Origin of the sequence: Acinetobacter guillouiae CIP 63.46 (assembly GCF_000368145.1) — a bacterium.
In the GTDB taxonomy this organism is placed as follows: Bacteria; Pseudomonadota; Gammaproteobacteria; order Pseudomonadales; family Moraxellaceae; genus Acinetobacter; species Acinetobacter guillouiae.
The window spans coordinates 189,054-246,724 of the sequence record NZ_KB849281.1 but is presented as its reverse complement, the minus strand read 5'-3'; the positions used below and the strand labels follow the sequence as shown (position 1 = coordinate 246,724).

General features: G+C 38.5%; 53 protein-coding genes and 1 other annotated feature (2 of these 54 cut by a window edge). Of the genes, 24 read left to right on the top strand and 29 right to left on the bottom strand.

What is annotated here, in order from left to right:
• The 5 genes from F981_RS01160 to gatC all read right to left on the bottom strand — a co-directional run.
• Positions 1 to 1,219, bottom strand: the 5' portion of a protein-coding gene (locus F981_RS01160; RefSeq protein ID WP_004717431.1) for a HEPN domain-containing protein. The gene continues 83 nt to the left of window position 1, outside the view; the window shows 1,219 of its 1,302 coding nt (coding positions 1-1,219); the start codon lies at positions 1,217 to 1,219; its stop codon lies beyond the left edge, outside the window.
• A gap of 91 nt (positions 1,220 to 1,310) precedes the next feature.
• Positions 1,311 to 1,778: a hypothetical protein gene (locus F981_RS01155; protein ID WP_004717429.1), complete on the bottom strand. Its 468-nt coding sequence runs from the start codon at positions 1,776 to 1,778 to the stop codon at positions 1,311 to 1,313.
• Between the two features lie 374 nt (positions 1,779 to 2,152).
• The gene (gene gatB, locus F981_RS01150; RefSeq protein WP_004717427.1) at positions 2,153 to 3,634 is read right to left on the bottom strand and encodes an Asp-tRNA(Asn)/Glu-tRNA(Gln) amidotransferase subunit GatB; all 1,482 of its coding nucleotides are present in this window, start codon (positions 3,632 to 3,634) and stop codon (positions 2,153 to 2,155) included.
• Positions 3,634 to 5,112: an Asp-tRNA(Asn)/Glu-tRNA(Gln) amidotransferase subunit GatA gene (gatA, locus tag F981_RS01145; protein WP_004717425.1), complete on the bottom strand. Its 1,479-nt coding sequence runs from the start codon at positions 5,110 to 5,112 to the stop codon at positions 3,634 to 3,636. Before gatA ends, gatB begins: the two co-directional genes overlap by 1 nt.
• Before the next feature lie 52 nt (positions 5,113 to 5,164).
• On the bottom strand, positions 5,165 to 5,479 hold the full coding sequence (gene gatC / locus F981_RS01140; RefSeq protein WP_004717422.1) for an Asp-tRNA(Asn)/Glu-tRNA(Gln) amidotransferase subunit GatC: 315 nt from the start codon (positions 5,477 to 5,479) through the stop codon (positions 5,165 to 5,167).
• A gap of 134 nt (positions 5,480 to 5,613) precedes the next feature.
• Here gatC and F981_RS01135 point away from each other — a divergent pair, with 134 nt between their 5' ends.
• From F981_RS01135 to F981_RS23830, 6 genes are all read left to right on the top strand, one after another.
• A complete protein-coding gene (locus F981_RS01135; protein ID WP_004717418.1) occupies positions 5,614 to 6,654 on the top strand; it encodes a rod shape-determining protein in 1,041 nt (346 codons plus the stop codon).
• Between the two features lie 31 nt (positions 6,655 to 6,685).
• The gene (mreC, locus tag F981_RS01130; RefSeq protein ID WP_004717416.1) at positions 6,686 to 7,543 is read left to right on the top strand and encodes a rod shape-determining protein MreC; all 858 of its coding nucleotides are present in this window, start codon (positions 6,686 to 6,688) and stop codon (positions 7,541 to 7,543) included.
• A complete protein-coding gene (mreD, locus tag F981_RS01125; protein WP_004717415.1) occupies positions 7,530 to 8,027 on the top strand; it encodes a rod shape-determining protein MreD in 498 nt (165 codons plus the stop codon). The genes mreC and mreD overlap by 14 nt, the downstream gene beginning before the upstream one ends.
• Positions 8,015 to 8,581 (top strand): Maf family nucleotide pyrophosphatase, encoded by a 567-nt coding sequence (locus F981_RS01120; RefSeq protein ID WP_034610773.1) that lies wholly within the window; start codon positions 8,015 to 8,017, stop codon positions 8,579 to 8,581. Before mreD ends, F981_RS01120 begins: the two co-directional genes overlap by 13 nt.
• Before the next feature lie 51 nt (positions 8,582 to 8,632).
• Positions 8,633 to 10,087, top strand: coding sequence for a ribonuclease G (rng, locus tag F981_RS01115; RefSeq protein ID WP_004717413.1), 1,455 nt, complete (start codon positions 8,633 to 8,635; stop codon positions 10,085 to 10,087).
• A 132-nt stretch (positions 10,088 to 10,219) separates the two neighbouring features.
• Complete coding sequence (locus F981_RS23830) at positions 10,220 to 10,393, top strand: PA1571 family protein (protein WP_004717412.1); 174 nt, start codon at positions 10,220 to 10,222, stop codon at positions 10,391 to 10,393.
• Positions 10,394 to 10,496: 103 nt separating this feature from the next.
• Here F981_RS23830 and F981_RS01110 read toward each other — a convergent pair whose 3' ends face one another.
• Together F981_RS01110 and F981_RS01105 are read right to left on the bottom strand one after the other, a co-directional pair.
• Positions 10,497 to 11,918: a WS/DGAT/MGAT family O-acyltransferase gene (locus F981_RS01110; RefSeq protein ID WP_004717411.1), complete on the bottom strand. Its 1,422-nt coding sequence runs from the start codon at positions 11,916 to 11,918 to the stop codon at positions 10,497 to 10,499.
• Between the two features lie 405 nt (positions 11,919 to 12,323).
• Complete coding sequence (locus tag F981_RS01105) at positions 12,324 to 13,058, bottom strand: phosphoadenylyl-sulfate reductase (protein ID WP_004717410.1); 735 nt, start codon at positions 13,056 to 13,058, stop codon at positions 12,324 to 12,326.
• 321 nt (positions 13,059 to 13,379) lie between these two features.
• Here F981_RS01105 and thrH point away from each other — a divergent pair, with 321 nt between their 5' ends.
• The 3 genes from thrH (at position 13,380) to F981_RS01090 (ending at position 15,825) form a co-directional block, all read left to right on the top strand.
• Positions 13,380 to 13,997: a bifunctional phosphoserine phosphatase/homoserine phosphotransferase ThrH gene (gene thrH, locus F981_RS01100; RefSeq protein WP_004717409.1), complete on the top strand. Its 618-nt coding sequence runs from the start codon at positions 13,380 to 13,382 to the stop codon at positions 13,995 to 13,997.
• A 274-nt stretch (positions 13,998 to 14,271) separates the two neighbouring features.
• Complete coding sequence (locus tag F981_RS01095; RefSeq protein ID WP_004717408.1) at positions 14,272 to 15,294, top strand: hypothetical protein; 1,023 nt, start codon at positions 14,272 to 14,274, stop codon at positions 15,292 to 15,294.
• 3 nt (positions 15,295 to 15,297) lie between these two features.
• The gene (locus F981_RS01090) at positions 15,298 to 15,825 is read left to right on the top strand and encodes a hypothetical protein (RefSeq protein WP_004717407.1); all 528 of its coding nucleotides are present in this window, start codon (positions 15,298 to 15,300) and stop codon (positions 15,823 to 15,825) included.
• 340 nt (positions 15,826 to 16,165) lie between these two features.
• Here F981_RS01090 and F981_RS01085 read toward each other — a convergent pair whose 3' ends face one another.
• Positions 16,166 to 17,371: an MFS transporter gene (locus tag F981_RS01085; protein ID WP_035372022.1), complete on the bottom strand. Its 1,206-nt coding sequence runs from the start codon at positions 17,369 to 17,371 to the stop codon at positions 16,166 to 16,168.
• Between the two features lie 152 nt (positions 17,372 to 17,523).
• Here F981_RS01085 and F981_RS01080 point away from each other — a divergent pair, with 152 nt between their 5' ends.
• Positions 17,524 to 18,120 (top strand): TetR/AcrR family transcriptional regulator, encoded by a 597-nt coding sequence (locus F981_RS01080; protein WP_004717405.1) that lies wholly within the window; start codon positions 17,524 to 17,526, stop codon positions 18,118 to 18,120.
• 32 nt (positions 18,121 to 18,152) lie between these two features.
• Here F981_RS01080 and F981_RS01075 read toward each other — a convergent pair whose 3' ends face one another.
• Positions 18,153 to 18,767, bottom strand: coding sequence for an arylesterase (locus tag F981_RS01075; RefSeq protein WP_151027073.1), 615 nt, complete (start codon positions 18,765 to 18,767; stop codon positions 18,153 to 18,155).
• Between the two features lie 45 nt (positions 18,768 to 18,812).
• On the opposite strand from F981_RS01075, the gene F981_RS01070 reads away from it, so the two are divergent.
• Positions 18,813 to 19,562: an ABC transporter ATP-binding protein gene (locus F981_RS01070; protein ID WP_035372018.1), complete on the top strand. Its 750-nt coding sequence runs from the start codon at positions 18,813 to 18,815 to the stop codon at positions 19,560 to 19,562.
• Positions 19,562 to 22,171 (top strand): ABC transporter permease, encoded by a 2,610-nt coding sequence (locus tag F981_RS01065; protein WP_004717402.1) that lies wholly within the window; start codon positions 19,562 to 19,564, stop codon positions 22,169 to 22,171. The genes F981_RS01070 and F981_RS01065 overlap by 1 nt, the downstream gene beginning before the upstream one ends.
• 176 nt (positions 22,172 to 22,347) lie before the next feature.
• Here F981_RS01065 and F981_RS01060 read toward each other — a convergent pair whose 3' ends face one another.
• Positions 22,348 to 23,157 (bottom strand): rhomboid family intramembrane serine protease, encoded by an 810-nt coding sequence (locus tag F981_RS01060; protein WP_004717401.1) that lies wholly within the window; start codon positions 23,155 to 23,157, stop codon positions 22,348 to 22,350.
• 73 nt (positions 23,158 to 23,230) lie between these two features.
• Here F981_RS01060 and mtgA point away from each other — a divergent pair, with 73 nt between their 5' ends.
• Positions 23,231 to 23,905 (top strand): monofunctional biosynthetic peptidoglycan transglycosylase, encoded by a 675-nt coding sequence (gene mtgA, locus F981_RS01055; protein WP_004717400.1) that lies wholly within the window; start codon positions 23,231 to 23,233, stop codon positions 23,903 to 23,905.
• Positions 23,906 to 24,036: 131 nt separating this feature from the next.
• Positions 24,037 to 26,121 carry a polyphosphate kinase 1 gene (gene ppk1, locus F981_RS01050; protein ID WP_004717399.1) on the top strand — a complete coding sequence of 695 codons (2,085 nt, stop codon included), beginning with the start codon at positions 24,037 to 24,039 and terminating at the stop codon, positions 26,119 to 26,121.
• A gap of 161 nt (positions 26,122 to 26,282) precedes the next feature.
• On the opposite strand, the gene F981_RS01045 is transcribed toward ppk1, so the two are convergent.
• The 5 genes from F981_RS01045 to rubA all read right to left on the bottom strand — a co-directional run bounded on the left by F981_RS01045 (position 26,283) and on the right by rubA (position 31,223).
• Entirely contained in the window at positions 26,283 to 27,497 is a 1,215-nt protein-coding gene (locus tag F981_RS01045) for a TCR/Tet family MFS transporter (protein ID WP_004717397.1), read from the bottom strand.
• A 349-nt stretch (positions 27,498 to 27,846) separates the two neighbouring features.
• Positions 27,847 to 28,752 (bottom strand): LysR family transcriptional regulator OxyR, encoded by a 906-nt coding sequence (gene oxyR, locus F981_RS01040; RefSeq protein WP_004717396.1) that lies wholly within the window; start codon positions 28,750 to 28,752, stop codon positions 27,847 to 27,849.
• A 13-nt stretch (positions 28,753 to 28,765) separates the two neighbouring features.
• Positions 28,766 to 29,704 (bottom strand): esterase EstB, encoded by a 939-nt coding sequence (gene estB / locus F981_RS01035; RefSeq protein ID WP_004717394.1) that lies wholly within the window; start codon positions 29,702 to 29,704, stop codon positions 28,766 to 28,768.
• A 58-nt stretch (positions 29,705 to 29,762) separates the two neighbouring features.
• Positions 29,763 to 30,953, bottom strand: coding sequence for an NAD(P)/FAD-dependent oxidoreductase (locus F981_RS01030; RefSeq protein ID WP_004717392.1), 1,191 nt, complete (start codon positions 30,951 to 30,953; stop codon positions 29,763 to 29,765).
• 105 nt (positions 30,954 to 31,058) lie between these two features.
• Positions 31,059 to 31,223, bottom strand: a complete 165-nt coding sequence (rubA, locus tag F981_RS01025; RefSeq protein WP_004678010.1) for a rubredoxin RubA — start codon at positions 31,221 to 31,223, stop codon at positions 31,059 to 31,061.
• Between the two features lie 495 nt (positions 31,224 to 31,718).
• On the opposite strand from rubA, the gene F981_RS01020 reads away from it, so the two are divergent.
• The gene (locus F981_RS01020) at positions 31,719 to 32,264 is read left to right on the top strand and encodes an adenine phosphoribosyltransferase (RefSeq protein ID WP_004717387.1); all 546 of its coding nucleotides are present in this window, start codon (positions 31,719 to 31,721) and stop codon (positions 32,262 to 32,264) included.
• Between the two features lie 148 nt (positions 32,265 to 32,412).
• Here the strand turns inward: F981_RS01020 and F981_RS01015 are convergent, their stop codons facing one another.
• On the bottom strand, positions 32,413 to 32,916 hold the full coding sequence (locus F981_RS01015; RefSeq protein ID WP_004717385.1) for a YqiA/YcfP family alpha/beta fold hydrolase: 504 nt from the start codon (positions 32,914 to 32,916) through the stop codon (positions 32,413 to 32,415).
• Positions 32,917 to 33,237: 321 nt separating this feature from the next.
• Here F981_RS01015 and F981_RS01010 point away from each other — a divergent pair, with 321 nt between their 5' ends.
• Complete coding sequence (locus F981_RS01010; protein WP_004717383.1) at positions 33,238 to 33,681, top strand: SRPBCC family protein; 444 nt, start codon at positions 33,238 to 33,240, stop codon at positions 33,679 to 33,681.
• Between the two features lie 24 nt (positions 33,682 to 33,705).
• Here F981_RS01010 and F981_RS01005 read toward each other — a convergent pair whose 3' ends face one another.
• Entirely contained in the window at positions 33,706 to 34,422 is a 717-nt protein-coding gene (locus F981_RS01005; RefSeq protein WP_004717380.1) for a hypothetical protein, read from the bottom strand.
• A 103-nt stretch (positions 34,423 to 34,525) separates the two neighbouring features.
• Between F981_RS01005 and lysS the strand changes: the two genes are divergently transcribed.
• On the top strand, positions 34,526 to 36,052 hold the full coding sequence (lysS, locus tag F981_RS01000) for a lysine--tRNA ligase (RefSeq protein WP_004717379.1): 1,527 nt from the start codon (positions 34,526 to 34,528) through the stop codon (positions 36,050 to 36,052).
• Between the two features lie 77 nt (positions 36,053 to 36,129).
• Here lysS and trpS read toward each other — a convergent pair whose 3' ends face one another.
• Positions 36,130 to 37,143 carry a tryptophan--tRNA ligase gene (trpS, locus tag F981_RS00995; RefSeq protein ID WP_004717376.1) on the bottom strand — a complete coding sequence of 338 codons (1,014 nt, stop codon included), beginning with the start codon at positions 37,141 to 37,143 and terminating at the stop codon, positions 36,130 to 36,132.
• Positions 37,144 to 37,339: 196 nt separating this feature from the next.
• Here trpS and F981_RS00990 point away from each other — a divergent pair, with 196 nt between their 5' ends.
• The 3 genes from F981_RS00990 to F981_RS00980 all read left to right on the top strand — a co-directional run bounded on the left by F981_RS00990 (position 37,340) and on the right by F981_RS00980 (position 40,938).
• A complete protein-coding gene (locus F981_RS00990; protein WP_004717374.1) occupies positions 37,340 to 38,266 on the top strand; it encodes a DUF808 domain-containing protein in 927 nt (308 codons plus the stop codon).
• A gap of 52 nt (positions 38,267 to 38,318) precedes the next feature.
• Complete coding sequence (gene ypfJ / locus F981_RS00985; RefSeq protein ID WP_004717372.1) at positions 38,319 to 39,209, top strand: KPN_02809 family neutral zinc metallopeptidase; 891 nt, start codon at positions 38,319 to 38,321, stop codon at positions 39,207 to 39,209.
• A 229-nt stretch (positions 39,210 to 39,438) separates the two neighbouring features.
• The gene (locus F981_RS00980; RefSeq protein WP_004717371.1) at positions 39,439 to 40,938 is read left to right on the top strand and encodes a cation:proton antiporter; all 1,500 of its coding nucleotides are present in this window, start codon (positions 39,439 to 39,441) and stop codon (positions 40,936 to 40,938) included.
• Between the two features lie 123 nt (positions 40,939 to 41,061).
• On the opposite strand, the gene F981_RS00975 is transcribed toward F981_RS00980, so the two are convergent.
• Entirely contained in the window at positions 41,062 to 42,036 is a 975-nt protein-coding gene (locus tag F981_RS00975; RefSeq protein WP_004717368.1) for an alpha/beta fold hydrolase, read from the bottom strand.
• Positions 42,037 to 42,202: 166 nt separating this feature from the next.
• On the opposite strand from F981_RS00975, the gene F981_RS00970 reads away from it, so the two are divergent.
• Entirely contained in the window at positions 42,203 to 42,517 is a 315-nt protein-coding gene (locus tag F981_RS00970) for an MGMT family protein (protein WP_004717366.1), read from the top strand.
• Positions 42,518 to 42,565: 48 nt separating this feature from the next.
• Here F981_RS00970 and F981_RS00965 read toward each other — a convergent pair whose 3' ends face one another.
• Complete coding sequence (locus F981_RS00965; RefSeq protein ID WP_004717364.1) at positions 42,566 to 43,003, bottom strand: universal stress protein; 438 nt, start codon at positions 43,001 to 43,003, stop codon at positions 42,566 to 42,568.
• 424 nt (positions 43,004 to 43,427) lie between these two features.
• On the opposite strand from F981_RS00965, the gene F981_RS00960 reads away from it, so the two are divergent.
• Positions 43,428 to 44,213, top strand: coding sequence for an enoyl-CoA hydratase-related protein (locus tag F981_RS00960; RefSeq protein WP_004717362.1), 786 nt, complete (start codon positions 43,428 to 43,430; stop codon positions 44,211 to 44,213).
• Positions 44,214 to 44,565: 352 nt separating this feature from the next.
• The gene (gene hppD, locus F981_RS00955; RefSeq protein WP_004717360.1) at positions 44,566 to 45,621 is read left to right on the top strand and encodes a 4-hydroxyphenylpyruvate dioxygenase; all 1,056 of its coding nucleotides are present in this window, start codon (positions 44,566 to 44,568) and stop codon (positions 45,619 to 45,621) included.
• Between the two features lie 125 nt (positions 45,622 to 45,746).
• On the opposite strand, the gene F981_RS00950 is transcribed toward hppD, so the two are convergent.
• The 5 genes from F981_RS00950 to fahA all read right to left on the bottom strand — a co-directional run bounded on the left by F981_RS00950 (position 45,747) and on the right by fahA (position 50,766).
• Positions 45,747 to 46,966 (bottom strand): IS3 family transposase gene (locus F981_RS00950; protein ID WP_085944122.1). Its coding sequence is split into 2 segments (ribosomal slippage): positions 45,747 to 46,690 and positions 46,690 to 46,966, totalling 1,221 coding nucleotides; the frame shifts between segments, so codons are not numbered across the junction.
• Positions 46,575 to 46,691, bottom strand: a sequence feature (AL1L pseudoknot). (Overlaps the previous gene by 117 nt.)
• A gap of 47 nt (positions 46,967 to 47,013) precedes the next feature.
• Positions 47,014 to 47,781: an IclR family transcriptional regulator gene (locus F981_RS00940; RefSeq protein ID WP_004717355.1), complete on the bottom strand. Its 768-nt coding sequence runs from the start codon at positions 47,779 to 47,781 to the stop codon at positions 47,014 to 47,016.
• Positions 47,782 to 48,272: 491 nt separating this feature from the next.
• Positions 48,273 to 48,821: a VOC family protein gene (locus F981_RS00935; protein WP_004717353.1), complete on the bottom strand. Its 549-nt coding sequence runs from the start codon at positions 48,819 to 48,821 to the stop codon at positions 48,273 to 48,275.
• A gap of 18 nt (positions 48,822 to 48,839) precedes the next feature.
• A complete protein-coding gene (maiA, locus tag F981_RS00930) occupies positions 48,840 to 49,472 on the bottom strand; it encodes a maleylacetoacetate isomerase (RefSeq protein WP_004717351.1) in 633 nt (210 codons plus the stop codon).
• Entirely contained in the window at positions 49,459 to 50,766 is a 1,308-nt protein-coding gene (gene fahA / locus F981_RS00925; RefSeq protein ID WP_004717348.1) for a fumarylacetoacetase, read from the bottom strand. The genes maiA and fahA overlap by 14 nt, the downstream gene beginning before the upstream one ends.
• Before the next feature lie 353 nt (positions 50,767 to 51,119).
• Here fahA and F981_RS00920 point away from each other — a divergent pair, with 353 nt between their 5' ends.
• Complete coding sequence (locus F981_RS00920; protein WP_004717347.1) at positions 51,120 to 52,508, top strand: amino acid permease; 1,389 nt, start codon at positions 51,120 to 51,122, stop codon at positions 52,506 to 52,508.
• Between the two features lie 85 nt (positions 52,509 to 52,593).
• On the opposite strand, the gene F981_RS00915 is transcribed toward F981_RS00920, so the two are convergent.
• The 4 genes from F981_RS00915 to greA all read right to left on the bottom strand — a co-directional run.
• Positions 52,594 to 53,217: a CatB-related O-acetyltransferase gene (locus tag F981_RS00915; protein ID WP_004717345.1), complete on the bottom strand. Its 624-nt coding sequence runs from the start codon at positions 53,215 to 53,217 to the stop codon at positions 52,594 to 52,596.
• Between the two features lie 147 nt (positions 53,218 to 53,364).
• Positions 53,365 to 54,249 carry a class I SAM-dependent methyltransferase gene (locus F981_RS00910; RefSeq protein ID WP_004717342.1) on the bottom strand — a complete coding sequence of 295 codons (885 nt, stop codon included), beginning with the start codon at positions 54,247 to 54,249 and terminating at the stop codon, positions 53,365 to 53,367.
• Between the two features lie 516 nt (positions 54,250 to 54,765).
• Positions 54,766 to 57,003 (bottom strand): TonB-dependent siderophore receptor, encoded by a 2,238-nt coding sequence (locus F981_RS00905; RefSeq protein WP_004717340.1) that lies wholly within the window; start codon positions 57,001 to 57,003, stop codon positions 54,766 to 54,768.
• A gap of 246 nt (positions 57,004 to 57,249) precedes the next feature.
• A protein-coding gene (gene greA, locus F981_RS00900; RefSeq protein WP_004717337.1) for a transcription elongation factor GreA crosses the window boundary here: on the bottom strand, positions 57,250 to 57,671 show its 3' portion. Its footprint extends 55 nt past the window's final position; the window shows 422 of its 477 coding nt (coding positions 56-477); its start codon lies off the right edge, out of view — the gene reads right to left on this strand; it ends in the stop codon at positions 57,250 to 57,252.

Here is a 57,671-nt window from a genome sequence, read left to right as displayed (position 1 = left end):
TAATTATACACATGGCAAGATAATATCTTATTTGTTTTAAGTCTTTGGTTTCAATGTTTATGTTCCCACCATGAGCTATTCCGCTACGATGCGCATATAAGTTACACATGGTAGAGTATATTTGTTTCCTACTTTCGATGTCTTTTTTTCCTATTAGAAAAGCAGTATTTTCCGATAATACTTTCGTAATTGAGTCTCTACCAGTAGTTAATAATGCCTCCATTCCAATTGCACAGAATAAAAAACTTTCGTTCATGCTTTCTGACTTAATTGATGCACTATACCAATTTATGGAAGTACGCAATTTATCTAATAATTCATTTTTAAATTCAGTCGTTAATATAGGGAAGCATAAGTCTCTAAATTTTGAACCAATATTGCTTGGATTATCTGTGTTATTCTCTGATAAATTAAAATTTATTTTATAAAAAATTTCATTATTTAATGCGCTGGTACTCATTGCTTCATAATTTAAACATAATGGTTCTATGCTTTGCTTACTATTATCAGCGGTTAATTGAATGTGGAACTTATAAGGCATTGATATATGAGCAATGAAAATAATTTGATTAATAAACTCTTCAGCATCTTTTTTACTTTTTTCTTTAGCTATCAACGGATCACCAGGGTTAGAAATTTCAATAACTAGTTTATCTTTATATTTTTTTATTGTTTTTTTAAGTTCTACTAAAAATATATCTTCGGGATTGAAAGTCCCATTTTTCTTCCGCTCATTTTCAACTAGTTTAATATTTTTATTTATTTTTTTAGAAAAAGAAAGCTTAAGCCCTTTTTGATTAAAATTTCCTATAGTCAAATTTCCAAAGGAATACATCTCATCACAATGTAAGCCTTGAACGACAAAATAAAAAAAGTTAGTTTGATTGCTGTAAATTTTTAATTCTGAAATAACTTTTTTAAACTCGGTAAAAATATCTAAATTTTTGCTTTTTAAATATTCTTTAAATATTTCTTTCATCTTTTTGTCGATAGTTTCTAAAGCTATTAAATAAATTAGATTAGTTTTTTTTAATATAGATGTTAAAAATAAAGTCCAATCAAGAGATACTTCTTTTGAAAAACCATAGCTTATATCACTAAGAGTGGCAAAACCTCCTAAGCTAACAGCAGTTTGAAAATCAAGCGTATTATTTTTAAAGAAATCAAAATATTCGCAGATAGCTCTTGAGCTGTCTATTTTTAATTTATTAAAATCCATAAAAACTCCACATTAAATGAAGCTTTTATCTCATGAAAACAAATCATTAGTCAATTCAACTTCATCATCAATCAGCTTAAAGATGCTTTATTTATAGTTCACAAGCTTTACCCTGATACTCATAGCGATTTAGCTCATAACTTTTACCATCCCAACGATATACCGCAAAACATAAACCTGGACCTCCATTTTCAATATCAGGCCAACCATCTTTGCCTGTGCTTTTTAGAAAAGTCGGTATACCCGCGTTTTCAAAAATAGTTTTCCATTTCCCATTTTGCTGTTGTGCAATAAGGTGGTATCCCACGCCTGTATTGCCATAACACATACTGCTGTAGTCTGAAATAACAGCATCATTTAGCCCATCGTTATTTAAATCTCGATATACAGTAATTTCACCCGTTTCGCATTTTCCTTCCCAACCATGCTTTGTTTTTGCAAAACCTGCTGCTTTAAAAATCAAGTTGGCTTCTTTTGAAGGAACATTAACTTTCGTTTCTGCAAAAGTTGTAGTTGTGAAAAGGACAAGTGTTGAGAGAGTTAGGATAGATATTTTCATTTTGACCTTGAGTTTTGAGCAGTAGATTAATGTTTTTAAAGTAATAACAGCAAAGATTTCTTTTGAAAGTGTAACTGTTTCTGGAAAATAAAAAAGTAATAGTGAAGATAAAATGACTCTTTGCCTCTTTGCCTCTTTGCCTCGTTATGCTTCTTATCTCGTAAAAAGTATGAGATTAATAATATGATTAAAATCAGATGACGCTCCCTCTCCCTCCGGGAGAGGGCTGGGGTGAGGGCGCTTTCCCAGATAAAAAATTTTGAAAGAAAATAATAGATTTGAATATAACCAAATTTTTAAAAAGCTAAACATACCAACGCTTTAAACAAAGAAAACCCGCTCTAATGCGGGTTTTCTTTTAAAATTAAATCAGCTTAACCAATCAATTTCTTCATCAATTCATTGACTTGAGCAGGATTGGCTTTACCACGAGAGGCTTTCATCACTTGACCAACTAGACCATTGAATGCTTTCTCTTTACCAGATTTATACTCTTCAACCATCTTCTCATTGGCAGCAAGCACTTCTTTGATGATGGCTTCAATGGCACCTGTATCAGTTTCCTGTTTCAAGCCTTTTTCAGCAATGATGTCATCTGCAGTTTTGCCTTCTTCCCACATAAAGCCAAACACTTGCTTGGCAATCTTACCGCTAATCGTGTTGTCAACAATACGTGCGATCATCCCGCCAAGTTGTTCTGCTGAAACAGGAGAATCTTGAAGTTCAAGGCTGGCTTTATTTAAAGCACCTGAGAATTCACCCATCACCCAGTTTGCAGCAACTTTACCTTGAGCCGCACCGCCAGAAGCAGTAACAACCGCTTCATAGAAGTCAGCCAATTCACGAGATAGAGTCAGTACATGTGCATCATATTCAGTTACAGCAAAGTCCGCGATAAAACGCGCACGACGTGCTTTAGGTAACTCTGGAAGTGCAGCACGAGCAGCTTCAATTTGCTCATTTGCAATGATCACTGGAAGCAAGTCAGGGTCAGGGAAGTAACGGTAATCGTTGGCTTCTTCCTTAGAACGCATTGAACGTGTTTCCATTTTGTTTGGATCGAACAAACGGGTTTCTTGATCAATACGACCGCCATCTTCCAAGATGTCCATTTGACGTTGAATTTCAACATTGATGGCTTGTTCGATAAAACGGAATGAGTTGAGGTTTTTTAACTCACAACGGGTACCAAATGGTTGCCCCGGACGACGTAACGATACGTTACAGTCAGCACGGAATGAACCTTCAGCCATGTTGCCGTCAGAAATCCCTAACCAACGCACCAAAGTGTGAATCGATTTGATATAAGCAACAGCTTCTTCAACTGAACGCATATCAGGTTCAGACACGATTTCAAGTAAAGGGGTGCCAGCGCGGTTTAAGTCGATGCCAGACATGCCTTCGAATTGATCGTGAATCGATTTACCTGCATCTTCTTCCAAATGCGCACGAGTCACGCCTATACGCTTCACTGTGCCATCTTCAAGCTGGATATCGATATGACCTAGCCCAACGATAGGATTGTCCATCTGGCTGATCTGGTAGCCTTTTGGCGAGTCTGGGTAAAAGTAGTTCTTACGCGCAAATACAGAGGCTTGGTCGATATAGGCATCAATCCCCAAACCAAAACGAATTGCAAGATCAACCACTTCTTGGTTTAACACAGGAAGTACACCCGGCATTGCCAAGTCAACTAGGCTGGCTTGAGTATTTGGGTCTTGACCAAATTCAGTTGATGAACCTGAAAAGATTTTAGACTGAGTTGCAAGTTGAGTGTGAATCTCAATACCAATAACGACTTCCCAACCGTCAATCAGCTTTGACACGGATGGTGCTAACTTTTGAGCTTCAGTCATTATGCATTCTCCTCAGCAATAGCCGCACGTTTAGTATGCCAATCTGTATTTTGTTGATATTGATGCACAATTGAAAGTAATTGTGATTCTGACCAATAGTTACCAATTAACTGTAAACCTACTGGGAGATTATTCGTATCAAAACCAACAGGTGCGTTAATGGCTGGTAAGCCCGCCAAGTTCACCGCAAGTGTATAGATATCACCTAAATACATTTCGGTTGGACTCAAGTTCGCACCGATTTTGTATGCTGTTGTTGGTGCAGATGGTGCTGCAATCACATCGACATTTTCAAAAGCTTTTAAGAAATCCTGTTGGATTAAACGACGAACTTTTTGTGCTTTCACGTAGTAAGCATCGTAATAACCAGCAGAAAGCGCATAAGTACCGATCAAGATACGACGTTGTACTTCTGCACCAAACGCTTCTGAGCGAGAGCGTTTATAGAGATCTAAAATATCAGTTGGGTTTTCACAACGGTAGCCATAGCGAACACCGTCATAACGTGACAAGTTAGAAGACGCTTCCGCAGGTGCGATCAAATAATAAGTTGGTACATAGGCTTCAGTCATGTTGAGGTCAATCTCAACCAATGTCGCGCCCATGTCTTGTAATTTTTTCAAAGATTCTTCAACACGTGCCTTAACTTCTGCATCAAGGCCTTGAACATTGAAGTATTGTTTTGGAATACCAATACGTAAACCTTTCACTGCTGTTGCATTTAAGTTTGCAACATAGTCATCCACTTCTTTGTTGATTGAGGTTGAATCTTTGAGGTCATGTCCAGCAATGGTGTTCATCAAAAAGGCACAGTCTTCAGCAGAACGTGCCATTGGGCCACCTTGATCAAGTGATGACGCAAATGCAATCATCCCGAAACGAGAGACACGGCCATAGGTCGGTTTAAGACCGGTTAAGCCACAGAAAGAAGCAGGCTGGCGAATTGAACCACCTGTGTCGGTACCTGTTGCAAGCGGTGCAAGATCAGCCGCAACAACAGCCGCAGAACCACCAGAAGAGCCACCTGGAACATGTTCTAAGTTCCATGGGTTTTTAGTCGCGCCGTAGAATGAACTTTCAGAGGTTGAACCCATTGCGAATTCATCCATGTTCACTTTACCTAAAGTCACTAGGCCAGCTGCTTTGGCTTTCGCCACCACAGTTGCATCATAAGGTGAAATGAAGTTGTCCAGCATTTTTGAACCCGCAGTGGTTTTAATCCCTTGGGTACAGAAAATATCTTTATGCGCCAGTGGAACACCAGTCAATACGCCAGCAGTTCCAGATTTTAGTAAGTTGTCAGCAGCATCAGCTTGAGCCAATGCTTGTTCGGGAGTGACCGTTACATACGATTTGACACGATCATCAATTTTCGCAATACGGTCCAAATAATGCTGAGTCAATTCACGAGATGAAAATTGGGCAGATTTTAAGCCTTCTGTCATTTCACGAATCGATAAACGGTGTAAATCAGTCATGAGTACAATTCTTTACGATTAATTTTTTAAAATAAGTTCATTTGATCAAATATTATTCAATCACTCTCGGAACGAGGTACAAACCATCCTGAGTTGCAGGAGCAATGGCTTGATATTCTTCACGATGGTTCGCTTCAGTCACGACATCTGGACGAAGTGGTTGCGGATTATCAAATGGGCTCTTAAGTGGCTCAACACCATCGGTATTGATCGCTTTTAAGGTCTCCATCATCCCTAAGATTTTATTTAAACTTTGAGCATATTCAGCAGATTGCGTATCATTCAGCGACAATCGAGCAAGATTGGCGATTTGCGATACAGTTTGTGCATTTAATTCTGCAGAATGCTGAACATCTGAACTTGACATGATGTCTCACCTAATCAGTTTTAAAAAAATTCAAAATATCGTGCGTTATAATAAGCGATTGACTTGTTCAAATCATCACATTTAGTTAAAGTTGCCATCTTGCGTCCATATAAAGTTTAAACTGAGAACGACCCGTGATTCTAAAACGACTAATTGGCTTGTTTTCGCCAGATCTAGCCATTGATTTAGGTACTGCAAATACACTTATTTATGCACCAGGAAGGGGCATTATATTAAACGAACCGACAGTTGTGGCGATTCGTCACAGTGGTTCGCAGAAAATTGTTGCAGCTGTGGGTTTAGATGCTAAGCAAATGCTTGGTCGTACCCCAGCCAATATTTCTGCAATCCGTCCGATGAAAGATGGTGTTATTGCAGATTTCGAAGTTACTGAAACCATGTTAAATCAATTTATTGGTAAAGTGCATGAAAAACGTTTATTTCCACCTGCACCTCGTGTAGTGGTATGTGTACCATGTAAATCAACATTGGTAGAACGCCGTGCGATTCGTGAAGCTGTGTTTAACGCAGGTGCACGTGATGTACGTTTGATTGAAGAGCCTATGGCTGCTGCGATTGGGGCGGGTATGCCTGTTGAGCAAGCGTGTGGTTCTATGGTCGTAGATGTGGGTGGTGGTACAACTGAAATTGCCATCATTTCTTTACAAGGTTGTGTGTACGCAGATTCTTTACGTATTGGCGGTGATGTTTTTGATGAACAAATTATTAACTATGTACGTAAAGCACATGGTTGTGTAATTGGTGAAACAACGGCTGAAACTATCAAAAAAGAAGTGGGCATGGCTGTTGCTGATGGCACAACTTTAGAAATTGAAGTTCGTGGTCGTAACCTTGCTGAAGGTGTACCGCGTGCTATTACGGTAACTTCAGATGAAATTACCCAAGCGATTTCTGATCCATTACAAAGTATTGTTTCTGCTGTGAAATCGGCACTTGAGCAAACTCCACCTGAGTTATCTTCTGATATCGCAGAGCGTGGTATTGTGTTGACAGGTGGCGGTGCATTACTGCGTAACCTAGATAAGTTGCTTGCTCAAGAAACAGGTTTACCTGTTGTTGTAGCAGAAGATCCTTTAACTTGTGTAACGCGTGGTGGCGGTAAAGTCTTAGAATTCTTTGACAATCCAAACCATGATATGCTTTTTGTAGGCTAAACTATACTCGATTAAGTTTAAGGATGAGGCGGTGCAACCGAATCTCTTTTCAAGACAACCGCCATCTTTTCGCTCGTTCATCATTGCGGTCATCACTTGTTTGGTAGTGCTGTTTTTTAACTGGCGCATGCCACAAGTGATTCAACCTGCAAGAGATGTCTTGTATGCGGCATATAATCCAATTTATGCCTTAGCAAGCTATCCTGTATTGTCGAAAGAATGGCTAAATCAACAAACTAAATCTGAGGCTCAGTTACGTCGTGAAAATACCGCGATGCAAGCTGAATTGCTTCAGGCTCAAGTACGTCTGCAAAAACTCTCTGAACTTTCTGCTGAAAATACCCGTTTACGTGGTTTGCTCGATACGCCATTGATTATCGATGGACGTATGGAAATTGCAGAAGTGATTGGAACCGATGCTGACCCATTGCGTCATATCATTATCATTAACCGTGGTGAAGCCAATCATTTAAAAGTTGGGCAAACCGTTTTAGATGATAAAGGAATCATGGGGCAAATCATCAACGTCTATCCACATAGTAGCCGTGTCATGTTGCTTTCCGATAAAGAACATTCTTTATCTGTACGTTTAGAAAGCTCAGGTATGCGCGCCATCGTGACGGGTACTGGTGATTTAGGACATTTGAAAATGGAATATGTTCCAACAAGTGCCAATATCAAAGTGGGTGATAAAGTTTATAGTTCAGGTTTGGGGCAACATTTCCCAGCAGGCTATTTGGTCGGTTCTGTATCTAAAGTCATGCGTCATAACACGGGTGAGTTTGCGCAAATTGATGTGGTTCCAGCTGCACAATTAGCAGGTGGTCATCATGTTGTGGTACTTTTCTCTGATTCTTTAGCGATGGAGCAGCCAAATGTTGATCGCTAAGAAATTACCTTCTGAAAAGCAACGTAAAGATCCATTATGGATTATTGTTGTCTCAATTATTATTGGTTCAATTTTAGTGGTTTATCCGATGTCCTATGCATTAGCAGGATGGCGGCCACTGTATATGTTTTTAATCATGCTATTTTGGGTGCTGTGTCAGCCTACATGGTGTGGAATTTGGTTTGCATTTACCATGGGGCTATTTACTGACTTATTGTTAGATGCACCTTTGGGGATGAATGCATTGAGCTATGTGCTGATTGCATTTTTAACTCGCTATTTTATTCGAGAAAGACGTGTACTGACATTTAGTAATCTTTGGATTATTAGTATGTTTGCAATTCTCGCGCATTTGGTCTTTACCTTTATGGCGCAAGTGATGGCTGGTACGCATTTTTCGATTACCCGTCATTGGCAAACATTGGTTTCGAGTATTTTTTGCTGGCCAGTTCTTTATTATTTATTAAGAAGATGGCGCATTTAATTCTGGCCTCAGGCTCACCAAGGCGTAAAGAGCTGCTTTTACAAGTGGGCTTGGATTTTAGCATCCACAGCCCAGATATTGATGAATCTGTCTTGGAACATGAACAGATTGAGCAGTATGTACAACGTTTGGCTGAAAGCAAAGCCAAAGTGGTATTGGCGTTGCATCCGCAAAGCACTGTTATTGCAGCAGATACAAGCTTGGTTTTTGCCAATCAAATTATTGGGAAACCAACATCTAAGCAGCATGCTTTTGAAATATGGACATTATTGTCAGGTCAAAAACATGAAGTGTTGACAGGTGTTTGTGTTGCAAATGCACATCAATTATTGAGTGTCGTGGTTCGCACGGAAGTTGAGTTCCAACAATTCAGTCTGAATGATATGGAAGAATATTGGGCTACAGGTGAACCTTTGGGGAAAGCTGGCGCATATGCAATTCAAGGCATTGCGGCAAAGTATGTGACAGGTATAAAGGGTAGTTATAGCAATGTGGTTGGGCTACCGTTGCATGAAACGATACAGTTACTTGATCGTATAGATCAGCGCAGTTGAGGCACTAAATTAACTGCTGAAAAGAATTTTTATAATGTTTTGAGTTTAGTTATGTCTGACGAGTTATTGATTAACGTCACACCTATGGAATGTCGTGTGGCGCTAATTCAAAATGGTACGGTCAACGAACTGTTTGTTGAACGAACTGTTAAACGCGGGTTAGTCGGGAATATTTATAAAGGAAAAGTTGTCCGTGTACTTCCAGGGATGCAAGCAGCCTTTGTCGATATCGGGTTATCTCGTACTGCATTCTTACACATCAATGATATGATTTGGCCGCGTAATCAACCTACGCCAAATGTCTTTGAGTTATTACAACCCGGTCAAATTCTGACGGTTCAAGTGATGAAAGACATGTTGGGCACTAAAGGTGCGCGACTCAGTACCGATCTTTCTATCCCATCTCGTTATCTTGTCTTGATGCCATATGGCAGTCATATTGGTGTATCGCAACGGATTGAGTCTGAAGAAGAACGTGACCGTTTACGCTCGATGATTGAAAGAATTCAAAGCGAGCATAAGTTGCCGGGTTCAGTGATTGTACGTACAGCCGCTGAAGGAATTGAAGAGGCTTCAATTGCTCAAGATATGGCATATTTAGCCAAGCTTTGGGAATTTATTCAGAAAAAACAAAAAATTATTGCAGTACCTTCGCTGATTTTTGAAGAACTTCCTTTACCACAACGTGTTATTCGCGATTTAGCCAATGATGATACGGCAACAATTTATGTCGATTCACGGGAAATACATGCCAAGTTGCAAGAGTTCGTTTGTGAATTTGTACCGAGTATGGAAAGCCGCTTGCAGCACTATCCTGGTGAGCGTCCACTTTTTGATTTGTACAATGTTGAAGAAGATATCCAAAAAGCATTACAAACCCGTGTAGCTTTGAAGTCAGGTGGTTATCTGATGATAGATCAGACTGAAGCGATGACCACAATTGATGTCAATACAGGTTCGTATGTCGGTGGCCGTACGCTAGAAGACACTGTGTTTAAAACCAATATGGAAGCGACACAGGTGATTGCGCGCCAATTACGCTTACGTAATTTGGGTGGCATTATTATTATTGACTTCATTGATATGCAGGAAGCTGTACATCGTGAAGAGGTCATGAACCAGTTTGATAAAATGCTGGAACGTGACCATGCAAAAACCAAGATTACCCAAGTCTCTGAACTTGGCTTAGTTGAAATGACACGTAAACGTACCCGTGAATCATTAGAGCATTTGTTGTGTGAATCATGTCCGACCTGTCAAGGGCGCGGATTTGTGAAAACAGCAGAGACAGTGTGTTACGAAATTTTTCGAGAAATCTTAAGATATACCCGTGCTTATGAGTCTAAGAGTGGCTTTACTGTTATCGGTCATCCATCGGTGATTGATCGCCTATTAACTGCGGAAGCCCCAGCTGTCGCGGATTTAGAGCATTTTATTAATCGCGTGATTAAATTCCAAGTCGAAAATTTATACACGCAAGAGCAATACGATATCATTTTGAGTTGAAATTGTAACAGGATGTCGTTAAACAGTTGTTACATCTGAAATTTTACTTTTTGAACTGATTTCACAATACTAGATTACAAAGGTAGCCAAAGACTTTCTCCCTTTCACAGTCTTAGCAAGTGAGGTCATAAAATGAGTGTAAGTGAACAATTAATCAGTCGTAGTATCAAGCATGTGTTGGAAAGCCAGCCTAAAAATACATGTGTTATGTTAGATGACAATGGTCAAGAAGTGAAAATCACTAAAGACATGGTGGTTAATGTCTGTCATCAACTGTTAAATAAGTGTCGTAATGTTAAAGATTAAGGGGCATATATTAGCCCCTTAATTTTTGAATCAATTTAAGTTTTTATCTCTAAATCAATTATAAAATCCTATACTGACTTTCGTGCTGCAACAGATTCCTTCGCTACATCTTGAGATCCGTTTTTGCCTTGGCTTGAGCGTTTGGCTTTTTGTCGGCAAGTTCTACTGCATTTTTCTCTGCAATAATTTGCTCAAACTTTTGGATTTCATTTTCCAAATGCGTGAGAAGATTCTGCAATTTAGGCAGAGATTTACGGCAACCCGTTAAACCGACTTCTAATTTATCTAAATAACTGGTCATGGTGATATTTAGTGCCTGACCATCCAAAACAATAGAAACAGGATAGAGGGCATCTAATTTAGCGCCATTCCAATACAAAGGTTCACGTGGTCCAGGTACATTGGAAATGATTACGTTAAACGCCTGACGTTTTGGCATAAGTCCTGATGCAATATTCACGCCTGCTGCACCAAAAACGAAAGCACTATAATTTAAGATTTGATCAGAGCTCATACGTTTAAAACGATTTTTTGCATTTTGTACACTGCGTTTAATAATGTCTAAACGCTCTAAAGGACTTTCTTTATGTGTACCTAAATTTGCCAAAATCATGGTGATACGGTTACTCATATCTGAGTCATCATCACGTAATGAGGCTGGAACCATCGCAATCAGAGGTTTTTTCGGTAAAGCTTCTTGTGTGATTAAATAATCACGTAATGCACCTGCACACACCGCAAGTACCACATCATTAATCGTTACACCAAGAGCTTTGGAAATATCTCTAAAACGATCAAGTTCAAAAGACTGAGCAGCGAAACGACGTGATGAACTTACCCGTTGATTAAATAAACTACTCGGCGCTTGAAAGCTTGAAACATAATCGGGGTTTTTCCCCATTTCTTTAAATACAGTTTGGAACAGCTCTTGAGTGACCTTAGGTGCTGCTTCAACTTGCCCTTTTAAGGCAGAGAATATTTTTTTAGCTTTATCCAGTTTGGTTTCTTTTAAACGTTTTGCCCGTTTACCTTCGACACACCAAGGCGGAATAATGGTTTTGGAGTCAGCATCTTTTGAAAATGATTTTTCCACCAGACGCATACCAGCCACACCATCAATCATGGCATGGTGGATTTTAAAATACATGGCAAAGCGATTGCCTTCAATCCCTTCAATAATATGACAGGTCCAAAGTGGCTTTGCTCGGTCAATCAACGAACTGTGTTCCTGTGAAATATAAACCAATAATTCACGGATACGTCCCGGATGAGGTAGTGCGATATGACGGAAATGATGATCGATATCAAACTCTTCGTCTTCATCCCAAAACATGCCACTTAAGCGATTGTTAAAGGGTGGGACAGGAATAGATTTTGAATTACGAATATCTGCAACAAGATCTTGAATGAAGGTAGAAGGCGCATGTTCTGGTATTTCAAATAAGAATAACCCACCAACATGCATGGGTTGTTGACGTTTTTCTAAATTTAAAAAAATAAAATCAATAGGGTGTAATGGGCGCATAGTCTTGGATTGCCTCACTGCAATTTCTACAACAACTCATTTATGAGCTGGTGAATTGTTAGAATTATAGAACCGTGTAACTTGGGTCTGTTGATCATTCGTCCATGTTTACAACGATGTGATGTTAGAAAACATCAGGTACATCGTTACATTTTGTGTTGCCAACAATGCAGCGCTTTGTTGGCATTCTGGGTATAGCTAAAATTTCTCAGTTTGAGTGATGAAACCTGAAAATAGTCTCACTATTTTTTCATGCCTTTGCCTACTCAACTTTAGCCTAGAACACAAGCTATAGATGAAATATCAACAAACCTTAGTATAAAACTTTTCTAAGCGTAAAATCCAAGCATTTCGATGAACGTTAAGTTAATAAAAATTCATGAGTTTTAATGAGTTTTCCTGATATTACTTTTTTAAATTGCCTGCGTGTAGGCCACATTCTTTATGTGTTGCTTCTTCCCACCACCAACGTCCTTCGCGTTCATGTTGATTTGGCAATACTGGACGGGTACATGGTTCGCAGCCAATTGAGATAAAGCCTTTTTCATGTAATGGATTATAAGGAATCTCCATCATACGAATATAGTTCCATACATCCGCACTTGACCAATTGGCCAATGGGTTATATTTAATCAGTTGTTTGCCTTCACCAGAAAAACCGCTATCCGCTTGAATGACTGGAATTTCCGTCCGTGTACCTGGACTTTGATCTTTGCGTTGCCCAGTAATCCAACCATCTAAAGTGGCTAATTTTTTACGTAGTGGCTGAACTTTTCGGATACCACAGCATTCTTTATGGTCATCTTGATAGAAGCTAAATAAACCTTTTTCATTGACCAACTGTTGAACGGCATCGGCTTCTGGAAAGCAAATCTCAATTTTAATCCCATAGTGCTTGCGTACGGTTTCAAGAAATTGGTAGGTTTCAGGGTGTAAACGACCTGTATCTAAACTAAAAACACGAAATGGTTTACCTAAATTGTGTGCCATATCGATAAGAACAACATCTTCTGCGCCAGAAAATGAAATTGCAATTTCACCTTGCTGAGAAAGCGCAAGTTCTAAAATTTCAGAAGGTGATTTGTCGGCATACTCAGTCGCAAGTGCGTCCACAAGATCTATGGTTGGAATGGCGGTCATATCTGCTCCTGGCAGTTAGCTTGAAGCTACAATTTTCGTAAACATGTTCAAAAGATATTTGAATTTAAGCATTTTGGCAAAAATTAGGTCAATTCAACTTATGTGAATTGCTGCTTTTGACGATCCAGATATTTTAAAGTAAATGAAATATGCTACTTAGCAGATTAATTAAAATACTTATGAATAAAACAGATTTGTAAATATTCACAAGCCTTATGCATAACCAAATGAAATGGGTTTGCTGTAAAAACTTTCAGCATTCTTTTTAAACTTTAGTGCTATGATAAGCCCAAAATTTTTAACTGACATTTGGGAGAACCCATGGAAATCGTATGTCTTGATCTTGAGGGTGTATTGGTACCAGAAATCTGGATCAATTTTGCTAAAAAAACAGGAATCAAAGAATTAGAAGCAACAACTCGTGATATTCCTGACTACGATGTGTTGATGACTCAACGTTTAAATATTCTTAAACAGCATGGTTTAGGTTTAAATGACATTCAAGCTGTGATTGCAGACATGGGGCCATTTCCGGGTGCAAAAGAGTTTGTAGAATGGTTACGTACCCATTTTCAGTTGATTATTCTTTCAGATACATTTTATGAGTTTGCACATCCGTTGATGCAACAGTTAGGTTGGCCAACAATTTTCTGTCATAAATTAGAAACGGATGAAAATGGTATGATCACTGCGTATAAATTGCGCCAACCTGATCAAAAACGTGAAGCTGTAAAAGCCTTACATGGTCTAAATTACCGTGTGATCGCAGCAGGCGATTCGTATAACGATACAACCATGTTGGGTGAAGCTGATCATGGTTTCTTATTTGACGCGCCTGAAAATGTGATTCGTGAATTTCCACAGTTCCCGCCAATTCATGGTTATGACGCACTTAAAGAAGCAATTCGCAAAGCGTCTATTCGTGATATTCCAGCTTAATCTAAGATTTAAATCCAAAGGCGCTCAATGCGCCTTTTTATTTGATAACAATAATTTAAGAGTTATTTTTTGAATCAAATTTGAAATACAATTTTTTAATGAAGAGAAACATTGCAACAGGATCAAACTTTTGCAACAATGTTAAAGCTTGAGTTCATTCACTAGAATTAAAACTAAGAAATGAAAAAAAGGTAACTTTAATCGTAGTGAACTTAGAACTGTTATTAGAAGAATATCGAGATAATGTCTCAATAAATAAGAAAGGTGCAGATATATGTTTAGAAGAATAGTAATTTTCATAGCTTCCTTATTATTGTTATTAAATTCAGCTTTAGTGAATGCTTCAATTGGGGGATGGACATTATCAAACCCAACCGCTCTAGGTGCATCAATTTTATATGATGGTACAAAAGGGTCAGCTACCTCATCAATCCTAATCTCTCCAAATGCTTCGCAAGTTGCTAAAGTTTTACGTGGAGGCATTGCAGGCATTGCACTAAGTTTTGCTGTTGAGCAGTTATTGGGTGCAGTGGATTGGATTTTAGATCCAGCGAATAATCAAGTTCAATATAAAATAAGGAAAATTAGCCCTGGTGCTACTTACTATTTAGATCATCTCTCAGGACCGGATTATAATGTCCTTGCCTTAACTTATTGTGCGCAATTATATCCAGGTTCTACACCTCGTTATGTTGGTCCAACAGGTTGGAGCACATCTGCAACACCTGTTTTTACAAATAATAGGACTGATATTGCATGCTATTTGAATGGGCAGCAGAAAGTTGCTACAAGCATTTATTTGTCTGGAACAGTTACAACTGAAGAAAAATACCTCTCCCTCATAACCGCCGCCCAACAAGTCATTGAGAATGCAGAAAGTGATAACCTTGATGCGCAGTTTGCTGTTTTAGCTGCAGCGACAAATATTTTGTCAGAGGCTGAACAGGATGATGCCAAAGCAAAACCAATTGAAAAAGAATTAGAAGATAATGCTGATGATAAATGCCGTACACACAATGCATATATGAATGGGCAAGCACGGATTATTGAGGATAGATATAACGAGTTGTTTGTTGATTCTTATGATTTGTATAATAAGTATTATGCATTAAAAAATCCGCTTCAAGGTGTTGGTTCATGGGAGGGACATATTTATAGATATGTGCAAGTTGAACAACCAATTTTACGTCAACGAATTTTAGATGCTGCTTTAGAAGGGTGCTATGAAACTCCAAACGCGTCTAGATGGAAACAAAAATCCCCACCACCTAGACCAGGTATACATTCACCAGGGTAAAATATGATTAAGTTAAATATAGTTAAGCCATCAAAGGGCCAACCTGTTAAAACAATTTATTTTATTGATGAAATGGAATATTGTTTTCGAATTTCTCATTTTATTAGGGAAAAAATAGTTTTAGATCAAGTTCAGGAGTTTAATGGCTCTAAGCAAAAAACTAGCGAAACATTATACAACGAATATTATGAAGTAATTGCTTATCAAGAATATCTAATGGATGCTAATGGTAAATTTTATGGTACTAGAGACTATGAGGTAATTAATGGTCAATTTAAAAAGTTAAATACTGTGTTAGTTGAAGTCGTATCTAAAGAAAATAAACACACAAAACACAAATGGCTTAATGGTTCTGATGAATGTGTTTATATAACTGAGGTAAGTGATCAACAAGAATTTCGATACGTTAAACCAAATGGAGAAGTGATTGATTATGATAGTCTTCCTGAATTTTTGAGTGTTAATAAACCATTAGAATTTTGTGAAATTAGGAATCAATACCTAAATCAAATCGTAAAAGAAAATAGTTAACCTTAGATAATTGAAATAAGATTTTTGTTTGTGTGCCCAAATTGCGTACGATCAAATCTTAAAGTCATTTAGTAATTACAAGGGTATGTACAATCTGCATACTCTTTCAACATGGTAACCAACATTCACCATCTTCCCAACTAACACAAAGCTGGTTCCTGATTTAGGTCTATCCAAAAATGGCTATACCCAATATCTGTCTGGTGATTTTCACTATAATTTAACTGATACTCAGCTTATGAGTATCAGATATAGAACTTATGTAGCTTTCTTAACAAAAGTACGGTCAATATCTAACTAAAAGGTGTCTACAAAATCATTGGCTATTCAAGACATAGTTTTAATGAATGTTCTGTTTATTTTTAAACGCAAAAACAAACGCCAAGCTGGCCAACAAGATAATCATACAAATATAGACATCTGCAGTAAAAATTAAGCCCACTTTATTGACAAAGTATCCAGCAATAATCGCAGGTATACTAAAGGCCAAATAGCTTTCAACAAAAAATGCGGCCATTAAACCTGCACGTTGTTCAGGTAAAGCTAAGGGCATAACAGCACGAATTGCACCCATAAAACCTGTACCAAAGCCAATCCCAGTCACCACAGCACCAATAAACAATAAGATTGGTTGCACCAGATGAATGCCAAGTAAAATAACACTTGAGCCCGAGACAATCGTAATTGCAGCAGTGATTAAAATTTTAAATGTGTGTGCATTGCGCAGGGTTAAAATTCCAAGTGCGCCTGAAACTGATAGGGTAATAAACATCATGCCATTCAACCATGCCGATTGCACATGGAAAGCTTGAGCCAGCAATGAAGGCATTAACGAGAGGAAGAACCCACTGACCATCCATAACGAGATATTAATTGGACTTACGATCAAGAGTGCTTTTCGGGTTTGTACTGGAACAGTCAGTTGCGGTTTTAATGATGCCAAAGCACCCACACGTTTAGTTGCGGTTTCAGGGCTAAAAATTGCGATAAATGTGGTAGATACAAACAGAAAAATGAGTATTTCAAAAATAAGTGTTAATGGAACAGTCGAAAACTCTAAAACAATGCAGGTCATTAGCATACCCGCAGCCATACCAAGCATTGGAGAAATACTATTAATTAAAGAACCCTGTGTTTTACTCAGATCAAGCAAAGCTGCTCCAAACGTAGATGCGGCTAAAGCCGTGGCAATACCTTGCAAACCTCGTGCGATAAACAGCATTTCGATATTGGATGCAAACAAGAAAAAGCCCATGGACATAATTTCTAAAATCAAAGCCACAAAAATAACCGGCTTACGTCCAATATAATCAGACAATGATCCTGCCACCAATAAGGTTAATAGCAATGCAAACGCATAGGTGGCAAAGATAAGCGTTAATAAAACAGGAGAAAAATTGAAGTGTTGTTGATACAAGCGATATAACGGTGTTGGTGCGCTTGAGGCTGCCAAAAAGGCCATTAGGGTAAAAGTATGTGTGTACAGTGCAGCATTATGGCTTAATTTATAGGAAGTCACTTGACGATTAAAATTAGAGTTGCGCATAATCAACATGTACATAAAAGCTATTAATTAGCTTTTATACCGTATTTTGGATTAAACACAAAGGTTTAGCTAAGATGATTTTTGATTAAAGCTGTTCTTCAATCATTAACCCATTGATAGATTTTCATTTATAGATTTGTAGTGATTTGCTGATGACGAAAGTGATTACAGGTTTGCGTCCCGGTGGGCGCAGTGCACGAATACAAGCTGCAGTTCATAATGCGGTGCAAACATTACAGCAGAATGTAGCTGTGGCAGATTTGACGATTCCGATGATTGCTGAATATGCAGGGGTCACCCCCTCTACGATCTATCGACGGTGGGGAGATTTATCTCAACTGCTTGCAGATGTTGCCTTTAATATTTTACATCCAGACAGTGTACCTGCGGATCTTGGTAGTTTTAAGCAAGACTTATATGCATGGATGGAGCAATATTTTGAGGAATATGCCTCACCCGTTGGGCGTACAATCTTAAGCGATATTGTGGCGGAAAATGATTCGCCGACCTCTGGTAAGTGTTATGACTTTTTGATTCAACAGTTAGACATTATTCAGCAACGTGCCCAGCAAAGGAATGAAACAAGCATCGACAATCAATTGATTATTGAAATTGTGATTGCACCCATGTTGTATCGAATTCTATTTACCGAACAAGAATCGAGTTTGGACTATATTCACCACTTATTGGCACGTTTGTTTAATTTTGCGGATGTCCTTAAAAACACGACATCCGATTTAGCCAAATAAACAGGTGCAATCATTTCGGCTTTGAGAAAAACTTAAAGCGCGCCTCGAATCAATGGATAGACATTATCGAGTAGAATTTTCTGTGCCGTTGCATTGGGGTGGATTAAGTCTTTTTGCATCAAACTTTTATTGCCTGCAATTCCATTCATAAAAAACGGATGCATTTTAACTTTGTATTGTTGGCTTAGGGTTTGATAATTTTTCTCAAAAGCTTGGCTATAAGCTGCACCATAATTCGGTGGAATTTTCATTCCCAATAAAATGACCGTGGCTTGGCTTTTCTGACTTTGTTGAATTAATTGCGCAAGATTTTTCTGAATCATTTGTGGCGGTTGTCCACGTAAACCATCATTGCCACCCAACTCAATCACCACGATATCAGGTTTATGGCTTTGTAATAGTTTTGGAAAACGCGCCAACGCACCACTGGTGGTTTCACCACTTACACTGGCATTGACCACATTATGTTGTTTGGGAAATTGTTGGTTTAAGCGTTGCTGTAGCAAGAAAACCCAGCCTTGTTGTGGGTTAATACCATAACCCGCACTTAAGCTATCACCTAAAATCATGATCGTTTTTGCAAAACTACTAACGGGCAACAGACAGATTATGCTAAAAAATAAACAATGAATTAGGTTTTTCATCATTTTCAAATTTAACAATTTTTTGATTTGCATATAAGGTACTTTATGATGTCTAAGGTTCAGGATGATTCAACTTCTCCCATCATGCCACAAGTGATAATTTCTGCACAGCAACTTACACAAAAGATAGAATTACCTCATCAAACGCTTACAATTTTTGAAAATCTAAATCTTAATATTTATACAGGTGAACAGGTCGCGATTACTGGACGTTCTGGTTCAGGAAAATCAACTTTATTGGGAATTCTTGCCACTCTAGATCAAGCCAGTGCAGGTCAACTCAGTGTTTGTGGTGAATCAATTGAGCATTTAAATGAAGAACAACGTGCGTTGATTCGACTTCAATATATTGGTTTTGTATTTCAATCTTTCCAGTTGCTCCCACATCTTTCTGCCTTAGAAAATGTGATGTTACCATTACGTTTACAGAAGAATTTTAATTATGCACACGCAGAACAAAAATCTTTAAGTTTATTGGCCAAAGTTGGTTTAGAACGACAAAGCCAACAAACACCGAAAGTATTGTCTGGTGGGGAGCAACAACGGGTTGCCATTGCACGAGCTTTAATTTCTGACCCCAAAATTATTTTTGCTGACGAACCTACAGGCAATTTAGATGAACATACTGCATTTGAAATTGAACAACTCTTATTTGATTTAAATAAAGAACTCGGTACAACTTTAGTGCTTGTCACTCACGATTCGCAATTGGCAGCACAGTGCCAACGTCATTATGAATTAAAAGATGGTCAATTGATTGAACATGCTCAAACGCCTCAATCGAATGAGGTGGTGTAATGTTGACCTTGTTTAAACCCTTATTTAGGCAAAGTTTTGCCAGTTCAGGCATATATTTGCTGATTATTGCATTGAGTTTAGCCATTAGTGCGACTACTGCATTAAAGTTTAGCAATGATCAAGTCAAACAAGCAGTGACCTTACAAGCTGCCAAAATGCAAGCTGCAGATTTACAACTTAGTGATACAGATCCAATTGACCAACAATGGATCAAACAGGCTGATGATTTAAAATTAAAACAGTCCCATGTCACCATTTTTGGTTCAATGGCCTCTACACAGGATCAGTTTGTTATGGTCAATGTGAAAGCCATTGACACAGCATTTCCCTTACGTGGTGAATTAAGGATTGCGCCAAAACAAGCCTTACAAAGTGGCGGGGTTTGGCTAAGCAAACGCGCACAAGAATTATTAAAATTAAACCTAGGCGATAGCGTTCAAATTGCCAATGGTCAGTTTAAAGTTACTGGCATCATTGAACATGATTCAAATCAAGAATTAGGCTTTTCTGCCTTTTCGCCAACCGTGATTATCTCTCAAGCAGATGTTGCAAAAACGGGTGCAATTCAAGTTGGAAGTCGGATTGAATATCGTTTGTTGATGGCAGGGGATGCGGAGTCGATTGCAACATATCAGCAATTTTTTAAGACATTTAAAGCGCAAGAAAAGCAAAATGTGAATCCAAAGATTGCACAAAATTCGGATGCAGATTCAGCTTTAAGTGCATCAAGTGCCAATACATTGACTGAAAACACATTGACTGAAAAGCAGCCAACAACACACTCACAAACAGATCAATCCATACAAGATCAACAAAATGCGGATAATGAATTAGATGCACAAAGTAATTTAAGACTACGTAATGCAGATGAGGGCAATTCACGCTTACTTAAACCGATTGAAAACCTCGATACTTTCTTACAATTGGCCAATATTCTGACGATTCTTTTATGTGGTTTAGCCATCGCTTTAACCAGTCAGCGTTACGTACAGCAGAACCAAGATCATATTGCACTGATGCGTTGTATGGGGGCAACGAAACGGCAGATTTTTCAAACCTATCTCGGGTTGCTGAGTGTTGTTATTTTAATCGCCATTGTCATTGGCAGTATTTTAGGACTGATTTTAGGTTATTCGTTGTTGCAATTGATGTTGCAGATGATTCCGAACCTAGAGTTGCAATTTTCAATGTTGCAGATGCTGGTTGGTCCTTTGCCTATTGCAATTTTTACCAGTGCAATTGTATTGATTGGATTTATTTTACCGAGCTTGTGGCAACTGTTAAATACACCGCCTATTCGGGTGATACGCCAACAAGAAAAGTCGGCACGTTCAATGTTGTGGATGATGGCTACAGGTTTAGTCAGCTTGATTATTTTTAGTTTGGTCTTGACCGAAAATCTGATACTTACTGCGTTGGTAATGGGTACAGTCATTGTGTTAACAGCTTTGTTATATGCAGTGGTTTGGATGATTTTAAAGACTTTAAAATCAATGAAAAATAGGCTCTCAGCCTATATCCGAACCCCTTCGCAAACCGCATTGCAAATTACCGCTTTGGCATTGGGTTTAAGTCTGATCACGGTACTTGCTGTATTGAGAACTGATTTATTAGAGCGTTGGCAGCAACAATTGCCTGAAGGAACGCCTAACCAGTTTATTTATGGTCTACCACCATTTGAACTGGAGGCTTTTAAACAACAATTGGCACAGCAACACTGGAAAAGCACACCGTTATATCCCAATGTAAAAGGGCGCTTATTGGCAAAAAATGGTCAAGCCTTTCCTGTCCAATTGGTGAAAACCAATAATTCTTTACGTCGTGAGTTAAATCTCACCCAAGCAGATCATTATCCACAAGACAATATCATTGTTGTTGGAGAGGCTCAATTGACTCAAATTGGGCAGGTGTCTGTAGAGGCCAAACTGGCTGAAGAATTGGGCATCAAAATTGGTGATCGTTTAACCTTTAGTTTGCCTGAGGGAAATTTGGACGCGCAAGTTGTGAATTTGCGTACAGTGGAATGGCAAAGCTTTAGTCCAAACTTCTTCTTTATTTTTACTCCAAAGACGTTGGATGAAAATGCAGGCAGCTACTTAGGGAGTTTTTATGTGCCGCCGAGTGAAAAAATTAAGATGGTTAATCTGATTCAGCAATTTTCCAATACGGTCTTTATTGATGTCTCTTTAATTTTTGATGAAATTAAAAACTTGGTTTCTGTGTTGGTTAAAATCATTACGGTTTTGGCAGTATTGGTGAGTTTATCTGGCTTTTTGGTACTGATTGCCTGTATCAATTTGCTGATGGATGAACGTAAAAAAGAAGTGGCATTGCTACGCTCTTTTGGTAGTTCAAAGCGCCAGTTAAAAAATATGATGAGTTTTGAAATCGGCTTTATTGGATTATTAGCGGGAATCGTTTCCTGTTTCTTTGCAGAGGTGATTAGTGCCGTTGCCAGTTATCGTATGGAAATGGTGATGCAATTACATTGGGAAATTTGGCTGATTTTACCAATTTCGATGGCAGTGTTGTGCGCATTGATTGGGCGTTACCGATTGAGCTATTTATCCGAAATCCCACCATTACAAAGTCTAAGAGAGTTGAATTAAACCGCTTTGTTTAAGTGGTTTTATCTGGCTGTTTAATCTCAGTTGAGCCTTTAAAAGCCTGCCCAGTGAAGACAGTAAATTAAAAAATGGCGACCTATAGGCCGCCATTTTTATGCTCTTTGAATTGAGCGTACTTTGCAATTTTTTATTGCGGCATAGACAAGCTATTTTAGAGATTAAAAGTTTAATTGCTCACGCATTTGTGCAATGGCTTGTTGCCAAAGTGGGTTAAGTGGTCCAACGAGATGCTGGCAATAGAGATAAACGCCATAGGTTGCTGCAATCCCTAAAATCACAATGATAATATTGGCAGCTTTACCCATTTTGGCACGTTGTGTTGCATACCAAGCCAAAGCCATAATCGCACCCATTAACATCCCACCGATATGGGCAGCATTGTTAATTCCAGAGGCTAAAAAGCCAAAAGCTAAGTTGATCGCAAGTACGGTTAAAAGTGATCTTTTATCTAAAATGAATCTTTGATTCGGGGTAGGTGGGAACAACGACAGGAGTGTCAGTGCACCACCAAGTCCCATTACAGCACCCGATGCACCTGCAGATACATGAGGAAAGAGTTTTTGATCAAAATTTTGCAGCAGTTCGTAGCTATTTCGAATATCCAAATAACCACTTAATAAACTTCCCATGAGTCCAGCAAGGATATAAAGTCCAAGGAAATAAAACTTTCCTAAAGTTTTTTCAGCAACATCACCAAAAATATACAGTGCCCACATATTCATCATTAGATGCAGGATACCAAAGTGAAAAAACATACTGCTGAATAAGCGATATGGTTCCTCTAAGAAGGTTAAAGGTGCATAATCAGCACCCCAACGCAACGCGTCTAATGTTGTCGGGTCAGTAATATTGACACCTGATAAGACTTGGATGGCAAATAAACCGACATTGATGACAATCAGCAATAAGGTTATTTTACCAATAGAATTGGGTTGGCTATAAGTTGAAAGATCTTGATATTTAGACATGCTATTGCTTAGCTTTTTATAGATAGATTCAGCTTAACATGAAACGTCAGAATTTTCGGAGTAAGCAGCTGACATGAAAGCTTTTATTGTTCGTGCTTTGTTAATTGTGGTCAGTATTTTGATCATGATTCAGCTATGGATTTTCTCAAGTTTAATTTATTGGCGTACTCATGATGTAGAAACCACCATGTTTATGCGTTGGACATATCTGTCTGATTTTGAGCCGATTCAACATCAATGGCGCGACTATGACAAGATCAGTGATAACTTTAAACATGCAATTGTCGCAGCCGAAGATGCCAAATTTCTCGATCATCATGGTTTCGACTGGGATGGTATTGAAAATGCACTACAACGTAATCTAAAAAAAGACAAAGTAGTCGCTGGTGGTTCAACGATTTCTCAACAATTGGCTAAAAATTTATTCTTCTATAATCGTCGCTCATTTATCCGCAAAGGTCAGGAAGCGATTGCCACCACCATGATGGAGCGGATGTGGACTAAACAGCGCATTTTAGAAGTCTATATGAACTCTGTTGAATTTGGTGATCATATCTATGGTGTTGAAGCTGCATCACAACATTACTTTTCTAAGAGTGCGGCAAGTTTAAGTCGTGAGCAGGCCGCATTTTTAGCGGTGATTTTAACCAATCCGAAGTATTATCAAAAAAATCGTGATGATTCTAAGCTTCAATACCGTAAGCGTTTGGTTTTGAAGTATATGCGTTATACCCGTATTCCAGATTGACACTAAATAATTGAATTTAAAAAAGCACAAATTGATGTGCTTTTTTTATGAAGCGATGCTTTTTTTATGAAATTGTCACAAATTTGAAGCATACTAGAATTAAGACATTTTTTTTGATGCAGGTTTATTGCATGAATACCGCAGTGACGACAACAACGCCTACAGAATATTCTTATAATGAACGATATATAAATCGTGAGCTTTCAATTTTAGATTTCCATTTACGTGTTTTAGAGCAAGCCGTTGATCCTTTACACCCCTTGCTTGAACGTATGAATTTCTTGTTGATCTTTTCTCGTAATATGGATGAATTTTTTGAAATCCGTGTTGCAGGAATGATGGAGCAATTAACTTTAGGGAATGAAAGTCGTTCACCAGATGGTTTGACGCCAAAACAAGTTTTAGACCAAATCTCTAAAACTGCACATGAAGCGATTGAGCGTCAGTACCGTATCCTCAATGAGGAAATTTTTCCTAAGTTACGTGAAGAAGACATTTGCTTTTTACGTCGTGGCGAGTTAACGCCTGCACAATCTGTGTGGATTAAAAAATATTTCCAAGAACAAGTTGCACCAGTGCTTACTCCCATTAGCCTTGATCCTGCACATCCATTCCCGCGATTGGTCAATAAAAGCTTAAACTTTATTGTGACTCTAGAAGGGAAAGACGCATTTGGTCGACAAATTGATTTAGCAGTTGTACCAGCGCCACGTTCGCTTCCGCGTGTAGTGCGTTTACCTGATGAGCTTACAGGCGGCAAAGAACATTTTGTGATGTTGTCTGCGATTATTCATGAGCATGTATCGGATTTGTTCCCAGGGATGACAGCTACAGGTTGTTATCAGTTCCGTGTTACACGTAATGCAGATTTGGCGTTGAATGAAGATGTAGAAGACTTAGCCAAAGCATTGAAAGGCGAATTGAGTTCACGTCGTTTTGGTCGTGCAGTACGTTTAGAAGTGACAGAAAACTGTCCAAAACATATTTATGAATATTTGCTTGAAGAATTTGATCTAGAACAAGAACAACTTTATAAAGTGGATGGGCCGGTAAATCTGGCACGTCTTGTGTCAAATTTTAAACGTCCACATATGCGTTATGACTCGCATGTGCCGGCGATTCCAAAAGTATTGAAAAAGTCTGAAAATATTTTTTCAGCAATGCAAAAACAAGACATTCTTTTACATCATCCATTTGAATCATTTGCACCAGTTATTAACTTGTTGCGTGAAGCTGCACGTGATCCCCAAGTGTTAGCGATCAAACAAACCTTATATCGTAGTGGTGCTGACTCTGAAATTGTTCAGGTACTTGCAGAAGCGGCACGTAATGGTAAAGAAGTCACCGCTGTGATTGAGTTACGGGCGCGTTTTGATGAAGAATCGAATATCGCCGTTGCCAATGTATTACAAGAGGCGGGTGCTGTTGTAGTTTATGGCATCGTGGGCTATAAAACGCATGCCAAAATGATCTTGGTGGTACGCCGTGAAAATAATAAGCTAGTACGTTATGTGCATTTGGGTACGGGTAACTACCATGCAACAAATGCTCGTATCTATACTGATTATGGTTTGCTCACTACAGATAAAGAGCTCTGCGAAGATGTACATCGTATTTTCCAAGAATTGACTGGTATGGGGAAAATGGCAAAGTTGAAAAAACTGTTACATGCGCCGTTTACTCTACATGCTCAGTTAATTGCTTTTATTGATGATGAAATTGCCAATGCCAAAGCGGGCAAGCCTGCACAAATTATTGTTAAAGTTAACGCGTTAACTGAAGTTCAATTGATCAATAAATTATATGAAGCTTCGCAAGCAGGGGTACAAATTGATCTGATTATTCGCTCAATTTGCTGTTTACGTCCTGGGTTACCAAATCTGTCTGAAAATATTCGAGTTCGTTCAATTGTCGGGCGTTTCTTAGAACATACCCGTGTTTATTATTTCGGAAATAATGGCAATCCACGTATTTACTGTTCAAGTGCAGACTGGATGGATCGTAATTTATTTAATCGTGTAGAAGTGTGTTTCCCGATCGAAGATCCAGCATTAAAAAAACGCATTTATCAGCAAGGTTTAGTCAATTACTTAAAAGACAATATCCGCGCTTGGCTGTTGCAAGGCGATGGGACTTGGACTCGTGTGACACCTAAAGAAGGCGAGGCAATTTACAATGCTCAACAAAATTTGCTTGAGCACTTTGTAAATGGTTAAACCAAGATAATTTGATTGTCTTAAGCCCGATTAAAATTAATCGGGCTTTTTTGTATCAGTCAATCGGATTTTAATGAAATTGAATGACTTGGTTATTTTAGATTTAAGCTTTTTTAAATCAGCAATCAACGCTTTTAATAAAGCATTGAAGTTCTTAAATACTAGGATGACTTAAGCTGTTGTGATTTTAAACTTGATAAAATTGCAGGTAATGCAATTAAATAAATCATCGCGACAACCAACCATATAGCGCCAGTCCATCGTGTTTGGAAATGAAAGTAAAGTGTAGAAAACAACAATGGGGCAATAATCGAGGCCAGACTGATGGTTGATGCGATAACACCTTGAAACTGTCCTTGCTGCGCAGCTGGGATTTTTTGTGAAACAACAGCTTGTAGTGCAGGAGTGCCGATGCTTCCTAGGGCAAAGATCGGCATGATTGCAAAAATGATCCAAGCATGTTGGGTAAAAGCCATGATGATTAATGCCATACATATACATGCCATACCGCTCAGCACAGTATTTCTTTCACCAAAATATCGGACGGCATGTTGCGGTATAAATGACTGAACCAGTACTTGGCATAAACCAAAAGTGCCTAAAGAAAGACCAACCCAAAATGTATTCCATTTAAAGGTATCGTGTCCCCAAAGTGCCCAGCAGACACCATAAGCTTCACCGCAGGCGCTAAACAGAAAAAATATCAGCAAAATCGGCAATATACCTTTTTGAGCAAGGATAAAACCAAAACTTTTCAAGGGATTTATTTTTAAACTCGAACGTTGCGAAATAGAAGCTTGAGGGGGGACTAGGAGTGGATTGTAGCTTCGGGATTCAGGGAGTAGCCAGAATGCGATAAGCAAGTTAACGCTTGTTAAAATTGCCGCAACGAAAAAAGGTAGCCGTAACCAATATCCGCCCAATAATCCACCGAGTATAGGACCGAGAATAAATCCAATACCAAACATGGCGTTCATTAAACCGAAGTATTTTGCTCGATTTTCTTCTGACGTGGTATCAACGATATAGGCTGAAGCCACGGGCATATTGGCACTACTTATTCCAGCAATGATCCGTCCAATGAACAGCAAGATAAGAGAGGATGAGCAAGCAAGAAACAAATAGTTGATTGCAGAACCCGCAAGTGAAATCAGCAGAACAGGTCTTCGACCGATACGGTCACTCAAAGCACCTAAGATCGGGGAGAAAATAAATTGCATAAGCGCATACAGGCTTAGGAAAACCCCCATTAACAAGGCAACATTATGCTGATGGCTCAGGTCTTTCAGTAGTGAGGGAAGCAGAGGGAATACGATGCCAATGCCAATTGCATCTAAGACAATCGTTGAAAAAATAATATATAAAGGTCGGTTCATACGCGTCCTATCGAAAATTCAGGCACAGAAAACTGTGGAAACCTGTTAACGATGCTTGAAAGATTCAAGCCCTGTGGAACGCTGACCAATGTGAAGAATTGGATATGTGTCGACGAGATGGATGCATGCTTTTAAAAAAACAAGCTGAGGATAGGTCGATTTTTCGCGATTTTTATCGTAACAATACATACAAAAATAAGCGATTATTTTTGTACTGGTCAAATATTATCATTCTTGATCCAGTAAAAGCAAGATCGTTTTAATTTTGCTTATGCTGAGGTGATCTATAGACTTTTTAGATATTCAATAAAAAAGGAGTCAATCATGACTCCTTTTTAGTATTGGAAAATTAACGTAAATTTGGCGTGATTTTTTGAAGAATTTGTACCAACACATCAAATTCACTTTGTAGTGGTGTACTTTTACGTGTAACTAAAGCCAAAGTGCGTGATGGTGCATTCTCAATAGGTTTAACCACAATCTGATCATTGTTTTTCAGCATATGTGCATGAATTGCAATCTCAGGAAGCAGTGTATAGCCTAAGTTTGAACTGACCATTTCCACTAAAGTTGGCAATGAGCTCGCTTTTAAACGGTGATCATTTTTACGCTCACCGATTGGGCAAACACTTAAGGTATGATCACGTAGGCAATGACCTTCTTCAAGGAGCATGAGATGAGAAAGATCTAAATCATCTAAGCTTCTTGCATTCATCGCATTTTGATCTGCTTTATTGCAGACTAAGAATAAATCTTCTTTCGCAATTTCAGCAACTTTCAAACCACGTGTGTCGAATGGTAAAGCCAGCATGATCACATCTAGATTGCCATGCTCAAGTTTTTCAACAATTTTTTCACTTTGTGCTTCATGCAGATGCAACTGAATTTTTGGAAGTTGTTTATGCACTTCTTCCAAAAGCTGCGACAAAATGAAAGGGGCGATGGTTGGAATAATCCCTAAATGCAAATCACCAGTTAACGGTTCACTCATTTCTCGACTTAACCGCATCAAGTCCTGAGCATCGGCGAGTAGAACACGGGCTCGGGCAACAACTTGCTCACCTAGAGGAGTTAAACGTACGTTTTGGCGATCACGTTCTACGAGTACGCCACCCAATAAACGTTCTAACTCCATGATTCCACCAGATAAAGTAGATTGAGTTACAAACGAACGGCGCGCTGCTTCAGTGAAGTGCAGCGTCTCAGACAATGTCACTAAATATGACAACTGTCTTAGGGATGGTAATGCAGCCATAGTGTCCTAATGCTTATGATTTAAAATGATGTGCAAATAACCCGCTAAGTTGAGGAACAAAATGCGGTGGGATATCATGCCCCATTCCCTCAATTAATTCAAATTTAGCGCCTGAAATTGCTTTAGCAACTGCCTTACCATGACTTGGAGGTAGTAACCGATCTTTAGAGCCATGTAACACTAAAGTTGGCTTGTTGATCTGCTTATCCAATTTAAGTAAGGAACCTGTACATAATATTGCTAAAAACTGTTGAAGTACACCCGCTGGATGATAACTACGACGATATAATTTACGTGCAGTTTGAATTGCTTCAACTTGGTTGATATAACCAGGTGAACCAATCATATGAAAAACCTTCAAGGAATGATTCACAATTCCTTCTTCATCACGTGATTCAGGTTTACCAATGAGACTAAAGAGTTGTTTTGGAAATGGTGGAGGTAGCAAAGGTTGATTATTACTGGTAAAGAGTAAGCCGACTTTATCAATTTTCTCAGGATATTTTGCAGCTAAAATTTGAGAAATCATACCACCCATTGAAGCACCCAAAATATGTGGTTTTTCAATGCCTAAACGATCAATCAATAATGCAACATCATCCGCCATATCAAATAAGTTATAAGGCGCGCCGTCATTTGGTAAGCCTAAAGCAAAGCGACCCATCAGCTTATAAGAGTTTAAACGTGGACCTTGGTGGCGAATTTTTGAAGATAAGCCAATATCACGATTATCAAAGCGAATCACATGAAAGCCTTGATCAATCAGTGATTTACAAAAAAAATCAGGCCAAAATAACATTTGCGCACCCAAACCCATAATCAACAGAATGGTCGGGTGTTGTGGATTCCCTCCAGTTTCAACATGAAGTTGAATACCATTACCTAAATCGACTTTGGTTTCATTCATGAACGAGGCATAAGGTGAAACTTGAAATTGAAGTGCGCTATTCATTGTTATTTTCCTAAGCAAGGATATTCTTTGATTAAAAAATATCCTTGCTATTAAAACCTTAAACGGATGCAGGAATCAAGTCTGGAACCAGTTTTGTTAATGTTAAACGCTGTTTTCCAGCAGTTGCACCTAACAATACAAAACCACGTAAGGTACCTTCAGCATCTGTTGCTTTAGATAACATCCCATCTTCAAACTCTTCATTCTCCCATATAACATCTACATCAATTGGAGCAGGAAGTACAGTCAAAGGTGCAGCTGGGGTTTTCACCGCGACTGGCATTGCAGGGTAGTGTACAGTGGTGGTTTGTCCACTCAAGGTTTTGGCTAATGCACGCGCTTGTTGCATGATTGGCATGACAAATGGCAAGAGTGTTCCATTCACTTCGGCACAGTCACCGATGGCAAAAATATTTGCTTGACTGGTTTCGAGCAAGGTATTGGTAATGACACCACGACTGGTGTTGATTTCCGTAGCTTTAGCCAAGGCAATATTAGGTTGTAAGCCAATTGCAGAAAGCACAACATCCGCGAGCAAGGACTGACCACTGGCCAATGAAACGATATAACCACGCTCAGATTTAGAAACTTTTTCTACAGTGGTACCCAAGGCAAATTTAATTCCTGATTGTTCAAGATTGTCTTTAAATGCTTGAGCAACATGATTAGGCAATAAACGCCCTAAAGGTTGTGGTGCTAAGTCGATCACCGTAACCTGATGCCCAGTATTTTGTAAGTCATTGGCAAATTCACAACCAATTAAGCCCGCGCCTAAAATCACCACACGTTTGTTGCCACATTCACCCGTGCTGCAATTGTCTAAAGTTTCACGGAATGCACGATAGTCAATTAGTGAGTTAACCACATGAATATCATCACTCCCATCACCAGCAATCGCTAATCGAATCGGATTTGCGCCCACGGCAAGAATAAGTTTTGAGTAGCCTTGAGTTGAAGATTGTCCATCTTTTTCAAGGGTTAATTCATGTTTTTCTACATCAATATTTTTAACCCATGTCTCTTTTTCAATCCGCATGTTCAGTTGGGTGCTCATCTTTTCAGCATCGCCTAAACCAATTTGTTCAGGTGCTTTTTTCCCAACCAATGCATTAGATAGGGTAGGTTTTGCATAATTCACCGCATCATCTGCGCAAATCATCACCAATTCCTGTTCGGTGTTTAACTTACGAAATTCTCTTGCAAGGGTATAACCCGCCATGCCAGAACCTATGATGATGATCGGTTGCATATCTTTCTCCATACCTGTTTCAAATTTAGAGGTGAATTGAATAATTTTGTATTGTTGAAAATAAATGTAAAAAAGACCATGTAAACATGGTCTTTACGCAATATCTTAGATTTCTACCATTTCAAAGTCTGCTTTAGAAACACCGCAGTCTGGGCATGTCCAGTCATCAGGAATGTCTTCCCACTTGGTACCTGCTGCGATGCCATCTTGTGGCCAACCTTCTGCTTCGTCATAAATCCAACCACAAACGATGCATTGATATTTCTTCATCTGATTCTCCGATATCTGACAGATGCATTGTTTTTTCTGTCAGTAAAATTCCTTCTGCTGCTTGACTCAAATAATATGCAAATAAAATGTGTACATATTCCTCTAAATTCTTACGCAGTTCTATATCTAAAGTAAAGTAAATATCGGAGTTTATCTAACTAATCTCAAAGCTGAATGGCAGCTCAGGACAAAAGCGATGTTTATTATGCCAACTTTGTCAGACAATTTTAATTACAATCCTGTCATAACAAGGGTTGAGCGCTGATATAAAAGTTTAAAAATATTTGAATTTAGACAAAGGTCTAGATGAATATTTTAGCCAAAAATATTAAGCTAAAATTAGCTCATTCTATAGCCATCATTTTGTGTGAAAATGGACTTAATAAATTCAACAGCTTAGCGGACCATAATATTGAATAGGTAGCGAGCTGCTGTCAATTTTGGCTAATAAACGTTAAAATTCACGTATTATTTATCTTTTTTTAAATCTCCCCCATGATGAACATGTCTACTGCTTTGTGGTCAAGTATTCGTACTGTCCAAAACTTCCCAAAACCAGGTATTTGTTTTTATGATTTAACCCCATTGTTTATGAACAATCTTGTGGAGTTAACCGATGCATTGATTGCGAGTATTCCTGTAGAGCAATTGGATGCAGTGGATAGTTTTGTTGCAGTTGAGGCACGAGGTTTTGTTTTAGCCAGCTTATTGGCACAACGTACCGGCAAAGGCTTATTGTTGGTTCGTAAAGCAGGTAAGTTGCCACCTCCAGTGGTTGGTGTGGGCTATAGCTTAGAATATGGTTTAGATCGCTTGGAAATGTCAGCGGATATCGCAGCACAAAAAGTGATTATTGTAGATGATGTCTTGGCTACAGGCGGTACTTTAAAAGCAGTCCATCAATTGATGCATAAATGCCAACATACGGTATTGGGTGCAAGTATTTTTCTTGACCTACCTGATTTACATCAAGATCTTGGTTTAAAGGTTTGGTCAGTGCTCGATGAGCATTCCAAGCCAGTTGGAAAAGCGGTTGCTTAAAGACAAAATAACAATTTAAGTTTTCGGGCTGCATTCTTGTGATTGAATACTTAAATCATTTGTTTGTCTGTCTCGATGTGAAAAAAGCCTTGTAAATACAAGGCTTTTTTAGTTGGAGAGCAACGAACTGTACTTTGATGATTTTATTTCAAGCAATAAAGGTTTGTTCCATATATTCAATTAAATGATTTAAATTTTCAGGTTGGACTAAACGATGGTGTCCACCTTCAACAGCTTCAATCTGCATATATGACTCTAGTTGTTCAAGCACTTTATACATATCTAAAACCTCATCACCCAGTTCCAGATAAGCAATTTGTGGAATGTCATGGTCTAAATCATGTTCATCAATCGCTGCATAGTCTTCACGGAAATCTGGATTTAAGCTTGGATTGGCAAGGATTGCAGGAATTCGATGTTGCTGTGACATTTTTAATGCCCAATACCCACCTAAACTATGACCTACCAGTAAATCAGGTTTAATCTTTTCGATAATATCGTGATAAAAACACTCAACCGTTTTGTAGTTAAGATTACGATAATCCACGTTAATACAATATTTTTTTTCAGCATTTATGGCATGGAATTTTGTCGATTCTTTAGATGAATCTAGTCCATGTAAAAATAAGATTTTAGAATGAATACTCTTCATTGTTATCGTTTTCATATGGTCTTTCTTTATTGAGCAAAGGTAGAAATTGAACAAAGCTAGAAAAAGTTATCAATGGATTTAAAATTTTCCATTTAACTATTTTTATATTCAAATATTCTACTTAGCTGCACTTTTTTAAAAACTTAGATTTTGGTCTAAGAGTGTTGTGTAACAGATCAACATGCTTGTTATTTATTGTTTAACATATTGAATGTTTAGGTTTAAATTTTTTAGGTGATGGATTTTTATTAACAAAAATTAATCATTCTGGGTTTTTATTGTACTAAGCTATAGATTGGATCAATAAAATAAGAGAAAGAAATGATGACTTTAAGCTATGACATTGTCATTCAAGCGAATGCACAAACAGTATGGAATATCCTGTGGGATACCCATACTTATTCCAAATGGACCCAACCGTTTTCGGAAACTTCGCAGATGCAGTCTGACTGGAAAATTGGCGGGGAAACCTTATTTCAGGATGCCAGTGGCAATGGTATGGTCGCCACCATTGTAGAGTTGGAGCAGTTTAAAAAAGTGGTATTTAAACATTTGGGTGTTTTGAAAAATGGTATTTTAGATTCAACAAGTGCAGATGTTCAAAGTTGGAGTGGCTCTTTAGAAAAATATTTCTTAAATGAACAGGGTGAAACAACCACATTATCTGCTGAAATAGAAACCTCTGAGGAATATAAGGACATGATGGATCGTGCTTTCCAGCAAGGGTTTGCTATAGTCAAATCATTGGCTGAACAAGACCATTGAGAAACTTAGCACTTTCATTATTGTTTAATGGCATTGAATAATCAGTGGTTGTTCAATAGAAAATGATTTTGCCACACCATTTTCATTACGCGGTTGGAAGCGAATTTTTTCTAGTAAAGGTTGCAGTATCGATTTCATTTGTTCGTGAATTAAAGGGGTGTAACGGATATTTAGGATTTGCCCTTGTGCATCTACCAAAAATTTTGCTGAGAGCGAGATATTACCTTGTTGATCAAATTTAATTTTATTCTGAGAGGGTGTCTTACTTTGGTCACAAAAGGGTTCTAAAGCGCTTTGTACTTGTGAAAAGTTGGGTTTTATGGCGTATTGGACGCGGGCTGGAAATTTAATAAACAGAATGTATTTTCCATAATAATATTTTATTTTTGCGATGTTTTGTTCATCAAAATTGAGTGTTTTATTTTTAAAATCATTACTGACTTGCGGTAATTGATCTAGAGTGAGTTTTTTTGCCAGTTCTAAAGCCCTTAAATTGAGTGCTTTTTGAGTGGGGTGTGGATTCATTAATTTGACTAGGCTTTGTAAACTGGTTCGATTTGGAACGATTTCTAATTGCCAAATATAATCTTGATTATTGAGATTGGTGCTTTCAATTTTTATAGGAAGATCTTTTTGAGTATTGCTCATAACAACGATTTGCTCGGCATCAACCACAGTTGAAAACCACAAAACATTGAAAAGAATGATACTTTGGGCGAATCCTTGCCAGTATTTATTCATGATTTTTAATTTTTACATGGTTCGTAGAGTTATATTCATACGCATTATGTTGTAAATCTGCTATGCTATGCAACTTCCGTTTTTTAATATAATCGAGGCAGAGATGACGCAACATAACGCTCAATCGACTTCTGAACAACACATTTCCGAAAACGATTTAATTGCACAGCGTCATGCCAAGTTAAAGCAAATTCAAGATCACGCCAAGGAAACCGGTGTTAGCCCATGGCCAAACACATTTAAGCGTGAGCATTATGCGCAAGATCTACAAGAACAATTTGCAGATCAATCTAAAGAACAAATTGAAGCAGGCGAGCAAGTTCACGTATCTGTAGCGGGTCGTGTGATGTTGAACCGTGGTTCATTTATCGTGATTCAAGACATGACGGGCCGTATTCAATTGTATGTGCCACGTAAAGAGCTTGCACCTGAAGTTCTAGAAACGGTGAAAAGTCTAGATCTTGGCGATATTATTGCTGTTCAAGGTTATATCGGTCGTTCTGGCAAAGGTGATTTATATGTTCATATTGAACATTTTGAATTATTGACGAAATCACTTCGTCCACTTCCAGACAAGTTCCATGGTTTGAACGACACAGAAGTAAAATACCGTAAACGTTATTTAGACTTAATTGTGAATGAAGAAACACGTAAAACTTTTGAAATTCGTGCAAAAGTTGTGTCAGGTATTCGCAACTATCTCATCAATGAACGTTTTATGGAAGTTGAAACTCCGATGATGCATGTGATTCCAGGTGGTGCGTCAGCGCGTCCATTTGAAACACACCATAATGCATTAGATATGCCATTATTCTTGCGTATTGCACCTGAGCTTTACTTAAAACGTTTGGTTGTTGGTGGTTTTGAGCGTGTATTTGAAATTAACCGTAACTTCCGTAACGAAGGTGTTTCAACGCGTCATAACCCAGAATTCACCATGATTGAATTCTATCAAGCTTATGCTGATTACAAAGATCTCATGGCTTTGACAGAGGGGATGCTTGAAAAATTAGCAATCGACATCTTGGGTTCAACAGATGTTCCTTATGGTGAAGAAGTGTATAGCTTCAAAGGTCCATTTAAGAAAATCTCGATGTTTGATGCGATTCTTGAGCATAATCCAAATTTCACTGCTGAAAATGTTTCGGATCGTGAATTCTTGGCAACATTTATTCGTGAAGAGTTAAAAGAGCAAGTTAAACCAGGTTTTGGTTTAGGTCGACTACAAACCATCGTATTTGAAGAAACTGTTGAAACTCAATTACGTCAGCCGACATTTATCACAGAATATCCTGCGGAAACTTCGCCGTTAGCACGCCGAAATGATGATAATCCACATATCACAGACCGCTTCGAATTCTTTATCGGTGGTCGTGAGTTGGCAAATGGTTTCTCGGAATTAAATGATCCAATTGACCAAGCTGAACGCTTCCAAGCGCAAGTTGCTGAAAAAGATGCGGGCGATGATGAAGCAATGCATTTCGATGCTGACTTTATTGAAGCATTAGAATACGGTTTACCTCCTACAGCAGGTGAAGGTATTGGTATCGATCGTTTAGTGATGTTATTTGCCAATGCAGCAAGTATTCGCGATGTGATCTTATTCCCACATATGCGTCATAAAAATTAATTTATGATGTTATAAAAGATGTTGTAAAAAAAGCCACTGAATTCAGTGGCTTTTTTTACTTAGATAATCAGCGCATTTTAGAAATGAAATACGCCTAAACCATTTTTGATTTCGTCTAAAGTATCTTGAGTGATGATACGGCATTTTTCCGTACCAGTTTTTAAGATATCCATGATGTAATCTGGATCTTTTGCTAGTTCCATACGACGTTCACGGATTGGTGTAATCAACTCTTTTAATACACCTTCAAGACGTTTTTTCACAGTACCATCGCCTAAACCACCACGACGATAATGTGCTTTAAGTTCTTCAACTTCTTCTTTATTTGGATCAAAAGCATCTAAATAAGTAAAGACAATATTTCCTTCAACCTGACCTGGATCTTCAATACGCAGATGGTTTGGATCGGTATACATTGCATTGACTGCTTTTTTGATGTCTTTATCTGTTGCATCTAACACGATGGTATTGCCCAATGATTTCGACATTTTGGCTTTACCATCAAAGCCAGGTAAACGGCTCATATTGGATAAAAGCGCTTTACACTCAGGTAAAACTTCTTGTCCAATTTGACGGTTTAAACGACGAACAATTTCATTGGTCTGTTCGATCATTGGAATTTGGTCTTCACCAACTGGCACGACAGTGGCTTTAAATGCAGTAATATCGGCAGCTTGTGCAACAGGGTAGCAAAGAAAACCTGCTGGAATATCACGCTCAAAACCACGTAATTGAATTTCAGCTTTGATGGTTGGGTTACGTTCTAAACGAGAAACCGTCACAAAGTTTAAATACAACATGGTGAGTTCATTCAACGCGGGTAAGCAAGATTGAACACAGATTGTGGTTTTTGTTGGGTCAATGCCGACTGCTAAATAGTCTGTTGCTACTTCAAGAATATTACGACGAACTTTTTCAAAGTTATCCGCATTATCTGTTAAAGCCTGAGCATCTGCGAGAAGGAGGTGTTGATGATGAGAATCTTGTAAGCCTACTCGTGAGCGCAAAGAACCTACAAAATGTCCCAAATGTAGTTGTCCAGTAGGACGGTCGCCTGTCAAAATCACAGGACGATTATCTTGATTCGTCATTATCGCTTCCAAAGTCTTTGTATAGACAGTCGTGTTTTATGAATGGGCACTATTGTACGAGATAATTTATTTTAATGTCAGCGAAAAATGGTGTAGAACCAATTTTTATCAATAAATGTGAAAATCTACAAAATTTTATATAGAAAAATGAATTTTCACTTTAAAATGACAGGATAACTAAAATTTTGGATAAAAAATGGCAAGTAGTCTATTAATATTATTAGATGATATCGCAGCAGTGCTCGATGATGTTGCAGTCATGAGTAAAATGGCGGCTAAAAAAACTGCGGGTGTTTTAGGTGATGATTTAGCACTGAACGCACAACAAGTGAGTGGTGTAAGAGCAGAGCGTGAGCTTCCTGTGGTATGGGGTGTCGCGAAGGGCTCATTTATCAATAAATTAATTTTAGTGCCTTTGGCTTTGCTGATCAGTGTGGTTGCACCATGGTTGATTAACCCATTGCTGATGATTGGTGGTCTGTTTCTTTGCTATGAAGGTGTTGAAAAAGTTCTACATAGTTTGCAGCATAAAAAAGCCAAAACCGGTGAAGCTGCGCAAGAGGAACTTGAACAAATCGAAACTGATTTAGCCACATTTGAAAAAGATAAAATTAAAGGCGCGATACGCACAGACTTTATTCTCTCTGCTGAAATTGTGGTGATTTCTTTAGGGACTGTTGCGGCTGCAACATTTGGTACCAAAGTGATGGTGCTATCTGTCATCGCAATTTTAATGACCGTCGGTGTCTATGGCTTTGTCGCCATGATTGTAAAGATTGATGATTTAGGTTTGTACTTAACCCAACAAACATCAAATGTTAAACAAAGCATTGGCCGTGGTTTACTGGTATTTGCACCAAAGTTAATGAAAACATTAACGATTGTTGGAACCATTGCAATGTTCCTTGTCGGTGGGGGGATCATCACCCATGCTGTTTCAACTTTGCATCATTGGTCAGAAGAAGCCGTTGATCATATTCAACATATTCCAACCGTTGGTAGTGTTATTGGTGCATTAACACCAACGTTAATCAATTTACTGATTGGTATCGTCGCAGGCTTAGCCGTGGTATTGGTTGTTGGACTTATTCAAAAAGTTCGTAGTAAATCAACAATAGCCTAAATGCAAAGCACATCCTAAACGATAGCCAATTTAAAATAAAAAGGACCGATCTATGCGTTGGAAAGGACGTAGAGAAAGTGATAATGTCGAAGATCGCCGTGGCGGTGGGGGCGTAAAAGCAGGTGGGATTAGTATCCTGGGCTTAATCGTCGCTTTTGTTGCATGGAAGTTCTTTGGTGTTGACCCACAGCAAGCCTATCAAGCGACCAAACAGGTGACCTCGGCGGGGGCAAGTCAAAATTCTGCAGCCACAAATTTAACCCCTGAACAGCAAGAAACGGCATCTTTTGTTAAAACTGTTTTGGCAGATACCGAAGATACTTGGAAACCGATTTTCCAACAACAAGGTGTACAGTACGTTTCACCTAAGCTGGTGATGTTCAGTGGTGCGATACGATCAGGCTGTGGTACTGCTGAATCTGCAATGGGGCCATTTTATTGCCCAGCAGATCAAAAAGTGTATATCGATACCCAATTCTTTAAAGATATGCGCCAACAGATGGGCATCTCTGGGGAAAAAAATCAATCTGAGCTTTCAGCTAAAGATGAAGCGGGTGATTTTGCACAAGCTTATGTGATTGCGCATGAAGTTGGGCATCATGTACAGAATTTATTGGGAATATCGTCTCAGGTTCAGCAAGCTCGTCAACGTGCCAGTGAAACTCAGGGCAATCAACTTTCAGTACGTTTAGAATTACAAGCGGACTGTTTAGCTGGGGTTTGGGCCAATCGTACACAACAACGCACGCAGTTTTTAGAACAGGGTGATATTGAAGAGGCGATGGATGCTGCTGAAAAAATTGGTGATGACTACTTGCAGAAAAAAGCACGTGGTTATGCGGTACCAGACAGCTTTACGCATGGCACCAGTCAGCAACGTATGCAATGGTTTAACATCGGTATGAACTCTGGTGATATCAATACATGTGATACCTTTAAATAGACAGCTATAGATTGTTGGGTTAAAGAAGAGAACATCATGTTCTCTTTTTTTCTCAATCAATTTTTTTTTAAGCGCTTTTTATGTTAAAAAATATAACCAGTAATCATCATATTTCAGTTTTTTTTGTACAATTATCTAGATTGTTAAATGGTCTCTTATTTTATATTTTATAAAAAAATGATTGAGTGTTTGATGTGCATTTAAATTAAAAATCTAAAACAGGTTTCGGATGGGTAACTATTTCTTTCTTCAGGTCTTTACAGTCATTTTTGCGCTTTCTATCGCGACTACAATTTTTAATAAGCGAATATTAGGTTTCCCTCAAGCCATTGGTGTTCCCATTGTTTCTGCAATTTTTGTCTTTATTTTGCAATGGGGTGCCAGCTTACTCAATGGCAATCAATTTATCTCGATTAATATTCATAATATTGAAGAAGCTGTACGGCATGTCGATTTTTATGATTTTTTAGTCAATGGTGTTATTTGCTTCATTTTGACCTCTTCAGCACTTAAATTTAAGGTTTCAGATTTAAAAGTTTATTGGAAGCCGATCAGTATCTTGGCAACAATTGCCTTACTGCTCTGTGCTGTATTTTTTGCAGGATTGGTGTTTGGTTTCCAATTCTTGATTGGCAATCCCGTTCCAATTTTAGTTTTGTTGTTACTGGGTTCTGCCTTAGGTGCGACAGATCCGATTGGGATCAAAGGTGTCCTCAGTTCAGTACGTGCGCCGCATCATCTGATTGTTAAGTTGGAAGGTGAGTCCTTATTTAATGACGCAATGTGTATCGCAGTTTTCATGACTTTATTAAATGTCCTTGAAGGAGAGCATTTTAGTTTAGCTGCAACACTACAAACTTTCTTATATGAAATTGTGGTTGCGGTGATTATTGGTTGGGCTTTTGGTCTGGGAATCTTGCGTTTATTACGTGGTAAACATGAGATGGAGTCTTTGATTCTTACCACTGCATTATTGGCATGTGGTTCTTATCTGGTTGCATTATTTGCCCATGCATCCGCTCCGATTGCCTGTGTGATCGGTGGTTTAATTGTCGGTAATAAATGGAAAGAAATTTTACAGGATCGTGAAATTCGTGAGGTCAATCATTTTTGGCATACGGTAGAAGGGATTATTAACTCTTTTCTCTTTACCTTGATTGGTCTAGAAATCTTTATTTTAGATTTAAGCACAAGTCTGATTCTTGGTGGTATTTTTGCTTTCTTTGCCTTGCATCTCTCTCGTTTTGCCGCAAATTATTTAGCTTTTGCATTTTTCCCATCATTCCGCAAAAAAAGCTATAACGGTAGTCTGGCTATTCTTTCTTGGGGAGGGGTTCGTGGGGGAATTTCACTTGCATTGATCCTTGCTGTGGCAAACGTCCCTGAGTTACGTGACTACAGTAGTATTCTAATTGGTTATACCTTTATCAGCGTATTACTTTCAGGTGTCGTCTGTGGTTTGGGTTTACCTGCAGTCATGAATGCCTTTTATTACAATCCAAATGAAGAAACCCAAGGTTTCAAAGGTTGGTATCAGCGCATGTGCAATAAAATGAACCGTAAAGGCATCAAATATATTGTGGGTGAAGATAACGAAGGGCATGAAACCATCACCATTTATAACCCAGAAGCGTTGGTTGACAAGAAAGCTGCAGATGGTGTGGCCTCCGTACATCATCCTGAAAAAGCGCAAGAAATGAAGCGATTGGAAAATCCTGGTAACTTCTAAATGCAGCGCATTAAGTCAGATGAATAGTTAAGGTGTAAAATTGAGAGGCTAAAACTTCAATATTCTTAGACGTCTATCGCAATAAAAAAGCCAGTAACAATACTGGCTTTTTTATTGGAGCTGTTATTTTGCGTTTTTGCCTAAGAAATCGAGGTAAGGTTTAATCAAAAGTTGCTCTTGTTCTAAAATCGGTAAATGTCCGACTCCTTTTAGAATGATTGGCTCTTGTGCATTTTTCAATAAGCCTTTGAGTTCAGCCGCAGCTTCAACATTGATAATTTGATCTTTATCTCCCCATGCAATCAATACCGGCTGGTCAATAGAACGTGCTGCAATGGCAAAAGAATCTGGGGTAAATAATTTAGACATGACAATCAGTTGCTCAACCAATTTGGTGGTGTTTGCCGATTGGCTAATCATCAATTTCTCTTGAGCATCTTTTAATTCTTTAGGAATAAAAGGCGGTAGACTGGTTGCAATTTTCATTAAACGATCAAAATCGCCAGGTTTGCTGACAATCATATTACGTAAAGTTGTTGGATCTTTTAAATAAGGAGTATTGGCAGATTTAAATACACCTGCACTATCAATTAAAAATAAAGATTTGGTATCAACAGGGTATTGTGCTGCGTAAAGTAAGGAAATCGAGCCACCCATCGAGTGACCAGCGACATTTAAGCCATTGTCTACTTTAATGGCTTCAGCAAAACGACGTAATTTTTCAGTGAGATTGGGCAATGAATAATCAAAATCGTTAGGAACTTTACTGTCACCTTGACCAGGAAGATCAGGAATAATCACATGGTAATAAGGCGTTAAGTAACGTGCCACACGATTCCAGTTGTCACGACTTCCAGCTAGGCCATGAACGAGCATAATGGTAGGTTTGCCAGCTGGTCCGCCTTCACTATAAGCCCAATCAATATCACCGACTTTTACACGTTTGGTTTCCATGCCCGCCCATGCCCGTTCTTGTTGAAGCACACTTTGAATGTCAATCGCTGGAGCAGCATAGCTTGTGGTCGATAAGCCTACTGTTACCACAGAACCTATTGCCAATGCCGTCGATAAAATCAGTTTGTTGAAGATTCCTTTCATCTTTGAATACTCTTGTTGTTGTATTTGAGGTACGATTTAAGATTAGATTATGTACAGTCAAATTACATTTGCCTAAAATGTTTAAAGCCTATTTTCAAAGTCAATTTAACCCCGTTTGCCAAGATGCTTATGAATATTATTTTTTATTATTTGATTGATCTAAAAAATGTCAAATCATGAACTCGCTCAGATGATTTTAAATGTCATCATACAAATTCCCCAAGGTAAAGTTGCCAGTTATGGTCAAGTTGCCAAATATGCAGGCTTACCCAAACATGCACGGTTGGTTGGGCGTGTATTAGGACAGTTACCTGAAGATCATGATATCCCTTGGTATCGAGTGGTTAATTCACAAGGGCGAATCAGCTTAAAAAAGCTGGATGAGAAGGGAATGTGTATTCAGACTGCAAAGTTATTGGCTGAGGATGTTGTGGTTATTGATGGCAAAATAAATCTAAAAAAATATCAATGGACACCCTAATTCCTCACTATAAAGATAGTGAGGAATGTTTAAAACAAAAGGTGAAAGTTATTTAATTACTAAAACAGGGATTTGTAATTCAGTTAATAAGCTTTGCGCTACGCTGCCCATAATAATTTTTTTCAGTCCGGTACGACCATGTGAACTGAGAATGACCAAATCAATTTTTAAATCCTGCACAGCTTGATTTAAAGTATGTGCAATATTTTCGCCTTCGAGTAAACGTGTTTCAACTTGCACGCCTTCTGCGGCAAATTGATCTTTTGCCACATTGATATTGGATTGAATAAATTCACGAGCACGCTCAATCAGCATATTGCTTTGACCATGCGCCAAATATTCTGATGCAATATAAGGGTCTAAAGTCATCACCTGTACAACCGTGATTTTACTGTTAAATGCTTTGGCAAATTCAACCGCATGTTTCACAACAGATAATGAGGTTTCTGAACCATCAACAGGAACGAGGATATTTTGATAAGCCATGTCTATTTTCCTTATTTTACCAAAAAGCTGAGTTGAATATTTATTACAATTCTAAGTTTATAGAATCATCATAACGTGAATATGAGATGAATAAAACCGAGTAAATGTGTAGGGATAATTCATATAAATATCATAAATTTAATTAAAAGCATTGGCATCAAGTTACATCGTTTTGTTGCTTGTAAATGCAGCTGAATAAAAAGATAAATCAATCAATAAAATAAAGATCGAGATGCAATCAAGCATGATCAAAATAAAGCTTTAAATTGTTTAAACAAAAGCCATACACAATTGAGAAAATATAGAGGCTGAATGAAACAATTGGCAAATTGTAAATCCAGTTCTTCCTTTAAAATGTTTTAAATATAAATACTGAAAATAATAGGACATTACAATTTAAACCATGGATTAAAAGGAAAAGACAATGGAATATCAAACAATTATCGTCGAAGAAAAAAATGCAGTTGGATATTTGAGCTTAAATCGGCCTGAACAATTCAATAGCTTTACACCGCAAATGTGCCTTGAAATTGTAGAGGTCTTAACACAATGGAAAGATGATACCGAAATCCGCATTATTGTGATTGCTGCGATTGGAAAAGCATTTTGTGCAGGTCAGACGATAAACCCAGACTTATTTGATGGCGATGCTATAGACTTGGGTTTGGTCTTGGAAAAATACTTTAATCCCTTATTAGCGCTCATCAATACACTACCAAAAGTGATTATCTGTGCTGTAAATGGCGTTGCAGCTGGTGCGGGAGCGAGCCTGGTCTTGTTATGTGATATCGTGATTGCGGCAAAGTCTGCAAGCTTTTCACAAATTTTTAGCAAAATTGGCTTAATTCCAGACTGTGGTGCAACTTGGTTATTGCCGCGTATGATCGGCTTTGCCAAAGCCAAAGCGTTGATGCTGACTGCCGAAAAAATCAGTGCAGATGAAGCTGAACGATTGGGAATGATTTATAAAGTGGTAGAAGATGATCAGTTACAGATAGAGGTTGTTGCTTTAGCCGAGCATTTGGCAATCCAAGCCAGCCTGAGTTTTGCTTTGATTAAGCAAGCGATGCGGGTCAGCATGCAAAATGATTTTACCAGCCAAGTTAAAGTTGAGCAGGATTTGCAAAGACAGGCAGGGCAGTCAGCAGATTTTTTAGAAGGTGTTCGCGCTTTTTTAATGAAAGATAAGCCAAATTTTAAAGGACGATAAATAACGATTTAAGTTGGGAAGCTTTTCAACCTGAAACATCAAAGCTAGTAGAAAAGTCTCATAATATTGTGATGCCATTTGCGCGAAAATAGTATGCTCGAGGTTATTAGAATAGGAAATAAAAATTACACATAACATAATTTGATTATGTATTGCATAAATTAGAGCTTTCTTGTAGGATAAATTTAGAGTTAAGCGTCAGTGTAAATGCAGCTTAAGGTTAGCGCTTTACATGGACTAAATTATGGAAAGGAAGAGTTCAAATCAGGATATTTTGTTGATTGACCTAAATACCTGTGATCTTTTCTCGGCATTAAAAAACGGATGAATTTATTCAAATAAGGGAAACTAGATGGATATTTTAGATAACCCATTAGAACTATGTGGCTTTGCATTTATTGAGTTTGTTTCGACGGAAAATGGATTAGATCAAATCTTTGAAGCAATTGGTTTTGCTAAAGTCGCAAAGCATAAATCAAAAAAAGTTTATTTATGGCGTCAGGGTAATATTAATATTATCTTGAATTATCAACCTGAATCTTATGCATCATTCTTCTTTAAAGAACATGGCCCATCAGCATGTGCAATGGGGTTTAGAACGCGTGATGCAGCCAAAGCTTTTAAAAATGCAATTGAACTTGGCGCAGAGCCAATGTATTCGCAAGCAGGACCAATGGAATTAAATATCCCAGCGATTAAAGGAATAGGCGGTATGCCAATTTTCTTGGTTGATCGTGATATTTATGAAAATGATTTTGTATTCTTTGATGACGAAAATCGAAATCCACGTGGAGCTGGTTTAAATGAAATTGATCATTTAACCCATAATGTCTATAAAGGACGCATGGATTATTGGGCAAATTTCTATGAAAAAATCTTTAACTTCCAAGAAATTCGCTATTTCGATATCAAAGGTGAATATACGGGTTTAACTTCTAAGGCGCTGACTGCACCTGATGGGATGATTCGTATTCCTTTGAATGAAGACTCAGACAAAGGCAATGGACAAATCGCCGAGTTTTTGGCTGACTTTAACGGAGAAGGCATTCAACATATTGCTTTTATTACCGATGACTTAATTTCAACATGGGATAAGTTAAAAGGTTTAGGGCTGAAATTTATGACGGCACCTCCTGAAACTTATTATGAAATGTTAAAAGATCGTCTCCCTGATCATGGTGAGCCGACAGAAGAGCTGCAAAAGCGCGGTATTCTGTTAGATGGCAATACCAAAGACGGTCAGAAGAAACTGTTATTACAGATTTTCTCTGAAAATATGCTTGGACCTGTATTCTTTGAATTTATTCAACGTAAAGACGACGATGGTTTTGGTGAGGGCAATTTTAAGGCATTGTTTGAATCAATCGAACGTGACCAAATCCGCCGTGGAGTATTAGAAGCCAAATAACAAAATCGTACTCAATACAAAAAGCCAAGAATTTAATTCTTGGCTTTTTGCGATCTTTCACTAAAAAATTAACGTGTTTGTATGTATGAACCGTACCGGGTTTGTCGGAGACTTTTTTATTTAAGTTAGGCCACCTGACCTAACGGGTTAATCTTATCATAGTACATTGCTTCAAACTCAAAAGGCGATACATAACCCAGTGCACTGTGTACACGCTTTTTATTGAACCAATCTACCCAATTTAGTGTCGCAAGTTGTACATCCGCTAAACCTTGCCAACCTGCTTTTAGATATTCAATCACCTCTGTTTTGTATAAGCCATTCACCGTTTCAGCCAAAGCATTATCGTATGAATCACCGGTCGTACCGACTGATGCTCGTAAATTTGCTGCTTCTAAACGATTGGTATAACGAATGGAAAGATATTGCACACCTCTATCGGAATGATGAATCACATTCTTTGGCATGCCTCGATCATGCAATGCTTGCTCTAATGCATCGAGCACCATATCTGTATTCATTCGTGTAGATACTTTCCAGCCAACAATTGCTCGTGAGAACACATCAATAATAAAGGCGGTATAGACCCAGCCTGAATTTGTTTGAATATACGTAAAGTCACTGACCCACAGTTGGTCAGGATGATCAGCAGTAAAATTACGTTTCACTAAATCATCTGCTCGTTTTTGGTCATCTCGGCTACGGGTGGTTTGTTTGTTCTTACCTCGCCAAACACCTTGTATACCTAGCTTTTTCATTAATCGAGCAACAGTACAGCGTGCAATAATATAGCCTTCACGTTTCAGTTGTTGCCAGACTTTACGTACACCATACCGACCTGAACTTTCCTTCCAAATTCGTTTAATCTCCTCAGCATGATGCAAGTCATGTAAATCTCGCTTTGCTCGATGTTCTGGATTTTCGCAGAGATCTAGAGTCCGGTAATAGGTTGAAGGTGCGATCGGTAAAATTCTACAAATCGCCTCGACTCCGTACAGCTCTTTATTATTATGGATAAAATCCACCATTATTTGTGTGGGCGGTCGAGCTCCGCCTGGGCGAAAAAAGCGGCTGCTTTACGTAGAATCTCATTGGCGCGTTGCAGTTCTTTATTTTCGCGTTCGAGTTGTTTGATACGTTCTTGGTCTGAAAGCTGCTGTACTTTAACTGGATTTTGTTTATCTAAATATTTTTGATACCAAACACGTAGTGTTTCAGGAGTACAACCGATTTTAGGAGCAATAGCTGTGATCGCAGCCCAATTCGATGGATAATCTTTTTCAGATTCAATCAATAATTGAACCGCTCTTTCTCTGATTTCAGGGGTATATTTTAATTTTGTCATCGGGATAGTCTCTCAGAATATTGACTCTCCGACAAACCCGGTACGGTTCAGTATTGATTCATCGCAGCAACTTCACGTTTAAATCGTTCAAGTTTTTCACTACCCGCGTTGACTGGTAAAAACATTTCACTGTCTAATGCAACAATACAAAATTCCATTGCAAGATGCGCATTGAAAATAGGTAAACCCACAGCATTGATACCAACAAGTAAGTCACCTTGGGCAATTGCCATACCTTGTTGTAAAGTATTTTCTTTTAAAACAAGAAATTCGTCCCAATTGGTGGGTTTGACTTGACTATGGTTCAGCGTTGCTTTTTCCCATTCAGAGTGCATCAATGGTTTGATTAGCGCTTCGGGTAAATAGGAGGCAAAAACCCGCCCAGCAGCTGAATTTACTAAAGGCATGATCGAACCAACTTTGGTCACAATTGAAATCGGATGATTTGATTCAATCGACTGTACAACTAATGGGCCTTTAGGTGACCATTTGCTGATTTGAATCCCGCAACCAATTTTACTTTGTAATTCATAAATAAGGTGCTGAACAAGCTGTAAAACATCGGTGTGTTGGATACAGTTTAAACCTAAACGCCAAGCTTGATCACCAAGCGCATACTGACCACCCTCAAGTTGTTTTGCATAATTCATCCGAATCAAACTGACAAGATAACGATGTACCTTGGCTGGATGCATATCAAGTTTACTCGACAACTCTTTTAAAATAATCGGCTTATTATGTTCCAAAAGGGCATTGAGAACGGCTAAGCCCACCTCAAGTGATTGAACCCCACCAGACAACTTTTCTTCAATCATTGAATAACCCTTAATCTGTATACGATCTAGCAGTATTGATGTGCTGTCGATATTTGATTTACATATTTAACACATAGTGCCTGAGCATTGTACAAAATAGAACTTATCTTTTTAAATGAAATCTCAAAAGAGCCTCAGTGAATGTTATCAGCATACAATTGTTTTTGAAGTGCTGCATATGATTTATTAAACAACAGTACCTCATTAAAAGATCTAGACCATTAAAGTTAAGCCGATAAAAATCGGTATTGGAGTCACAACGCTTCAATACCGATTAGCTCCCCATTGTCCCACAGCAATATTTTAAATGCTGATTGCTATTGTTAATTGAAGGTTACATAACTTCCAGCAAAACGAGCATTGTGTGCTGTTAATGCTGCTTAATATCGTGTTCAACTAGATCTAGGATGCCAAATCACGAATCATTCGATTAATAAACTTAGTAAGTACTAAGTTGGCTTTGGCACCCAGACATACTCAACTGAGCATGGTTATGCTCCCAACTCGTCTTCATGCAAAAAGTGAGTATGCTGAGGCGCACGTTTGGTACGGCTCCACTCATCCAGCATTTCTAATTTCATTTCTTCGGTAATTCGTGCGATTTTTGCATCTGCATGCACATCGTTATAGGTCAGTTCTAAACGATGACCATTGGGGTCAAAGAAATAAATCGAGTGGAAAATGCCGTGGTTGGTGACACCAAGAACTTTAACACCATGTGTTTCAAGATGTTCTTTTGCAATCAATAACGTATCGAGGTCTTCGACTTCAAATGCGATATGTTGAACCCATTGAGGGGTATTTTCATCACGCCCCATATCGGGTTGAGTAGGCAGTTCAAAAAATGCCAATACATTGCCTTGTCCAGCATCTAAGAATAAATGCATATACGGATCAAAGGCTTTAGTCGAAGGCACATGGTCTTCAGCAAAGGCCAAAATAAAATCCATATTGAGCATTTTTTTATACCATTCCACGGTTTCTTTGGCATCTTTACAACGATAAGCCACATGGTGAATTTTTTTAATCGCAAAGCTCATGATAAAACTCCTTTATCTTTATTCCCAATCTGGTTGTTGTTCTGGGGCTGCATTGAAGAAGGCAGGAAGGGTTAAACAGTGTTGACTAATCGACTCAATCTTTGCAAAAGCGCTTAAATCAATTTTAAAGCGTTTGGCGTTATAGACTTGAGGAATCAAACAACAGTCTGCAAATGTCGGTTGTGTACCGAAACAGAATTGCCCATTTGAATCTTGTAGTTGGGCTTCTAAGCTGTTAAAGCCCGCTATGATCCAGTGTTGGTACCAGTGTTTTTTTTGCTCGTCACTGAGACTGAGATCATTTTGTAAATACTTTAAGACTCTTAAATTATTTAACGGATGAATATCGCAGGCGATCGCTTGTGCAAAAGCGCGTACTTTACTGCGCGTGACGATATTGTCAGGCAACAATGAAATTGCTGGATAACGTTCTTCCAGATATTCCAAAATACTGAGTGACTGTAAAAAGCTTTGATCTTCATCCACTAAAGTTGGAACACACTGACTTGGATTAAGTGCTTGGTAACGCTCTAGCAGTTGCTCATTCTTGACCAAATGCACGGGCTGTATTTCATAACTCAGTTGTTTGAGGTTCAGTGCAATTCGAACCCGATAAGCTGCAGAGCTACGAAAATAACTATACAGTTTCATAGCTCAAGTCTTCTGTTTGATGAAAGTTAAACTGGCGAGCTGGCAAAATGCTATTGGCAACCTCACCAAAGCCCACTCGGATCCCTGCTTTTTCACAATAGCCTTTCATCACAACACGGTCACCATCTTGTAAAAAACCACGTTTTTCGCCATTCGAGAGGGTTAGCGGTTTGGTGGTATTCCATGTCAGTTCAAGCAAACTACCATAAGCATCTTCTGTAGGGCCTGAAATTGTGCCTGAACCCATCAAGTCACCAACTTGGACATTGCAACCTGCAATCGTGTGGTGGGTGAGTTGCTGTGCCATTGACCAATACATATATTTAAAATTGGTCTGGCAAATTACATCAGCGTGTGCTGATTGAGGGCTTTGAACTTCAATACTGAGATGAATATCATAGCTGTTAGCAATATTTTCTTCTAAATAGCAAAGTGGTTTAGGCTGTTGTTCTGGACCTTTGACTTTAAATGGTTCCAGTGCTTGCATGGTCACTACCCAAGGTGAAATTGCACTTGCAAAAGTCTTGGCGTTAAACGGACCTAATGGTACGTATTCCCATTGTTGAATATCACGTGCCGACCAGTCATTGAGTAAGACCATACCAAAAATATGCTCCCAAGCATCTGTAATCGCGATAGGCTCACCCAATTCAGTTGCTTTACCAACGATAAAGGCGGTTTCTAATTCAAAATCGAGTTTACGTGTTGCTGAGAAAACAGGGCGTTCTTGATCTGGTAATTTGATTTGGCCAGAAGGGCGAACAATATCTTTGCCACTGACAATCACAGAGCTGGCACGACCATTATATCCCACAGGAAGTTCGCTCCAGTTTGGAAGCAATGCATTCTTTGGATCTCTAAACATGGTTCCGACATTGGTAGCATGTTCTTTGGACGAGTAGAAATCTGTATAGCCAGAGACTTGAATAGGTAAGTGTAAAGTGACTGTATTTTGCTTAAACAATGCGTTTTGGCGTAAAACCACATCATCACGAAGTGTTGGATTTTCAGCAGAGAGTAGACTTTGTAATGTCGTACGAACCTTTTGCCAGTTGTGTTTACCCGTTTCTATAAATTTATTCAGAGTCGCTTGATTAAAACAATCTTGATGTCCATTGATCGCTAATAGTCCATGTGCCTCTAAGTGGGCAAGGTCTATGACCCAATCTCCAATGGCAACACCCACTCGTTTGGTGCCTTGGGGTGTTTCACTAAAAATACCGTAGGGCAAATTATGTATTGTGAAATCTGATTGTGAGTCAATTTCAAGAAAACAAGTTAAATGTGAGTTCATGATTTGCTTTCCTTGTCTTTAATTTTGTTAGGGGTGATCAAAATCTTTAATGTATTTTCTTAAGTATTTGAAAAACAAATAAATATAAAGTTATTTAGATGCCTTGTTCAAATGACTCAAGCAAGTTGTCAGTGTCTTATGATTTCTATCATACTTAAAATATTTAATTACGCAATACATAATTTGATTACATAATTCATAATAATTGTTATTTGTTGAATTTTCTGCTTATATGCGCGGTTATGAGAAAAGTAAATCAATTATTTTTCGATTAGATATAGGCATTTTTGATTAACTTATGATATACGTAATTTTGAATACAAAAATTACGAGACAAGGATGAGAATAATCATATGTCAAAACATGAGCAAGGAAACCTGAAACATGGTTTAAGCAATCGGCACATCCAGCTTATCGCGCTAGGTGGTGCTATTGGTACAGGATTGTTTCTGGGTATTTCGCAATCGATTAAGCTTGCAGGTCCTTCAGTCATACTCGGTTATGCGATTGCTGGATTTATTGCGTTTTTAATGATGCGACAGTTAGGTGAAATGGTGGTGCAAGAACCCGTCAGTGGTTCATTTAGTCACTTTGCCTACAAATACTGGGGCTCATTTGCAGGTTTTATGTCTGGCTGGAATTATTGGGTACTCAATGTTTTGGTATGTATGGCAGAGCTGAGCGCAATTGGTCTTTATATTCAATATTGGTGGCCTGAAATTCCGACTTGGATTTCAGCATTGGTGTTTTTTGTTTTAATCAACGGTATCAACTTATTGCATGTTAAATTTTTTGGCGAAATGGAGTTTTGGTTCTCTATCGTCAAAATTTTGGCAATCTTAGCCATGATCGGCTTTGGTTCCTACTTACTTGCAACAGGTACAGCAGGGCCACAGGCAAGCATTAGTAACCTTTGGGCATTGGGCGGGTTTTTCCCATTTGGTGTGGAAGGTTTAGTCATGGCAATGGCTGTGATTATTTTTGCCTTTGGTGGGATTGAGCTATTTGGTATTACCGCAGCAGAAGCGCGTGATCCTGATAAAACTCTGCCTAAAGCAGTCAATCAAATTATTTACCGTATTTTGATTTTCTATATTGCAACGCTGTTTATCTTATTTGCACTTTTTCCATGGAACCAAATGGCAGAAGGCGGTAGTCCATTTGTAATGGTATTTGCTTCACTGGATAGTCATGGTGTTGCGACCTTACTGAATTTTGTCATCCTTACTGCAGCTGTTTCGGTGTATAACGGGACCAGTTATTGTAGTAGTCGGATGTTACTTGGTTTGGCGCAACAGGGTAATGCACCGAAGTTCCTTAAGCATATTAATAAGCGTGGTATTCCAACCAATGCGGTTTATGTTTCAGCTTTTGTTACGGTTTTATGTGTACTACTCAATTATGCATTTCCAGAAAAAGCATTTGGTTTATTGATGATGTTGGTGGTTGCTGCAATTGTGATTAACTGGGTGGTTATTTCATGGACGCATTTAAAGTTCCGTAAAGTCATGCAAACACAAGGGCAGACCACCAAGTTTCCAAGTATTGCTTATCCATTCAGTAATTATCTTTGCATTATCTTTATGTTGGGTATTCTGGTGGTAATGTCATTCACCGAGAATATGCGTATTGCGGTAATGATGATTCCAGCATGGATTCTTTGTTTGATGCTTGCTTATTATCTGAAACAACGAAAGTTAAAAAATGCACAGCAAAATGTTGTGTTAAATTCTGATGTATAGCAAAAGATTTTAATCTTTGCAAAAGGGCTAAATTGATATTTAGCCCTTTTGCTTTCTGTATGATTATTAACCTATACCGACGGAATTATTCTGCTGCTTTTAAAAACTCAATCAATTGATTGATATCATCGCCTTGTAATTGTTCACGAATTTTTAAAATCTGCTTTTCATCTAAATCATACAATTTAACTGACTGTAATTTTTCAATCTGATCCTGAGAAAACCGATATTTAATGAGTTTTGCCGGTACACCACCGACAATTGCATACGCTGGCACGTCTTGAGTGACGACTGCACCTGTAGCAATGATGGCACCTTCACCTAGCGTTACCCCTTGCATAATCATGGCACGACTGCCAATCCAACAACCATCGCCAATCACCGTATCCCCAGCGGGTAAAAAGCTACGGGTATCAAAAGGAAATGTAGAAATCCAGTCAGGGCGATGTAATTGATTTCCACCCATCATGATCACACATTCCGCCCCAAAACAAACAAAGTTACCAATATATAACTGGTCAATTGGTTTCTCTACAGTTGATGGCTTATCATGCAAATAACGCACCACGCAACGTTCAAACCCCTGATCCCAATATGCCGAATAATAAGAATAATTTCCTTTAATATGAATATTGGGATTTTTCACAGTCTTAGAAATAAACTCAAATTCGCACCAGTGTTTTACGGGGGAGTGAATAGCGTCAGTCATGGGAGTACAAAAGCTTAAGTGCAAAGGCTAGAGCGCGCATTGTAACCTTAGATTGAACTTAGATCTCTTGATCAGCAATTAAAAAATATTCAGTGTATTGGGTTTAAACATCAATTCTTCAGCTATTCCTTGGCTGGTATTCAAGTATTAACCTATTTTTAAATGGATCAAATGCGTGGCATGGGTATGACGAATATGATCAGCACGATGGTTAAAGTAACGATGGGTAATGTCTTTTCCTGATAAATCTTCAACCACCTGATAACCCATCATTTCAACTGCATGATGCAATGCTTGCGAAGCAAACGCACCAATCAAAGGCTCTTTTAAGAAACGGGTAAACTGTGACACTGCGAAGCTACCCAAACGCTCAATACCTTGTAAGGCTTTATAATCAATCGAATAATCCATCACGACTTGGCTATTTTTGCCAGTAAAGGATGCAATGTTGTGTAAGGTTGCTAGGGTTGCTTGTGGGGTTAAATAATGGGTTGTGCCCAGCCATGAAAAAAATGCAGCTTGGGTATTTTGAAATCCACTACGCGCCAAAGCATCAGACAGTTTTTCTTTTTCAAAATCAATCCCTACAAATTCTACATTGCTTGGGAGCTCACCTGTATTACTGAGCTTTTTTAATTTTTCTAATTTGGTTTTTTGTGTATCAGGATGATCAATTTCAAATATTTTGAGTTGAGGGTATTGCTGGGCCAAGCGTAATACAAAAGAGTCTAGACCAGCGCCAACCAATACATACTGTTGAATATGATCATGTTCAATCGCTTGCTTTAAAAGATCTTCTGTATAGCGAGAACGTCCAACCACTTGTCCAGTTAATTTACCAAAAGTTTGATTCATCAAATTGGAATTTAACACTTTACGTAGAAGGGCGTTATTTAAAAGTAAGCGCCATTGTGAATTGGTCATTTCAAATGCATAAGGGTCAGAGAATACTGGATCGTTAGCATTTAAATGGTGATTGGCTCTAATTGCTGCTGCCGCTTCAGCAGTTTTACTTGCTCGTCCTGCTTTCATCCTCGTCCTCAATGAATTTTAATTTTTCCTCAATGTAATGCATAGAAAATATTTAACAATGGCAATTTACTTTGAGCAGTTGGTGAAAATTGCTAGTTTTCTTGGTGTCTATATGGCTGAGGCATCTTATTTAGCTTGGCGCAAGATCTGAGCGATGTATGGATGATGCTTGATGTTGATTAAATGGATATGCGATCAGTGTTATTTTCTAGGTGAATGCAGGGTTATTCTGATCTGACTGTCTTTAAATTTTTTTATCTATAGTCACCCTTCACTTGTATTAATAATGAGGTGGTTTGACTATATATCTTGAGTTTTTGAAAAAAATATTTGAGTCTGTTTGTCTTAGTCAATGATTGATGACTGAATATATAAGTGATTCGTTTTTTGTTATTCATTTTATATATTTAGCCCAATAAAAAGGGCTGAATCATCAGCCCTAGTATGTGTTAAATATATTCAACATTGACCACGTCGTATTCCACTTCACCTTGGTTGAGTCTATTTCTAAAGCAATTAATATTTAAAGCTTAAACTGGCAGTCACACTACGTGGTGAACCATACATATTCTGACGAATCCAATAGTTAACCTTCTCATAATATTTTTTATCAAATAGGTTATCCACATTAATTGCAAACTTATAACGTGGGTTGATTTGATAGCCTAGACTTGCAGAAGCCAAAGTATAACCATTTTGTTGCACACGTTCTGCACCAGAGCCATCGTAGTAACTACTCACTGCTCGTACCCCAAGCCCAACATTTACACCCTCGACTAAAGATGCAGGCAGCTTATAGGTGGTCCATAAATTAAAAGTATGCTTCGGCGTGAATGTACTAACAGGTTGACCTTCTAGATCCGGTTCCTCTAAGTATTTGTTTTGATTAAAACTATAGCCCGTTGTAATTTGCCAATTATCGGTAATCTGCCCATTCGCTTCGATCTCAAAACCACGGCTACGCGCTTTACCTGCTGCTACGGAATATCCTTCAGGCGCGGAAAGATCGGTTATTGCACGGTTTTTATCTTCGATTTGATAGATAGCCGAAGAAAGGTTTAAACGCTCATCGAAGAAAGCCGCTTTCATCCCAGCTTCAATTTGAGTGCCTGTACGTGGATCAATTTGTTTACCTTTACCACCTGTCACAGGATCATAAGTAAAGTTATTTTGCGGTTTAAAGATTTCCGAATAGCTAGTGTAGAAAGATAGATTCGGATTTAGGTCGAAAAGCACTGCGGCATAAGGGGTAAACTCTGCTTTTGCATCATATTTAGCTGCAGGATTGGTGCTATCTACACCATTATCACGCAAGGTGGTTGATATCGATTTCCACCAGCTGACACGACCACCTCCGACCAGTGTCCAATGCTCAAAGGGTTTGATTCTGACTTGACTATAAATACCATAATTTTCTATTTCATCTTTGCTCACATTGGTATCGTAGTCAAAATCAGGTTCAGCGAACTGATGTTGGTTGTCATGATAAATATTGATGGTACCTGTGAGAGGTGTTCCCCAAGATGAATAATTGGTTTTGGAATGACCTTTCAGGTAATCTGCCCCGATCAGGAAATTATGGGTCTGTCCAGCAAACAGGAAAGGGGTATTGAAAAAAATGTCTGCACTTAAGTCTTTATCTTGTCGCTTAAATGCCAGTGCGCTAAATTTGGACATGTCTCCATTGGCATCTGGCTGAGATGGGTCGCTATATTTAGCATGATTGTCACGTATGCTTTGACGAACAGTGGCTTTAATCAGTCCATCATGGTTGAGATGGTGTTCCAGTTCTGCAAATAATTCTGTATTGGTCAAGTCCTGCTTATTCCAGTCCTGTACAAAGCTGGTTTTGCGTGAAATATTCAGTAGCTTTCCATCAGGACCATACGGTAAACCACGTGACAATACGGTATTAATATCTTGATATGTTGCACCTAGGGAAAGCGTGGTATTGTCCTGAATGTCATATTCCAATGTGCTGTAGACGAGTTTTTTATTACCATCAATCCCATTCATAAAGGTATCGTAGTCTTGTACTGCAGTGACCAATCTGCCACGTAATGCGCCGTCTTGAGTGAGCTTCCCTGTAATATCAGCCTCGCCACGATAATTTTCCCATGAACCTGCACTTACTTTACCTGTTAAAGCAAAATCAGCCAGCGCCCGTTTTCGCACTAAGTTAATAGAAACCCCTGGTTCACCTGCGCCACTGAACATACCAGTAGCGCCGCGTAATACTTCGATACGGTCAAATACAGACAGATCTAGATAAGTCCCATTAGAATCGGTTCTTAAGGTTGTGCCATCCATTTGGTAGGTATCACTGCCATAACCACGGGCATAAAAATCATTGTAATTTCCTGCTGCATCATAGCGTGCAACAGTGATGCCAGTGACATATTTCATAGCATTATCAATGGTGGAAATATTTTGGTCATCTAGACGTTGACGAGTAACTACTGAAACTGACTGCGGTGTTTCTTTTAGGGATTGTGGTGTTTTTCCGATTGCTATTTTTTTCGTTATATAGGAGGTCGATTTATCGTCATTGGCGATCACGGTAATGGTAGGTAAGGTGCTTTTTTCTACTTGTTCATTTATGACATCGTTATGACTTGATGCAATTGGTTCAGCCATGACCTGAGCAACTTGCCCTGAGAGTAATAATACGGGTAAGGCAATTTTAGTACCTCTTAGCATCAAGTGTAAGGCAAGGGAGAGTGGATGTTTTGTGAATCGTACAACTTGCTGCATAAGGGAATACCTATTAAATATGCATAATGTTTATTTTTGTTAATGATAATTATAATCAATAGCATTATCAAATGATTCTTAACTTAAATTCCGTTTTTATGATCAATGGTTGTTTAATACGTTTTTAAATAAGAAGGGGAGAGCTTTAATTACTGAATTTATTATTATTCTATTTATAAATCATATGCTTGAAACAAAAGAACTCTTCAATTTATGAAGAGTTCCGTGGCAATTCACTCAGGTGAATTAGATGTATTCCACACTCACCACTTCATATTCCACTTCACCCTGTGGTGTGGTGATTTTGGCTTCGTCGCCTTCATTCTTACCAAGAAGACCACGCGCAATAGGTGAGTTCACTGAGATCTTATTGATCTTAAAGTCAGCTTCATCATCACCTACAATTTTATAGGTTTTCTTTTCTTCAGTATCCAAATTCTCAATGGTTACTGTCACACCAAAAACCACACGACCTGTTTGTTCAAGTCCTTTAACATCAATTACTTGGCAAGCACCAAGTTTACCTTCGATGTCTTGAATACGACCTTCACAAAAACCTTGTTGCTCGCGCGCTGCATGGTATTCTGCGTTTTCTTTTAAATCCCCATGTTCACGTGCTTCTGCAATTGCAGCAATAATACGTGGACGATCAACAGATTTTAGCTGTT

Excerpts from the sequence above, each read along its gene's own strand:
- thrH (WP_004717409.1), top strand. The coding sequence starts at position 13,380 with ATGGAAATCGTATGTCTTGATCTTGAGGGTGTATTGGTACCAGAAATC.
- F981_RS00990 (WP_004717374.1), top strand. The coding sequence starts at position 37,340 with ATGGCAAGTAGTCTATTAATATTATTAGATGATATCGCAGCAGTGCTC.
- F981_RS00910 (WP_004717342.1), bottom strand. The coding sequence starts at position 54,249 with ATGAAAGCAGGACGAGCAAGTAAAACTGCTGAAGCGGCAGCAGCAATT.
- gatA (WP_004717425.1), bottom strand. The coding sequence starts at position 5,112 with ATGACTGATTTACACCGTTTATCGATTCGTGAAATGACAGAAGGCTTA.
- oxyR (WP_004717396.1), bottom strand. The coding sequence starts at position 28,752 with ATGGCTGCATTACCATCCCTAAGACAGTTGTCATATTTAGTGACATTG.
- maiA (WP_004717351.1), bottom strand. The coding sequence starts at position 49,472 with ATGAAACTGTATAGTTATTTTCGTAGCTCTGCAGCTTATCGGGTTCGA.
- F981_RS00905 (WP_004717340.1), bottom strand. The coding sequence starts at position 57,003 with ATGCAGCAAGTTGTACGATTCACAAAACATCCACTCTCCCTTGCCTTA.
- F981_RS23830 (WP_004717412.1), top strand. The coding sequence starts at position 10,220 with ATGAGTGTAAGTGAACAATTAATCAGTCGTAGTATCAAGCATGTGTTG.
- F981_RS01070 (WP_035372018.1), top strand. The coding sequence starts at position 18,813 with ATGTCTAAGGTTCAGGATGATTCAACTTCTCCCATCATGCCACAAGTG.
- lysS (WP_004717379.1), top strand. The coding sequence starts at position 34,526 with ATGACGCAACATAACGCTCAATCGACTTCTGAACAACACATTTCCGAA.
- F981_RS01020 (WP_004717387.1), top strand. The coding sequence starts at position 31,719 with ATGATGAACATGTCTACTGCTTTGTGGTCAAGTATTCGTACTGTCCAA.
- rubA (WP_004678010.1), bottom strand. The coding sequence starts at position 31,223 with ATGAAGAAATATCAATGCATCGTTTGTGGTTGGATTTATGACGAAGCA.
- F981_RS00920 (WP_004717347.1), top strand. The coding sequence starts at position 51,120 with ATGTCAAAACATGAGCAAGGAAACCTGAAACATGGTTTAAGCAATCGG.
- estB (WP_004717394.1), bottom strand. The coding sequence starts at position 29,704 with ATGAATAGCGCACTTCAATTTCAAGTTTCACCTTATGCCTCGTTCATG.
- F981_RS00935 (WP_004717353.1), bottom strand. The coding sequence starts at position 48,821 with ATGAGCTTTGCGATTAAAAAAATTCACCATGTGGCTTATCGTTGTAAA.
- F981_RS01080 (WP_004717405.1), top strand. The coding sequence starts at position 17,524 with ATGACGAAAGTGATTACAGGTTTGCGTCCCGGTGGGCGCAGTGCACGA.
- F981_RS01005 (WP_004717380.1), bottom strand. The coding sequence starts at position 34,422 with ATGAATAAATACTGGCAAGGATTCGCCCAAAGTATCATTCTTTTCAAT.
- F981_RS01105 (WP_004717410.1), bottom strand. The coding sequence starts at position 13,058 with ATGACCGCCATTCCAACCATAGATCTTGTGGACGCACTTGCGACTGAG.
- ppk1 (WP_004717399.1), top strand. The coding sequence starts at position 24,037 with ATGAATACCGCAGTGACGACAACAACGCCTACAGAATATTCTTATAAT.
- F981_RS01075 (WP_151027073.1), bottom strand. The coding sequence starts at position 18,767 with ATGATGAAAAACCTAATTCATTGTTTATTTTTTAGCATAATCTGTCTG.
- mtgA (WP_004717400.1), top strand. The coding sequence starts at position 23,231 with ATGAAAGCTTTTATTGTTCGTGCTTTGTTAATTGTGGTCAGTATTTTG.
- F981_RS01045 (WP_004717397.1), bottom strand. The coding sequence starts at position 27,497 with ATGAACCGACCTTTATATATTATTTTTTCAACGATTGTCTTAGATGCA.
- ypfJ (WP_004717372.1), top strand. The coding sequence starts at position 38,319 with ATGCGTTGGAAAGGACGTAGAGAAAGTGATAATGTCGAAGATCGCCGT.
- rng (WP_004717413.1), top strand. The coding sequence starts at position 8,633 with ATGTCTGACGAGTTATTGATTAACGTCACACCTATGGAATGTCGTGTG.
- trpS (WP_004717376.1), bottom strand. The coding sequence starts at position 37,143 with ATGACGAATCAAGATAATCGTCCTGTGATTTTGACAGGCGACCGTCCT.
- F981_RS01015 (WP_004717385.1), bottom strand. The coding sequence starts at position 32,916 with ATGAAGAGTATTCATTCTAAAATCTTATTTTTACATGGACTAGATTCA.
- mreD (WP_004717415.1), top strand. The coding sequence starts at position 7,530 with ATGTTGATCGCTAAGAAATTACCTTCTGAAAAGCAACGTAAAGATCCA.
- F981_RS01085 (WP_035372022.1), bottom strand. The coding sequence starts at position 17,371 with ATGCGCAACTCTAATTTTAATCGTCAAGTGACTTCCTATAAATTAAGC.
- F981_RS01155 (WP_004717429.1), bottom strand. The coding sequence starts at position 1,778 with ATGAAAATATCTATCCTAACTCTCTCAACACTTGTCCTTTTCACAACT.
- F981_RS01030 (WP_004717392.1), bottom strand. The coding sequence starts at position 30,953 with ATGCAACCGATCATCATCATAGGTTCTGGCATGGCGGGTTATACCCTT.
- F981_RS00970 (WP_004717366.1), top strand. The coding sequence starts at position 42,203 with ATGTCAAATCATGAACTCGCTCAGATGATTTTAAATGTCATCATACAA.
- F981_RS01110 (WP_004717411.1), bottom strand. The coding sequence starts at position 11,918 with ATGCGCCCATTACACCCTATTGATTTTATTTTTTTAAATTTAGAAAAA.
- fahA (WP_004717348.1), bottom strand. The coding sequence starts at position 50,766 with ATGAACTCACATTTAACTTGTTTTCTTGAAATTGACTCACAATCAGAT.
- gatC (WP_004717422.1), bottom strand. The coding sequence starts at position 5,479 with ATGTCAAGTTCAGATGTTCAGCATTCTGCAGAATTAAATGCACAAACT.
- hppD (WP_004717360.1), top strand. The coding sequence starts at position 44,566 with ATGGATATTTTAGATAACCCATTAGAACTATGTGGCTTTGCATTTATT.
- F981_RS00980 (WP_004717371.1), top strand. The coding sequence starts at position 39,439 with ATGGGTAACTATTTCTTTCTTCAGGTCTTTACAGTCATTTTTGCGCTT.
- F981_RS01010 (WP_004717383.1), top strand. The coding sequence starts at position 33,238 with ATGATGACTTTAAGCTATGACATTGTCATTCAAGCGAATGCACAAACA.
- F981_RS00915 (WP_004717345.1), bottom strand. The coding sequence starts at position 53,217 with ATGACTGACGCTATTCACTCCCCCGTAAAACACTGGTGCGAATTTGAG.
- F981_RS01095 (WP_004717408.1), top strand. The coding sequence starts at position 14,272 with ATGTTTAGAAGAATAGTAATTTTCATAGCTTCCTTATTATTGTTATTA.
- F981_RS01060 (WP_004717401.1), bottom strand. The coding sequence starts at position 23,157 with ATGTCTAAATATCAAGATCTTTCAACTTATAGCCAACCCAATTCTATT.
- F981_RS00940 (WP_004717355.1), bottom strand. The coding sequence starts at position 47,781 with ATGATTGAAGAAAAGTTGTCTGGTGGGGTTCAATCACTTGAGGTGGGC.
- F981_RS01120 (WP_034610773.1), top strand. The coding sequence starts at position 8,015 with ATGGCGCATTTAATTCTGGCCTCAGGCTCACCAAGGCGTAAAGAGCTG.
- F981_RS00975 (WP_004717368.1), bottom strand. The coding sequence starts at position 42,036 with ATGAAAGGAATCTTCAACAAACTGATTTTATCGACGGCATTGGCAATA.
- F981_RS01065 (WP_004717402.1), top strand. The coding sequence starts at position 19,562 with ATGTTGACCTTGTTTAAACCCTTATTTAGGCAAAGTTTTGCCAGTTCA.
- F981_RS01090 (WP_004717407.1), top strand. The coding sequence starts at position 15,298 with ATGATTAAGTTAAATATAGTTAAGCCATCAAAGGGCCAACCTGTTAAA.
- F981_RS00960 (WP_004717362.1), top strand. The coding sequence starts at position 43,428 with ATGGAATATCAAACAATTATCGTCGAAGAAAAAAATGCAGTTGGATAT.
- F981_RS00965 (WP_004717364.1), bottom strand. The coding sequence starts at position 43,003 with ATGGCTTATCAAAATATCCTCGTTCCTGTTGATGGTTCAGAAACCTCA.
- gatB (WP_004717427.1), bottom strand. The coding sequence starts at position 3,634 with ATGACTGAAGCTCAAAAGTTAGCACCATCCGTGTCAAAGCTGATTGAC.